This window comes from Allobosea lupini (genome assembly GCF_900109525.1).
GTDB lineage: Bacteria > Pseudomonadota > Alphaproteobacteria > Rhizobiales > Beijerinckiaceae > Allobosea > Allobosea lupini.
In genome coordinates, this window is the sequence record NZ_FOAN01000003.1 from 280,862 (window position 1) to 337,042 (window position 56,181).

The window sequence follows — 56,181 nt, forward strand, 5'->3', positions numbered from 1 at the left end:
ATGAGGCCGATCTTCGAGAAGGCCTGGATGAACTTCGCCGACCGCGCCGCCAGCACGATGTCGCAGGCGATCGCGATATTGGCGCCGGCGCCGGCGGCGACGCCGTTGACCGCGCAGACGACCGGCTTGTCGAGACTGCGGATCTGGCGGATCAGCGGATTATAGAAGCTTTCGATCGTGCGGCCGAGATCCGGCGCCGTCTCCTTGCGCGGATCGCGATCGCCGAGGTCCTGGCCGGCGCAGAAGCCGCGGCCGGCGCCGGTGAGCAGCACCGCGCGGATGTCGCTCTCGTCATGCGCATGCTGGAATCCGGCGCGTAGCGCAAGGTGCATCTCGTCGTTGAAGGCGTTCAGCTTGTCGGGGCGATTGAGCGTCAGCCGTAGCAGGCCGTCGGCGAGCTCGATCTTGACCGTGTCGGACACGCGCCGTCCTCCCATATCGTCGCGGCCTTGGGCCGTCGCTCCAAAAAATTCCTTGCATAGTCCGAACGGTCGGTCAATTATTAACTCAACACAGGCGCGAGCAAGCTGGATGGGTCCGCCCGATCCAAGCCGATCGAGTCTGCGGGGAACGATAAGGACTGTGCTCCGAACCTTCGGCGGCGCGGCGACAGCCACAAAGCGCTTGGACAAAAAAGCGCCTGGGACGGTGGAGGAAACGATGAAGTTCGGACTAATCGGCGGCGCGCTCGCGCTGACGCTCGGCTTGGCTGGCCCGGCCTTCGCCGACATCAAGATCGGCGCCTCGGTCTCCGAGACCGGCCCGGCCTCCTCGCTCGGCGACCCCGAGGCCAAGACCCTCAAGCTGCTGGTCGACGAGATCAATGCCGCCGGCGGCGTGCTCGGCCAGAAGATCAAGCTCGTCCTTTATGACGATGGCGGCGACCCGAACAAGGCACGCACCTTCGCCACCCGCCTGGTCGAGGACGACGAGGTCGTCGCCATCGTCGGCGGCTCGACCACCGGCACCACCATGTCGATCATCTCGGTCGTCGAGAACGCCAAGATCCCGTTCATCTCGCTGGCGGGCGCGATAGAGATCGTCGATCCCGTGAAGCCCTTCGTCTTCAAGACGCCGCATACCGACCGGATGGCCTGCCGCAAGATCTTCGAGGACATGAAGGCCAAGGGCTTCAGCAAGATCGCGCTGATCTCAGGCTCTGACGGCTTCGGCGCCTCGATGCGCAAGCAGTGCCTGCAGGTCATCGGGGAGTTCGGCATCACCGTGCTGGCGGAGGAGACCTACGGCCCGAACGACGCCGACATGACCCCGCAGCTCACCAATATCCGGTCCAAGGCGGATGTGCAGGCGATCCTCAATCCCGGCTTCGGCCAGGGTCCGGCGATCGTGACCCGCAATTACGGCCAGCTCGGCATCAAGACGCCGCTCTACCAGTCGCATGGCGTCGCTTCGAAGAGCTTCATCGACCTCGCCGGCCCGGCCTCGGAAGGCGTGCGCCTGCCTGGCACGGCGGTCCTCGTCGCTAGCCTCCTGCCGGCGAACGACCCGCAGAAGCCGGTCGTCTCGGCCTATACAAGCGCCTACCAGGCGAAGTTCAACCAGCCCGCCTCCACCTTCGGCGGCTATGCACATGACGGCCTGCGGCTGCTGGTCGATGCGATCAAGCGTGCCGGCAAGGCGGAGCCGAAGGCGATCCGCGACGCGCTCGAGGGCACCAAGGGCTTCGTCGGGGTCACCGGCACCTTCAACATGGCGGCATCAGACCATCTCGGCCTCGACCTTTCCGCCTTCCGCATGCTCGAGATCAAGGGCGGCAACTGGGCACTGGTGCAGTAGGGCGCCGGAATGGGGCGCGTCTGCGGTCGCTGAGCGACGCCCTTTGCGTCATGGTCGGGCTTGTCCCGACCATCCACGTCTTCCCTCGGGCAAGGTGGTGTTCAAGACGTGGATGCTCGCCATAAGGGCGAGCATGACGGGCTGGACTGGCCTTCAGCATCTGATCTGGCCACGGGGAGCATCAAGTGCCCGAACTTCTCCAATACCTGTTGTCGGGCGTGACGGTTGGGGCTGTCTATGCGCTCGTCGCGCTCGGCTTCACCCTGATCTACAACGCCTCCGACGTGGTGAACTTCGCCCAGGGCGAGTTCGTCATGCTCGGCGGCATGATCACCTTCTTCGCCTGGCAGGCCGGCATCCCGCTGCCGCTGGCGGCGCTGCTCGCCATCCTCGCCGCCGCGACGATCGGCGTGCTCCTCAACAAGCTCGCGATCGAGCCGGCGCGCGGCGCGCCGGTCGCCAGCCTGATCATCATCACCATCGGCGCCTCGATCTTCCTGCGCGGCAGCGCCCAACTCGTCTTCGACAAGCAACTCCACCGCTTCCCGAGCTTCTCCGGCGATGATCCGCTCAGGGTCTTCGGCGCGACGATGCTGCCCCAGGGCCTCTGGGTCATCGCCGGGGCGGTCGCGATCTTCGTTGTCCTTTGGCTGTTCTTCGCCCGCACGCTGACCGGCAAGGCCGTGCTCGCCACCGCCAACAACCGCATCGCGGCGAGCCTGGTCGGCATCAATCCCAATCACATGATGACGCTGAGCTTCGCCGTCTCGGCCGCGATCGGCGCGCTCGCTGGCGTGCTCGTCACCCCGATCACCCTCACCAGTTATGATCTCGGCGTCGCGATGGCGTTGAAGGGCTTCGCCGCCGCCATGCTCGGCGGCATGGGCGTTCCGGCCGGGGCGTTGATCGGCGGCCTGCTGCTCGGACTGATCGAGGCGCTGACCGCCGGCTACGTCAGTTCGGTCTACAAGGACGCGGTCGCCTTCGTGCTGATCCTCGTGATCCTGTTCGCGCGGCCTCAAGGGCTGTTCGGCCGCAAGGCGATGGACCGGGTCTGACGATGCGCCTGTCCCAAAAGCATCTGACCCTGATCGCGCTGGCCGTGCTGATCGCACTGGCGCCGGCCTTCTTCCCTTCGAATTTCTACTACCGCATCGGCGCGCTGATCTTCGTGAACGGGCTCGCCGTCACCGGCCTAGTCGTGCTGATCGGCTTCGCCGGCCAGATCAGCCTCGGCCATGCCGGCTTCGCCGGAATCGGCGCCTATGCCTGCGCGCTGGCTCCCGGCTATCTCGGCCTGCATCCAGGCTTGGCCATGTTGCTTGGGGCGCTGCTTTCGGGCGGCATCGCCTGGCTGATCGGACGGCCGATCCTGCGCCTCAAGGGCTATTACCTCGCTGTCGCCACGCTTGGCTTCGGCATCCTTGTCTCGATGGTGCTCGCCAACGAGGCGAAGATCACCGGTGGGCCGGACGGGCGCGAGGTCGCCGAGCTCGGCCTGCGCAGTGCGCTCGCCGCCATCGGCATCGGCCTGAGCAACGCCCAGTTCTGGTACGCCGCCACCGGCCTCTCGATGCTCGCGGGCGCCTGGATCGCGCTTAACCTGCAGGATAGCCCCTCGGGACGGGCGCTGCGTGCCCTGCACGATTCAGAGGTCGCGGCCCGCACCGTCGGTGTCGACGTCGCCCGGCTGAAACTCTCGGCCTTCGTGATCTCGGCCGTCTACGCCTCGCTGTCCGGTTCGCTGCTGGCGCTGATGAACCGCTTCATCACGCCCGATGTTGCCGGCTTCCTGCACTCGGTCGAGCTGGTGACGATGACGGTGTTCGGCGGCGTCGGATCGGTTCCGGGCGCCATCCTCGGCGCGGCGACGCTGACCCTGCTGCCGCAGGCGCTGACCGTGCTGCAGCAATACGAGAACCTCATCCTCGGCCTGATCATGATGCTGGTGATGATCTTCATGCGCGAGGGGCTGCTGCCCTCGATCATGCGCCGCTTGAAGGGGAGGGGCTGATGACGCTTCTCTCGGTCGAAGCTCTCGGCATCGATTTCGGCGGCCTTCGCGCCGTCAACGATGTCGGCTTCTCGGTCTCGCCCGGCGAGATCGTCTCGGTGATCGGTCCGAACGGCGCCGGCAAGACCACGCTGTTCAACATGATCTCGGGCGTCTACCAGCCGCAGCGCGGCCGGATCGCGCTGGACGGGCAGGACGTCACCGGCCTGGCGCCGAACCGCCTCGCCGAGCGCGGCCTCTCCCGCACCTTCCAGAACCTGCAGATCTTCCAGCGCATGAGCGTGCTGGAGAATGCCATGACCGGCTGCCATCTCCGGGAGCGCGGGCCGATCCTCGGCGATCTCCTCAGCCTGCCGTCCTCGCGCCGCCGCAGCGCCGACGCCAGGGCGCGCGCCACCGAACTGCTGGAGCGGGTCGGCCTGGCGCGCGGCGCCGAGCGGGAGGCCTCCTCGCTCTCCTATGGCGCGCTGAAGCGCTTGGAGATCGCGCGCGCTCTGGCGCTGGAGCCGCGCATCCTTCTGCTCGACGAGCCGGCGGCCGGCTGCAACGCCGTCGAGACCGAGGAGATCGACCATCTGATCGCCGAGGTCGCCAGGTCCGGCGTCGCCATTCTCCTGGTCGAGCACGACATGAAGATGGTGATGCGGATATCCCAGCACATCGTCGTGCTCGATCGCGGCGAGAAGATCGCCGAGGGCGCACCTGCTGCCGTCTCGCGCGATCCCAGGGTGATCGAGGCCTATCTCGGCGCGCAAGCGACGGAGGCGGGCGATGCTCTCCGTTGAGGGGCTGCGCTCGCGCTATGGCCGCATCGAGGTCCTGCACGGCGTCGATCTCGAGGTCGGCTCGGGCGAGATCGTCACCGTCGTCGGCGCCAACGGCGCCGGCAAGACGACGCTGCTGCGCTGCATCTCCGGCGTGCAGCCGGCGAGCGGTGGCGCGATCATCTTCCGCGGCGAGGCGTTGAAGGCGATTCCGGCGCATCGCCGCGTGGCCTTGGGACTCTCGCAGTCGCCGGAAGGCCGGCTGATCTTCACCAACCTGACCGTCGAGGAGAATCTGCGGCTCGGCGCCTATCTCTTCGCCGACGAGCGTGTCGAGCGCGACATGGCCGATGCCTTCGCCATGTTCCCGATCCTGAAGGAGAAGCGCAACCTGCCGGCCGGCGGCCTCTCCGGCGGCCAGCAGCAGATGCTGGCGATCGGCCGCGCCTTGATGGCCCGGCCCGCCTGCCTCCTGCTCGACGAGCCGAGCATGGGGCTCGCGCCGATCCTGGTGGCGCAGATCTTCGACGTGGTGAAAAATCTGAAGTCGCTCGGGGTCACCGTGCTGCTGGTCGAGCAGAACGCCTATGCGGCTCTCAGGATCGCCGATCGCGGCTATGTCATGGAGACCGGCCGCATCGGCTTCAGCGGCACGGCCGAGGAACTGATCGCCGATCCGCGCATCCGCGAGGCCTATCTCGGCATCTGAGGTGCCGCGCAGCCAATACGCTCTGGCCTCAGGGCTTGGTCGGGTCGAAATGCTTGGTCAGCTTGTGGCCGTAGCCGCCATAGTCCTGCTGCAACGCCTCGCTCTGCGCGGCGAAGGCCGTGACCTGCTGGGGAAAACGCGTTTCGAACATGAAGGCGAGGGTGCCTTCGAGCTTGTGCGGCTTCAGTTCGACGGTGCTGGCCTTCTCGAACGCGGCCACATCCGGCCCATGCGGCAGCATCGTGTTGTGCAGGGAAATGCCGCCCGGCACGAAGCCGCCGCCGGTCTTGGCGTCGTAGACGCCGTAGACCAGCCCCATGAACTCGCTCATCACGTTCATGTGGTACCAGGGCGGGCGGAAGGTGTTCTCGGCCACCAGCCAGCGGTCGGAGAAGATGACGAAGTCGATGTTGGCGGTGCCGGGCGTCTCCGAAGGCGAGGTCAGCACGGTGAAGATCGACGGATCGGCATGGTCGTAGAGGATCGGGCCGACCGGCGAGAAGCGCCTGAGATCGTATTTGTAGGGCGCGTAGTTGCCGTGCCAGGCGACGACGTCGAGCGGCGAATGCGCGATATCGGCGGCCCAGAGATTACCACCCCATTTCACATACATCTTCGAGGGCGCGTCGTGGTCCTCATAGGCCGCGACCGGCGTCAGGAAGTCACGGGGATTGGCGAGGCAGTTGGCGCCGATCGGCCCGCGTTCCGGCAAAGTGAAGGCGCCGCCATAGTTCTCGCAGATATAGCCGCGGGCCGGTCCGTTCGTGAGCTCGACCCGAATCTTGACGCCGCGCGGGATGACCGCGATCTCGCCCGGCTCGATATCGATGATGCCGAACTCGGTCCACAGGCGTAAGGAGCCTTGCTCCGGCACGAACAGCATCTCGCCATCGGCATTGTAGAAGTACTCGTCCACCATCGAGCGCGTGATCAGGTAGACATGCGCGCCCATGCCGCCCTGGCTGCCGGCATCGCCGGCCGTGGTGATGCTATGGACGCCCTCGACGAAGGAGAGCGGCTCCGATGGGATCGGGATCGGGCTCCAGCGCAGCGGCGCGATCGGCATGTCGACCTCGCGGGCCGGTGCCGTGCGCCAGAGGCGGGTATCGACCTTCCTGAAGGTGTTCCAATGGGCGACCGTCGGCCGGATGCGATAGAGCCAGGAGCGCTCATTGGTGGTGCGCGGCGCGGTGAAGGGCGAGCCGGAGAGCTGCTCGGCATAGAGCCCGTAGGCGCATTGCTGTGGCGAGTTGCGGCCGAGCGGGAGCGCTCCCGGCAGGGCCTCGGTCTCGAAGCCGTTGCCGAAGCCGGACATGTAGCCGGTCGCGATCGCGCTCCTGGTCGTGCCGTCCTGCGCGGCAGCCGTGTTCCGAACGTTCATGACACCCTCCCGAAAGACACGGCGGCCCTCCCGCCGCGACTGTCCCGATGCCGGCAGGAGGTATCATATAGTTGCGTTTGTAACCATTTTTCGTGTGACTAACAAGCGAGGATAGCTCGCTTCGCAGGCGCTCATTATCCGCATCATGGGCCGGCCGTTCCGGATTGGCGAGGTCTCGCCGCGCCGGCCCGAGGGGACGTCGTTCGGAAGAGGGGTAGCCTCAATGGGCGCGATGGCGGTAGCCGATCGACGGCGCGGTTGGGTGCACCGCGTCGGCGACCGCTCGCGCGAGATTGCCTGCCGCTCGAGCTCTGGCCGGCGGCGTTCGAGCCCCTGCCGTCCTCCTCGCGTCGGAATCAGATGACGAGCAAGGACGGGCTCGGGAAGCCGCAGACCGGTCGGCCTCAATCTGACGATGATCTGCGATCGGCAGCGTGTCGGCCGCGCATGTCCGTCATATGCGCTTCCGGCCGGTGCGTGGGATGCGCCCCTGCACGGCAGCCTCGATCTGGCTTCTGGCGATGCCGATGTCGTGCAGAGCGCACTCGTCGAGCTCGCGCAGGTGGTCGATCGCGCCGCGGCGCTCGAAATAGCGCACGACGGCCTGGCACCATGCGGCCGGCAAGCGGAGCCGTGCCTCGGAGCGCTTTGCACTGACGAGGCGGGCGATGGTCGGCAGAACCGCAGACATGTTGGCCTCCGTTGGACAGCACCGGGCCAGACGTCCGCAACACGCTCTCGTCACGTCGACGAGGTGATCGTCGGCCGTCGTAACCTTCGCGATTTCCGGTGCGGCTAGGTTGATGAAGGCAAAATGATCCGATACAAATATCGGATCAATGAAAACATTGATCTCGGTGCAATAAATGTCGAAATCCGATTATCTGAGGTTGGCCGACGCGATCGCCGCCGACATCGCCGCCGGGACGCTCAAGCCGGGCGAGCGCCTGCCGCCGCAGCGCAACTTCGCCTATGAGCGCAAGATCGCCGTCTCGACGGCGAGCCGGGTCTATGCCGAGCTGCTGCGCCGCGGGCTCGTTGTCGGCGAGGTCGGCCGGGGCACGTTCGTCTCGGGCGAGGCCAGGCGTGGCGTCGCGGCGCCCGGCGAACCGAGCGGCACAAGGATCGATCTCGAGTTCAACTACCCGATCCTGCCGCGGCAGGCCGCTCTGATCGCCAGGAGTCTCGCCGGCCTCGATGAGGCCGCGGCGCTCGATGCCGCCTTGCGGCAGGCAACCAGCGTCGGCACGCCGGCGATCCGCAGCATTGGTGCCGCCTTCCTCTCGCAAGGCGGCTGGACTCCGGCGCCCGAGCAGCTGGTCTTCACCGGCAATGGCCGCCAATCCGTCGCTGCGGCGCTCGCCGCTCTCGTTCCGACCGGCGGCCGCTGCGGCGTCGAGGCCCTGACCTACCCCTTCATCAAGGGGATCGCCGCCCGATTGGCTATCACGCTGGTGCCTTTGGCGATGGACGAGAGTGGCATACGGCCAGACGCCGTGGAGAAGGCGCATCGCGAAGCCCATCTTTCGGCGCTCTATATCCAGCCGGCGGTCCAGAACCCGCTGGGAACGACGATGCCACAGGCGCGCCGGGCCGATCTGCTGGGGGTCGCCCAGGCGCTCGGCCTGCCGATCATCGAGGACAATGTCTATGGCTTCCTCGAGGATGGGCCGCCGCTGGCGGCGCTCGCGCCGGACTCCTGCATCGTGATCGACAGCCTGTCCAAGAAGGTCGCGCCGGGGCTGACGCTGGGCTTCGTCGTGGTGCCGCTGCGCCTGCGCGAGAGCATCAAGGCCTCGGTGCGTTCCGGCGGCTGGACGGCGACGGGGTTCGCCTTCGCGGCCGCCCAGCGGATGATGAGCGACGGCACCATCGCCGAGCTCGCCGAGGCGAAGCGCCTCGATGCCCGCGCGCGCCAGGCACTCGCGGCAGAGCGCCTCGCCGGCTTCGAGGTCCAGGCCAACAGGAACTGCTACCATCTGTGGCTGACGCTACCGGCGCATTGGCGCTCGCAGAGCTTCGTTGCGGCTGCGGCCCGGCGCGACATCGCACTGACCCCGTCGAGCACCTTCGCGGCGACGCCCGGTCATGCGCCGAACGCGGTCAGGTTGGCATTGGCGACGCCGAGCATGGAACAGCTCGATCTCGGCCTGCATACGCTGGCCGCGCTCCTGCACGCCCGGGAGGACGATTTCGACTCGACGGAGTGAGCGAGGTACCGCAGGCGACGGCCGGCGGAACGGCCGGGCGAAGTTCGGTCTCATGTTGCGATGGCGCTTTCCGCGTATATCTACGATCGATGAGCCCGATCGCCTTCGACAATTCCTATGCGCGCCTGCCGGAGCGCTTCTACGCGACCGTGGCGCCGACGCCCGTGGCTGCGCCCCGGCTGATCCGGCTGAACACGCCGCTCGCACTGGACCTCGGGCTCGATCCCGACTGGCTGGAAGGCCCGGAGGGCGTGGCCATGTTGGCCGGCAACGACGTACCGGTCGGCGCAGCGTCGATCGCGACCGCCTATGCCGGCCATCAGTTCGGCGGCTTCAGCCCTCAGCTCGGCGACGGTCGGGCCATCCTGCTCGGCGAGCTGGTCGATCGGCGCGGCAGGCGCCGGGATCTCCAGCTCAAGGGATCTGGCCCGACCCCCTTCTCGCGTCGCGGCGACGGCCGGGCGGCGCTGGGGCCGGTCCTGCGCGAATACATCGTCAGCGAAGCGATGGCTGCGCTGGGCATCCCGACGACACGCGCGCTAGCTGCGGTCCTGACCGGCGAGGCCGTCAGGCGCGAGACGGCATTGCCCGGCGCCGTCCTGACCCGCATCGCCTCCAGCCATATCCGGATCGGCACCTTCCAGTTCTTCGCCGCCCGCGGCGACGTCGAGGCGCTGCGCCTGCTCGCCGACCACGTGATCGAGCGGCACTATCCGGATTGCGCCGGCGATGGTCGCTATCTCGCCCTTTTCGAGGCGGTGGTCGCCGCGCAGGCCGCGCTCGTCGCGCAGTGGATGACGATCGGCTTCATCCACGGCGTGATGAACACCGACAACATGTCGATCGCCGGCGAGACCATCGACTACGGGCCCTGCGCCTTCATGGACATCTATCATCCGACGACCGTGTTCAGCTCGATCGACGAGCACGGGCGCTATGCCTTCGGCAACCAGCCTCCGATCGCCCGCTGGAATCTGGCGCGCCTGGCCGAGGCGCTGCTGCCGCTGCTGGCCGACGACCCCGACAGGGCCGTGGCGATCGCGCAGGAGGCGCTCGGCCGGTTCGACCCGCAATTCCAGCAGAACCTGATCGCAGGCTTCCGTCGCAAGCTCGGCCTCGCCACCGAGGAGGCTGATGATGTCGAGCTGATCAAGGCGCTGCTCGAGACGATGCAGCGCGGCGAGGCCGATTTCACTTTGGTCTTCCGGCGCCTGAGCGAGGCGGCCGGGCGAGCTGACGGTGCGCAGGCCTGCCGCGGCCTCTTTGCCGACCCCGCCGCGTTCGATGCCTGGGACGAGCGCTGGCGCCGGCGCCTGTCGCGGGAGCCTGCATCGGCGAATGAGCGGCAGGGTGCCATGCTGGGCACGAACCCGCTGTTCATCCCGCGAAACCATCTGGTCGAGGCGGCGATCCAGGCTGCCGTGGAGCGCGATGACTTCGCTCCGTTCGAGACCCTGATCGACGTTCTCTCCAGGCCTTTCGACGCGCAGCCCGGCCGTGAGGACCATGCACGCCCGCCTGCAGCACATGAGCGCGTGATCGCGACATTTTGCGGGACTTGAGGACGTTTCCGGCGAAAGCCGGTTCGCCTCGAGGCTCAGCATTCCGGCAGATTGACCGCCAGACCGCCGAGGCTGGTTTCCTTGAAGCGCTCGTTCATGGCTTCGCCGGTCTGGCGCATCGCCTCGATGCAGTTGTCGAGCGGCATGAAATGCGAGCCGTCGCCGCGCAGGGCGAGCGAGGCGGCTGCGACCGCCTTGATCGCGCCGATGCCGTTGCGCTCGATGCAGGGCACCTGGACAAGGCCTGCCGCAGGGTCGCAGGTCATGCCGAGATGGTGTTCGAGGGCGATCTCTGCAGCGTTCTCGACCTGCTCGGGTGATCCACCGAGTACTGCGCAGAAGCCGGCCGCCGCCATCGCCGCGGCGGAGCCGACTTCGCCTTGGCAGCCGGCCTCGGCGCCGGAGATCGAGGCGTTGTGCTTGATCAGTCCGCCGATCGCCGCAGCCGTGAGCAGGAAGTCGGGGATCCTGCCGGGCTCGGCCCCGACGCAGTGGTCGAGATAGTAACGCAGCACGGCAGGCAAGACGCCGGCTGCCCCGTTGGTCGGCGAGGTCACCACCCGGCCACCCGCCGCGTTCTCCTCGTTCACGGCCATGGCATAGACGCCGAGCCAGTCCGAGGCCGCATGGGGCTGGGCGCGATTGCTCTGCCGCTCTGCCTCCAGCTGCCGGTGGATCTTCGCGGCCCGGCGGCGCACGCGCAGGCCGCCCGGCAATTCGCCCTCTTGGCAAAGGCCCCGCTCGATGCAGCCGTTCATCACCGCCCAGAGGCGGGCAAGGCCGTTGTCGACCTCGTCCGCCGAGCGCAGGTGGATCTCGTTGGCGCGCTTCATCTGCGCGATCGAGAGCCCGTTTTCGCGCGCCATGCGCAGCATCGTTGCCGCATTCGCGAACGGATAGGGCCAGGAGGATGTGGTGGCGGCGAGGGGAGGCGCCTTGCGCTCCTGCGCCGTCACCACGAAGCCGCCGCCGATCGAATAATAGGTTTCGGACAGGAGCTCGGCTCCGGCGGAATCGCGAGCGCAAAAGACGAGCCCATTCGCATGGCCGGGCAAGGGCGGCCCGTAGTCGAAGACGATGTCGACGGCCGGGTCGAAGGCGAGCGGCGGCAGGCCGTCGAGGCGCAGCAGATGCGTTTCCCCGAGCGCATAGAGCTGACGCGCTGCCGCGTCGAAATCGAATTCGGCCGGCGTCCAGCCGAGCAGGCCCAGCGTCACGGCGCGATCCGTGGCGTGGCCTTTCCCGGTGAAGGCGAGCGAGCCGTAGAGCGTGGCGCCGACCGCCGCTGCATCCGCGCGGGACGGGTGCCGGCGCAGGAGCTCCAGGAAATGCGCCGCCGCCGTCATCGGCCCCATCGTATGCGAGGATGACGGGCCGATCCCGATCTTGAAGACGTCGAACACACTCAGGAACATCAACCGCCTCCAGCCGAGCGCGCGATCCTACACGGTCCGGGCGGGAGAGCGAGCGACGCGATCTGCGCCCGGCTGGAAGGATCAGCCTGGCGTCGTGCCGGCCGAAACCGGCTCCGGGGCGGCTGCCTCACCTTTCCGGCGCGCGCTCAGCTTGCTCATCCAGAGATAGATGATCGGCGTGGTGTAGAGCGTCAGGATCTGGCTGAGGACCAGCCCGCCGACGATGGTGATGCCGAGCGGGCGGCGCAGCTCGGCGCCTGGACCGGTTGCGATCATCAGCGGCACCGCACCCAGCATGGCCGAGAGGGTGGTCATCAGGATTGGCCGGAAGCGCTCCAGGCAGGCCTCGAAGATCGCCTCGCGCGACGGCATCGCGCGCTGGCGCTCGGCGCTGATGGCGAAGTCGACCAGCATGATGCCGTTCTTCTTGACGATGCCGATCAGCAGGATGATGCCGATGAAGGCGATGATGGTGAGGTCGGCCCCCGCGATCCGCAGCGCGATCAGCGCGCCCAGCCCGGCCGACGGCAGGGTCGAGAGGATCGTCACCGGGTGGATCAGGCTCTCATAGAGAACGCCGAGGATGATGTAGACCGCCAGGATCGCGACCAGGATCATCATGCCCTGGCTGCCGGCCCCTTGCGAGAACGCCTTGGCGTCGCCGGCGAATTCCGCCCGCAGCGAGGCCGGCATGTGCAGGCCCTCGACGGCGGCGACGACAGCGTCGCTCGCCTCCTGCAGGCCGACGCCGGGAGCCAGATCGTAGGTGATCGTCACAGCCGGGAACTGGCCCTGATGGTTGATGACGAGCGGGGCGGTGCCGCGCTCGACCTTGACGAGGCTGCGCAGCGGCACCTGCACGCCGTTGCGGCCGGGCACATAGAGATCGAGGATGTCATTGGGGTCGCGGCTGCGCGAAGGTGCGACCTCGAGCACGACGCGGTACTGGTTGCGTGCGCCGTAGATCGTCGAGATCTGGCGCTGGCTGAAGGCGTCCGCCAGCACGTTGTCGATGGCCTGGATCGCGACGCCGAATTGCGAAGCCTTGTTGCGGTCGATCACCACATTGGCCTGCAGGCCGCCCTGCTCGCGATCGGTCGAGACGTCGACGAGTTCGGGCAGGGTGCGCAGTTTCTCCAGCACCTTGGGCACCCATTCCTGCAACTCCGGCAGATCGGGATCCCAGAGCGTGAACTGATATTGCGAACGGCCCTGGCGCCCACCGGCGCGCACATCCTGCACCGGGGTCAGGAAGATGCGCAGACCCGGAATCGAGCCGAGGCGTCCGCGCAGGCGATTGACCACCTGGGCCGAACTCAGGCCGCGTTCCTCCAGAGGTTTCAGGCTGACGAAGAAGCGCCCGGTATTCACCGAGCCGCCGCCACCGATGAAGGAGGCGACGCCGAGAATCGCAGGATCGCTCGCGACGATCGCCGCCCCCTGCTGCTGGAGCTGCGCCATCGCCGGAAAGGAGATGTCGGTCGAAGCCTGGGTGAAACCGATGATCAGGCCGGTGTCGTCCTGCGGGAAATAGCCCTTCGGGGCGCTGCGGAACATCTGCACGGTCAGCGCCACCGTCGCGACCATGACGACCAGCATCAGCCAGCTATGCCGCAGCACGACCGTGAGCGTGCGGGCATAGAAGCCGATCATCGCCGCCAGCAGGCGCTCGACCGCCCGGTCGAAGCGGTTGGGGGCATGTGGGCCGCTCTTCAGGAAATGCGCGCAGACCATCGGCGTGACGCTGAGCGAGACCGCCGTCGAGACGAGGATGGCGAAGGTCAGCGTCAGCGTGAACTCACGGAAGAAGCGGCCGGCGACCCCGTCCATGAAGAAGAGCGGGATGAAGGCCGCGATCAGCGAGAGGCTGATCGAGACCACGGTGAAGCCGATCTGGCCGGCGCCGAGCAAGGCGGCGCGCAGCGGCGAGATGCCCCGGGCGACGTTGCGCTCGATGTTCTCGATCATGACGATGGCGTCGTCGACGACGAAGCCGACCGAGATCGTCACCGCCATCAGCGAGAGATTGTCGAGCGTGAAGCCGGCGAGCCACATCGCGGCAAAGGTGCCTGCGATCGAGAGCGGCACGGTGACGCCGGCAGCGATGGTGAGCGTGGTGCGGCGCAGGAACAGGAAGACGACCAGCATCACCAGGGCGATGGAGATCAGCAGCGTGTGCTGGATATCGGCGATCGAGGCGCGGATCGTGACCGTGCGGTCCGACATGATCGAGAACTGGATCCCGGCCGGCACCCAGCGCTGGATCTCGGGCAGCAACGCCTTCACCCGGTCGACGGTGTCGATGACGTTGGCGTCGGCCTGCTTGGTGATGGTGATGAGGATCGCCGGCTTGCCGTTGTACCAGCCGGCGGCGCGGCTGTTGCGCACGCCGCGCTCGACGGTCGCGACATCGGCGAGCCGGACCACCGTGCCTCTGGCCGAGCGCACGACGATATTGCCGTAATCTTCCGGCTCGCGGATCTGGTTGTTGGCGGAGAGCGTCTCGCTGCGCCGCTCGCCGTCGAAGGAGCCGACCGCGGAGACGGTGTTGGCGCCGACGATGGCGGTGCGGATCGTGTCGAGGCTCAGGCCCATGGCAGCAAGCTGGGCAGGATCGACGCGAACGCGGATCGCCGGCTGCTCGGCGCCGTTGACCGTGACCTCGCCGACGCCCTCCACCTGCGAGATGCGCTGGGCGATGACGGTATCGGCGGCGTCGTACATCGCGCTCGGCGTCATCGTGTCCGAGGTCAGGGCCAGGATCAGGATCGGCGCGGCGTTGGGGTTGGCCTTGCGGAATTGCGGCAGGGTCGGCAGGTCGCCGGGCAGATCGGTCGCAGCCGCGTTCAGCGCGGCCTGGACGTCGCGGGCGGCGCTATCGGTGTTCCGCGTGAGGTCGAACTGCAGCACGATCGAGGTCGAACCCAGCGAGCTTGTCGAGGTGATCTCGGTGACGCCGGGGATCGAGCCCAGGCGTCGCTCGAGGGGCGCGGCGACGCTGCCGGCCATCGTGGCAGGATCGGCGCCCGGCCGGCTGGCGAAGACGCGGATCGTCGGGAAGTCGACGCTGGGCAGACTCGCCACCGGCAGGAAGACATAGGCGACCATGCCGACGAGGAAGAGGCCGATCGCCATCAGCGTGGTGCCGACGGGGCGCAGGATGAAGGCGTCGGACAGGCCCCTGACCGACTTCCAGCCCTTGTCGTCGTCGCTTTTGTCGGAGACCTCGCTCACTCGGCCGCCTCCGGATCAGGACGGGCCACGACGCCGTCGCGGCCGCCGCCGAGGCGCCGGCGCAGGTTCTCGAGCGCCAGATAGATCACCGGCGTGGTATAGAGGGTGAGGAGCTGGCTGAGCAGCAGGCCGCCAACGATCGTGATGCCGAGGGGCTGGCGCAATTCGCTCCCCGTTCCGGTCGCCAGTGCCAGCGGCAGGGCGCCGAGCAGCGCCGCGAGCGTCGTCATCATGATCGGCCGGAAGCGCAGCAGGCAGGCCTTGACGATGGCCTCCTCCGGCGACAGCCCCTCCTGCCGTTCGGCGTCGAGCGCGAAGTCGATCATCATGATCGCGTTCTTCTTGACGATGCCCATCAGCAGGATGATGCCGATCAGCGCGACGATCGAGAGCTCGCGGCCGGTCAGGACCAAGGCGAGCAGGGCGCCTACGCCAGCGGAAGGAAGCGTCGTCAGGATCGTGAACGGGTGGACATAGCTCTCGTAGAGGATGCCGAGGACGAGGTAGATCGTCACGATCGCGGCGAGGATCAGCCAGGGCTGATTGGCGAGGGAGCGGTTGAATTCGGCCGCATCGGCGCTGAAGGCGCCGGAGATCGCACTCGGCATGCCGATTTCGCGCTCGACCGCGGCGATCATCGTGACGGCATCGCCGAGCGCTTCGCCGGGCGCGAGATCGAAGCTGATGGTCGCGGCCGGGAACTGCTCCTGATGGGCGATGGAGAGCGGCGCCGTCTCGCGGATCAGCCGGGTGAACGACGAGAGCGGTACCTGCACGCTGTTCTGCGTCACCGTGGTGGTGCCGGCGGTGTTGGTCTGCCCCTGCGTGTTGGTGTTGCCGGTGACGTAGAGCTTCGACAGCGCGGACGGGTCGCGCAGATATTGCGGCGCAGCCTCCAGGATCACGCGATACTGGTTCGACTGCTCGTAGATCGTCGCGATCTGGCGCTGCCCGAAGGCGTCATAGAGCGTGTCGTCGACGGCCTGGATCGAGATGCCGAGCCGGCCCGCCTTGGCCCGGTCGATCTCGACATGGGCGCGCAGCCCGCCATCCTGTGTCTCGTTGGCGACGTTGCGCACGATCGACTCGCGCCGCAGTGCCTCCGAGAGCTTGCGCGCCCATTCCATGACCTGGGCCTGCTCGGCTCCGGTCAGGGTGTACTGGTATTGCGAGCGGCTGGCGCGGGTCGTGATCTGGATGTCCTGCACCGGCTGGACATAGGCCACGAGGCCCGGGATCGCGGCGGTGGCGAGGCGCAGCCGCTCGGCGATCACCACCGCGTCGTCGCGCCGCTCGTCCTTGGGCCGCAGGGTCACCGTCAGGCGGGCGGTGTTCAGGGTGGCATTGGCCTGGCCGATGCCGAGCACGGAGACGACGCCGGTGACGTCGCCATCCTGCTCGAAGGCCTGTGTCGCCTTCTCCTGCAGCCGCTTCATCTCGACGAAGGAGACGTCCGGCGAGGATTCGAGCACGACATTGAGCAGGCCGGTGTCCTGGCTCGGCAGGAAGCCCTTGGGAATGACGATGTACATCCACACCGTCAGCACCGCCGTGGCGACAGTGGCGAGCAGCACGAGCCCGCGCGCCTTCAGCGCCCAGCCGAGCGTGATCTCGTAGAGCCGCGCCATCGCAGTGACCGGCCACTCTGCCAGCCGCATCAGCCAGTTCTCGCGCTCCTGGCCGGCACCATGGCCGCCCTGGCGCAGCATGCGGGCGCACATCATCGGCGTCAGCGTCAGCGAGACCACCGCCGAGACCACGACCGCGATGGTCAGCGTCAGCGCGAATTCGCGGAACATGCGGCCGACCAGCCCGGTCATGAACAGCAGCGGGATGAAGACCGCCACCAGCGAGACCGTCAGCGAGATCACGGTGAAGCCGATCTCCTTGGCGCCGTCATAGGCGGCGCGGAGCGGCTTCTTGCCCTGCTCCATGTTGCGCACGATGTTCTCGATCATCACGATCGCATCGTCGACGACGAAGCCGGTGCCGATGGTCAGCGCCATCAGCGAGAGATTGTCGAGGCTGAAGCCGGCGAGCCACATCACCGCGAAGGTCGCGATCAGCGAGAGCGGCAGCGCCACGCCGGCGATGATCGTGGCACGCACCGTGCGCAGGAACAGCAGCACCACCAGCACCACCAGAGCGCAGGCCAGAACCAGCGTGAACTGGACGTCGGCGATCGAGGCGCGGATCGTCTCGGTGCGGTCGCTGACCACCTGCAGCTCGACGCCCGCCGGCATGCCGTTGCGCAGGCGCGGAATCTCCTCTTTCACACGCGCGACCGTGGTGACGATGTTGGCGCCGGGCTGGCGCATCACGTCGAGCACGACTGCCGTCTTGCCGCGGAACCAGGCGCCGACGCGGCTGTTCTCGAGGTCCTCCAGCACCACGGCCACGTCACGCAGGAAGATCGGTGCGCCGCTGCGATAGGCGACGACGATGTCGCGATAGGCCGAGGCGCTGCCGATCTGGTCGTTGGCGCTGATCGTGTAGGCCTGATGATTGCCGTCCAGCGCGCCTTTCGATCCCGCGACATTGGCGTTGACGATGGCGGTGCGCAGGTCCTCCATGCCGAGGCCGTAGGCGGCAAGGCGAGCGAGATCGGCCTGGATGCGGATCGCCGGCCTGACGCCGCCCTCGATCGAGACATGGCCGACCCCGGAGACTTCCGAGAGGCGCGGCGAGAGCAGCGTGTCGGCGAGATCGCTGAGCTGGCGCAGCGAGACCGTCTCTGAGGTCAGCGCCAGTACCATGATCGGCGCGTCGGCCGGGTTGATCTTCGAATAGGTCGGCGGATAGGGCAGCGTGCGCGGCAGGGTCGAGCCTGCCGCATTGATCGCCGATTGCACGTCCTGGGCGGCGGCATCGATGTCGCGGTCGAGATCGAATTGCAGCGTGATCTGGCTGAGCCCGAAGGAGCTCTGCGAATACATCGTCGAGAGCGCGGGGATCTGCCCGAACTGCCGCTCCAGCGGCGCCGTCACCAGCGACGCGATCGTCTCGGGGTTCGCACCGGGAAGCTGCGTGGTGATCTGGATGGTCGGGAAATCGACCTGCGGCAGGGCCGAGACCGGCAGGCGCAGATAGCCGAGGATGCCGCAGAGCAGTACCGCGACGCCGAGCAGGGAGGTCGCGATCGGCCGGCTGATGAAAGGCGCGGACACGCTCATCGCGGCTGCCCCGTCATGGCTGCGCTTGCGGTCTTTGTGCACCCGATCCGCCGGTCGGGGAACCCTGCGCGCCGGGTGCAGCGCCCTCGCGCGCCCCGCCATTGCGCCGCGGCCGGTTCTGGCCGGTGCCGTCGCTTCCGGCCTGCGGTGCGTGCGGGGCTTCCGTCGCCGGCGCCGCCGAGCCCGGACCCGCGGTGTCGCCTCCAGCCCGTTCGCGTTGCCGGCGCTGTCCCTGTCCTTGGCCCTGACCCGGCTCCCGCGTGCCGCGGCGGCCCGGCATGGCGGCTGGTGGCTGGGCCGCTTCCTCCGGCGTCGAGACGCGCACTCTCGCCTTGTCGGTCAGGCGGGCGAAGCCGGTGGTGACGAGCTTCGCCGGCGGCTCGATACCCGCGGTGATCACCGCCGTCGTCTCGTCCTGCTGGCCGACGGTGACAGCCACCTGCCGCACCGTCTCGTCCTCGTTGACGGCGAAGACATAGGCACCGTTGGGGCCGCGCTGGATCGCGGCGGTCGGCGCGACCACGACATGCCTGAGCACGTCGACGAAGACGCGGACATTGACGAACTGGCCGGGCCAGAGCTGGAGCCGCTCGTTCGGGAAGCGCGCCTTGACCTTGATCGTGCCGGTGGTCTGGTCGACGACGTTGTCGATGACCTCGATGGTGCCCTTGTCGATGATCGTCGTGCCATCCGAGTCCAGCGCGTCGACCTCGACCGGGCCGCGCGCCACTGCGGCGCTCACCGCGCGCAATTGCTGCTGCGGCAGGTTGAAGATCATGGCGATCGGCCTGAGCTGGGTGATGACCACGAGGCCGTTCGAATCGGAGGCGCGGACGATGTTGCCCTGGTCGACCTGCCGGATGCCGAGCCGGCCGTCGATCGGCGCGCGGATCGTGGTGTAGTCGAGATAGGCCTTGGCGTTGTCGATCGCGCCCTGGTCGGAGCGGACCAACGCCTCGAGCTGCGCCACCGTGGCGCGCTGGGTGTCGGCCTGCTGGCGCGAGCCGTAATCGGTCTGGGCGAGCTTGGCGTAGCGCTCGAGGTCGGCGCGGGCATTGGCGAGCTGCGCCTCGTCCTGCGCCTTCTTGGCCATGGCCTGGTCGTATTGCGCCTGATAGGTCGTGGGATCGATCTTGGCCAGAACATCGCCCTTGCGGACATCCTGCCCGTCCTTGAAGGCGATCTCGATCAGCCTTCCATCGACCTGTGTGCGCACGGCCACGGTGTTCAGCGCCTGGATCGTCCCGACCGCATCGGCCGTGACCGGCACGTCGCCATAGCGCGCCGGGGTCGCGATCACCGGAATCGGCCCTTCATTGTTGCCGAAGCGGGCGCGCCGGCCACCGCGACCGGCCCCTTGCTGGCCGGCCGCGACGCTGTCCTCGCCGCCGGGCATCCAGCCGCCATTGTAGCTGTGCCAGCCCCAGGCCGCGGCGCCGAGCAATACGAGAAGGATGAGAAGACGCTTCATTCCGCCGCCTCGGTCGCGATGATGGCGGTGCGGCGGTCGGCCTCGGTCCAGCCGCCGCCCAGCGCCTTGAACAGGTCGACATAGGCACTCAGCTTCTGGAGCCTGGTCTGCGAGAGCTGGTCCTGCGCCTGGAACAGCGTCTGCTGCGTGTTCAGCAGCGTCACGATGTCGATCGTGCCTTCGCGCAGCCGCTGCTCGGTGATGGCATAGGCACGCCTTGCAGACGCCACGACTTCCCCCTGCAGCCGCTCGTGACGGGTGTTTTCCTGGATCGCGATCAGTGCGTTCTCGACATCCGCGAAGGCGCTGACGATGGTCTTGCGATAGGTCGCGATCAGTTCGTCGGCCGTGCCGCGTTCGAGCTCGACCCGGGCGCGCAGATTGCCGCCGTCGAGAATGGGCTGGACTAGGCCGGCTGCCGCAGAAGCGAAAGCCGCATCGGGCCGCAGCAGGTTCTTCAATAGCGCGCTTTCGAGCCCGCCTTGGCCGGTCAGCTGGATGCTCGGATAAAGCGCCGCGCGGGCGACATGCAGCGTCGCTTCCTGTGAGGTCAGGCGCGCCTCGGCCTCGGCGATGTCGGGCCGGCGCTGCAGCAATTGCGAAGGCAGACCGGCCCGCACCGTCGGCACGGCGAGCGCGTTCAGGCTGCCGCCCTTGATCGTGACTGCGGCCGGCGTCTCGCCGATGAGCACGGCGAGCGTGACCCTGGCTTGGCGCAGCGAGAGTTCGAGGGCGGGCACGGAGGCCTTCTGTTGCGCCACCACGCTTTCCTGCTGCGCGATGTCGAGCTGGGTGGCGGTGCCGACGGAAAGGCGGGCCTGGATCACCTTGAGCGTCCGCTCGGCCACCGCGATGTTCTCGCGGGCGATACGCAGGCGGTCCTGTGCCGCCAGTACCTGGAAATAGGTGGTGGTCACGCTGGCGACGGCGGTGAGCGCCACGACGTCGCGGTCGAAGCGCGTCGCCTCGGCGGCGAAGCGTCCGGCGTCGGCGGTCGCTCGGTTCTTGCCCCAGAAATCGAGCTCGTAGCTCGCCGACAGGCCGAGGCTGAACTGGTTGCCGACGCTCTCGCTGAACGGCCCGCGTTTGGAGCCGAGCGTACCCGGCCGGAGGCTGCGCGAGGCGTCGGCCGAGCCGCTGAGCGTCGGATAGAGCGTCGCCGCCCCGATGCGCGACTGCGCATCGGCCTGCCGGATTCGTGTCATGGCGATGGCGATGTCGAAATTCGCGCCGGATGCCCGTTCGACCAGGCGATTGAGTTCGCTCGAGCGGAACAGGCGCGGCCAATCGGGCGAGACGGCAGATGCGCTGCTGCGGTCGCCAGCGGCATAGCTGCGTGTCACCGCGACGCCGAGCTCGGGGCGCAGGTCGGCCGGCAGGCAACCGGCGAGACCAAGGGTGATGGCCGCCGCGGATGAGAGACGGAAGAGCGAATGTGCGACCGCGTGTCCCGCAAGATCACGCCTGTAGCCCGGCATCATGCCGCTCTTCTCCAGCCTCGATTCGAAGGACCGCGGAACACGACGCGACAGACCCGCTTCTAGAGCGGCCGGTGGAGGAGAGAAAGTGAATTTCTGTCCATGAATCGGGACGCCCCGGAGCGCAGTCGGCTTCGTTGGCGGCCGCGGACACTCTCGACTCGCCTGACTTTATCCGCTCGGCCGGGTCCTGTGGGCCCCTCTGGCACGATTCCTGATTGAGGAGCGCCTGATCATAACACAGGGAACGTCTGCAAGGCATGGTGCCCAATCTGCGGATCCTCATCGTCGATGCGAACCAGGTCAGGGCCGCGATCATCGAGGAAGGCCTGCGGGAAGCGGGCTATCAGCAACTCGTCCGCCTCTCCGCGACGACCGGCCTCGTCGCTGCCATCGAGACGCACGATCCCGATGTCGTGGTGATCGATCTCGAGGATCCGAGCCGCGACGCCCTGGCCGACATGTTCCTGGTCAGCCGGCACGTCCGCCGGCCGATCACCATGTTCGTCGACCAGTCCGACTCGGCCTCGATCGAGGCGGCGGTCGAGGCCGGCGTCTCCGCCTATATCGTCGACGGGCTGAAGAAGGAGCGGATGCAGCCGATCCTGCAGACCTGCATCAGCCGCTTCAATGCGTTCCGCAAGCTGCGCGAGGAGCTCGACGAAGCCCGCTCGCAGCTGGAGGACCGTAAGACGATCGATCGTGCCAAGGGCATCGTCATGCGGCTGAAGGGCCTCTCCGAGGACGAGGCCTACGCGCTCATGCGCCGCACCGCGATGAACGAGAAACGCAAGCTCGTCGACATCGCCCGCTCCCTCATCACTGCCGCGGAGATGCTGAAATGACGACGCTGCACCTGCGAGTCGGCTTCATGCCGCTGGTCGATTGCGCGCTCGTCGTCCTGGCCAAGGACGAGGGTTTTGCCGAGGCCGAGGGGCTGAATCTCGAACTGGTCCGCGAGGTTTCGTGGTCGAATCTGCGCGACAAGCTGAACGTGCGCCTGTTCGATGCCGCCCATATGCTCGGCCCGGCCGCCATCGCCGCGACCCTCGGGATCGGTGGCGTCAAGGCCCCGATGGCAGCGCCGCTGGCGCTCAATCGCGATGGCGCCGCGATCACCCTCTCGTTGCGGCGCTTCGAGGAGCTGGCACGCCTGGCCGACGGGGATCTGGCCGACACGACCGTCTCAGGCCATGCGCTCGCCGCCATGGTCGCGCGCCGCAAGGCGGCCGGCCTGCCGCCGCTCACTTTGGCTGCGGTCTTCGGCTTCTCGACGCATGTCTACCTGCTCGGGGAATGGCTCGAGAAGGGTGGACTCAGGCTTGGCGAGGACATCCGGCTGGAGATCGTACCCCCTCCGCAGACCGTCGAGGCGCTCGCCAGCGGGCGGATCGACGGCTTCTGCGCGGGGGCGCCCTGGAATTCGGCGGCGGTGGCGGCCGGCGTCGGCGCAATGGTCCATGCCAGCGTCGATCTCAGGCGCAACTGCCACGACAAGGTTCTGGCCTGGCGCGCCGACGACGTGCAGAAGCGCCCGGCGGCCGTCTCCAAGCTCGGCGCCGCGATCCTGAAGGCCAGCGCCTGGGCCTGCCGCCCCGAGAATGTCTCGCGCACGGCGTATCACCTGTCTGCGCCGGATCGGCTCGCGCTGCCGGCTGAGCTGATCGAGCGCATTCTGCACGGCGAGCTGATCCAGGGCGCCGGCCGGCCGGCGCGCCGGATCGAGCACTTCATCCGTTTCGACCAGGAGGCCCTGCGCCCTGACCCTGGTGATGCCGACTGGGTTCTCGCCGGCATGGCGCGCGCCGGGCAGGTCATGGCGACACCACAGATGCGCGACGCCGCATGCGACGTCCTTCTGCCTGCCGCTTTTGACAGCATCCTAGCGGCAGTCAAATTTTAGCCTATTATTTAAGCAAATGCGTCGCGATTGTGCGCCGCAACAAAGCGTCTTCGCGCGGCACCTGCGCCTCGCCACCGGTAAACGATAGCAATTCGAGGCTAGGCCCGCCGCGAAGCGGTTGGCACGATCCTTGTATGAAGGAAGGCGACGCGGCCAACGCTGCCCGCGCCATCCCCGATCCGGAAGACACAGCAACGTCGCTGTCGAAATGCGCCCGTCCAGGCGTCTTTCGCGCGGCGTTTTTTGCGTTTCGGGGCTGGTTTCAAGCGGGCGACAGCTCAGCAACCGAGAGGCGATCGATGACGCACAGCTCCAAGACCCCGGCCAGGACGGCGGCAGCCCCGCAGACTGGCACGAGCCGCCGCGAGTTCCTGAATCTGTCCGGCACGGCCGCGCTGCTCGCGGCGGCGAAGACCGCCCTGCCGTCCGGCGCCTTCGCGCAAGGCGCCGGTCCCGAGGTCAAGGGAACCCGCCTCGGCTACATCGCCCTGACCGATGCGGCGCCGCTGATCATCGCCAAGGAGAAGGGCCTCTACACCAAATACGGCCTGCCCGACATGGACATCGCCAAGCAGGCCTCCTGGGGCGCGACGCGCGACAACATGGCGCTCGGGTTCAAGAACAACGGCATCGACGGCGGCCACATCCTGCGGCCGAAGACGCATCTCTACTCGACCGGCAAGGTCATGCAGAACGGCCAGCCGCTGCCGATGTACACGCTGCTCAACCTCAACGAGGACGGGCAGGCGATCTCGGTCTCCAACGAGTACAAGGACCTCAATGTCCAGAAGGACGCCTCGCCGCTGAAGCAGGCCTTCGAGCGCAAGAAGGCCGCCGGCAAGGAACTGACCGCCGCCATGACCTTCCCGGGCGGCACCCATGACCTCTGGATCCGCTACTGGCTCGCCGCCGGCGGCATCGACCCCGATACCGACATCAAGGTCATCGTCGTGCCGCCGCCGCAAATGGTGGCGAACATGAAGGTCGGCACCATGGACTGCTTCTGCGTCGGCGAGCCCTGGAACGAGCAGCTCGTCAACCAGAACATCGGCTACAGCGCGCTGACCACCGGCGAGCTCTGGTTCCGTCACCCCGAGAAGATCCTCGGCATGCGCGCCGATTTCGTCGATGCCAATCCCAAGGCGACCCAGGCCATCCTGATGGCTGTGATGGAAGCCCAGATCTGGGCCGACAAGATGGAGAACCGCCAGGAACTCGCCGAGATCGTCGGCAAGCGGCAATGGTTCAACGTCCCCACCGGCGACATCAACAAGCGCCTGCTCGGCGACATCAATTACGGCAATGGCCGCGAGGCGAAGGGCACCAATCTCTACATGAAGTTCTGGGGCGAAGGCGGCGCGACCTCCTATCCCTGGAAGAGCCTCGACACCTGGTTCGTCACCGAGAATATCCGTTGGGGCAAGTTCGAGCCGACCATCGACATCAAGGCCCTCGTCGACAAGACCAACCGCGCCGATCTCTGGCGCGAGGCGGCGAAGACGCTCGGCGTCGCCGGCGCGCCGACTGCCGACTCGCGGGGCGTCGAGACCTTCTTCGACGGTATGAAGTTCGATCCCGCGGCGCCGCTGGACTATCTCAGGGCCCTGAAGATCAAGCGGGTCGCCTGACCCATGGCCGAGCCCCTGATCATCGTCGGCAATGGCATGGCCGCGACGCGGCTGGCTGATGAGCTCAGCCGGCAGGCGCTCGGACGCTATGCGGTCGCGGTGATCGGGGACGAGCCGCGGCTGGCTTACAATCGGGTGCTGCTCTCGCCGCTGCTGGCGGGCGAGATCGGCGAGCCGGAGATCGAGCTGAAGCCCGCCGCCTGGTGGCAAGCGCGCGGCGTCTCGATGGTCTACGGCAAGCCGGTCACGGGCATCGACCGGGCGGCGAAGAGCGTGACCTTGGCCGACGGCCTCGTCCTGCCTTACGGCAAGCTCGTGCTCGCGACCGGCTCGCGCCCGCTGATGCCGCCGGTGCCTGGGCTGGAACTGCCTGGCGTCGCCAGCTTCCGCGATGTCGCCGATGTCGCGCTGTTCCGCAGCGTGGCCGCGACCGGCGCGCGCGTCGTGGTGATCGGCGGCGGCCTACTCGGGCTGGAAGCGGCCTACGGGCTCGCCAGGATCGGCGGCAATGTCACAGTCCTGCATCTCGCTGACCGGTTGATGGAACGCCAGCTCGACCGCGAGGGAGCAGGCCTGCTTGCTGGTGAGATCGCGGCTCGTGGCATCGACATCCGCCTGAACTGCACAGCTGAGCGCTTTGTCGGCAAGGAGCGGGTTGAGGCGGTCGAGCTGACCGATGGCAGCGTAATCCCGGCTGACCTCGTTGTCGTCGCCATCGGGGTGCGCCCGCGTGTCGATCTCGCCGTCGCCGCGGGGCTCGACGTCAATCGCGGCATCGATGTCGACGACGGCCTTGCCAGCAGCGATCCCTGCATCTTCGCGATCGGCGAATGTGCCGAGCATCGCGGCTTGGTCTACGGTCTGGTCGAACCCGCCTATGAACAGGCGCGCGTGCTGGCCGCGCGACTTGCCGGTGCGAGCGACCGCTATAGCGGTTCGCTGCTGGCGACCAATCTCAAGGTCAGTGGGGTCAGCGTTTTCTCGGCAGGCGCGGTCGAGCCGGGAGAGGACGACGAAGTTCTGCTGCTGCGCGATCCGGCCGCCGGCATCTACCGCAAGTTCGTGCTGCGCGCGGGCAGGCTAGCCGGCTGCGTCCTGGTTGGCGACACCAGTGGCGCGCTGTTCTATCTCGGGCTGATCCGCTCGGGCCAGGACATCAGCGCGATCCGTGCCGACCTGCCCTTCGGCGAGGGCTATTGCATCGGGATGGCTGCGTGATGCGGCACGACGCTCCCCTCGCTCCGGCCGTGACCTGCACGACCTGCCCGTATTGCGGTGTCGGCTGTGGCGTGAAGGCGACGCCGGACGGGCTGGGCGGCGCCTCCTTTACCGGAGACGCGGATCATCCGGCCAATCGCGGGCGGCTCTGCTCCAAGGGCTCCGCGCTCGGCGAGACGCTCGGGCTCGGCAGCCGTGTGCTGTACCCGCTGAAGCGCAACGCCGCCGGCAGCTATGACAGGGTCAGCTGGGACGAGGCGCTCGATGCCGTTGCAGCCGGTCTGCAGGCCATCGCGGCCGGGCATGGTCCCGAGGCGATTGCCTTCTATCTCTCCGGCCAGCTTCTGACCGAGGACTACTACGTCGCCAACAAGCTGGCGAAGGGTTTCATCGGCACGCCCCATGTCGACACCAATTCGCGGCTCTGCATGTCGTCGACGGTCGCGGCCCAGCGCCGGGTCTTCGGCTCGGACACGGTGCCCGGAGCCTATGAGGATTTCGACAGCGCCGATCTGATCGTCCTCGTCGGCTCGAACACGGCCTGGTGCCATCCGGTCCTGTTCCGGCGGATGCAGGACAATCGCCGGGAACGCGGCGCGCGCATTGTGGTCCTCGATCCGCGCGTCACCGCGACCGCGGAAGACGCCGATATGGTGCTGACGCTGAAGCCCGGCTCCGATGTCGCGCTGTTCGCAGGTCTGCTCGTCCACCTCGCCGATCGCGGCCTTGTCGACCGCACCTATGTCGCGCGCCATGTCTCAGGCTTCGACGAGGCGCTCGCCAATGCGCGGGACATCGCGCCAGATATCACCGCGGTGTCCGTCGCCACCGGCCTGAAGCCTGAGGTTATCGCAGCCTTCTACGAGCTCTGGGCGAGCACGCCGCATGTCGTGACGGCCTGGAGCCAGGGCGTCAACCAGTCGGCGCAAGGGACCGACAAGGTCGCCGCGATCCTGAATTGTCATCTCGCTACCGGCCGGATCGGGCGGCCCGGCTGCGGCCCGTTCTCCCTGACCGGCCAGCCCAACGCCATGGGCGGGCGCGAGGTCGGCGGCCTCGCCAACATGCTCGCCGCCCATATGGGGTATGGCGCAGACGAGATCGATCGCGTCCGGCGCTTCTGGCGGGCGCCCCACATCGTCCGCCACGAGGGCCTCAAAGCCGTCCAGATGCTCGATGCGGTCGCCGAGCGCCGCATACGCGCGATGTGGGTGATGGCGACCAACCCCGCCGTCTCTCTTCCGAATGCGGACAAGGTACGCGCCGCGCTCGCCGGGCTCGATCTGTTCGTCGTCTCCGAGAACGTGCTCTCCAACGATACGCTCGCAGCCAGGCCGCATTACATCCTGCCGGCCGCCGCCTGGGGCGAGAAGGACGGTACCGTCACCAACTCCGAACGCCGCATCTCGCGCCAGCGCGCCTTCCTGTCGCTGCCGGGCGAGGTGAGGCCCGATTGGTGGATCATCTGCGAAGTCGCCAGGCGCCTCGGTTTCGGCGAGGCCTTCACCTATGCCGGACCGCACGAGATCTACGCCGAGCACGCCGCGCTCTCCGCCTTCGAAAACGACGGCACCCGAGATTTCGACATCGGCGGCCATGCCGGTCTCGGCAAGGCCGGCTACGACGGGCTGACGCCGGTGCAATGGCCGGTCCCCGCCCATCGGCCACAGGGCATTGCACGGCTCTTCGGAGACGGAAACTTCTTTGGTCCCGGGCGCCGCGCGCAGATGCGCCCCCTCGCCGCACCGAAGCTCGCCTCCGAGGCCGACGAGGCCTTCCCGCTGCTGCTTAACACCGGCCGCGTGCGCGATCACTGGCATACGATGACCCGGACCGGCCTCAGCCCCCGGCTCAGCGCGCATATCGCCGAGCCCTCGGTCTCTCTGCACTCCTCCGAGATCACGCGCTTCGGGCTGCTCGAGGGCGGTTTCGCCCACCTCGCCAGCGCCCAGGGCGGCGCCGTGCTCAAGGTCGTTGCCGATGACGGCGTTTCTCCCGGGGACCTGTTCGCGCCGATCCACTGGTCGGACGAGACGGCATCGGCGGCGCGGATCGGAGCTCTGACGCAGCCGCTTTGCGATCCCTTCTCCGGGCAACCTGAAATGAAGGCGACGCCCGTCGCCATCAGGCCCGTCGCCTATCGCTTCGAAGGCTTCGTCCTCTCGCGGCAGCCTTTTGCCCTGCCAGCCGGAATCTGGTGGTCGCGGCTTGCGGTGCAAGGCGGCGAGGGCCGGCTCTTCGCCTCGGACGCTTCGGTCGATGCGATCGCGGCCCTGATGCGCGAGCGTTTCGGCGCCGAGGAGTTGACCGAACTGATCGACCGTGACGGCGGTGGCTATCGCTGCGCCGTCCTACGGGAAGGCCGGTTGCTGGCCGTGATCTTCCTTGCTCCCGCGGGTCGAGCGCCGCTCTGGGACACGGTCAAGAGCGTCTTCGCCGATCCGGCAGCGGCCGTGCCAAGCCGGCTTGCCCTCCTGGCGGGGCGCAATCCCGGCGGGTCCGATCCCGGACCGACCATCTGCGCCTGCTTCGGCGTCGGCCTGAACGCGATCCGGGCCGCCTTCGTGGCCGGCGCCGCGACGGCCGAGGAGATCGGCGTTCAACTCAAGGCGGGAACCAATTGCGGCTCCTGCCTCCCCGAAATCCGCCGCATCGGCGCGCAGGCACGCGCGATCGAAGCGGCATGACTGACAGCTCGGTCAGAGGAGAGACTGGAACATGGGTCAGCCTGTCTTGAAAGACGCGATCGCCGGCGCGGCGATCGTTTCCCTCACGGGAAAGCCGTCGGAGGTCCTGCCCCTGCCGGCCGGCCCCTCGAAGTCCGTCGCGGCCAGACTCGCGCCCCTGGCGAAGGGTGCGCTCGTCAACATGGTGCCGCCGCTGATCACCATCGCGCTTATCCTGCTGTTCTGGCAGATCGCCGCGTCCGGTCCGCAATCCTCGCTGCCGCCGCCGACCAGGATCTGGGAAGAGGCCAAGGACCTGATCACCGAGCCGTTCTACTGGGCGGGCTCGCAGGATATCGGGCTGGGCTGGCGCATCCTGGTCTCGCTTCAGCGCGTCGCGATCGGCTTCAGCCTGGCGGCGATCGTCGGCGTGCTGCTCGGCACTCTGGTCGGCCAGTCGGTCTGGGCGACGCGTGGGCTCGACCCGGTCTTCCAGGTGCTGCGCACGGTGCCGCCGCTCGCCTGGCTGCCGCTCTCGCTCGCCGCCTTCCGCGACAGCCAGCCCTCGGCGATCTTCGTGATCTTCATCACCGCGATCTGGCCGGTCATCATCAACACGGCCGTCGGCATCCGCAACATCCCGCAGGACTATCGCAACGTCGCCAAGGTGCTGCGGCTGAACCAGGTCGAGTTCTTCTACAAGATCATGGTGCCCTCGGCGGCGCCCTACATCTTCACCGGCCTGCGGATCGGCGTCGGCCTGTCATGGCTCGCCATTGTCGCCGCCGAGATGCTGACCGGCGGCGTCGGCATCGGCTTCTTCATCTGGGATGCGTGGAACTCGTCCCGCCTCTCCGACATCATCGTGGCGCTGGTCTATATCGGCGTGGTCGGCTTCCTGCTCGACCGCCTCGTGGCTCTCATCGGCCATGTCGTCACCCGCGGCACCGCGACCAACTGAGGGGCGAAACGATGAGCTATCTGAAGATCGACCACGTCGACAAACGCTTCCAGCGCGGCGCCGCCACCACGGAAGTGCTCAAGGACATCAGCCTCGTCATCGACAAGGGCGAGTTCGTCTCGATCATCGGCCATTCCGGCTGCGGCAAGTCGACCCTGCTCAACATCATCGCCGGGCTCACCCCCGCGACGAGCGGCGGCATCCTACTCGAAGGCAAGGAGGTCAACGCGCCGGGGCCGGATCGGGCCGTGGTCTTCCAGAACCACTCGCTGCTGCCCTGGCTCACCGTCTACGACAACGTCGCGCTCGCCGTGAACAAGGTCTTCGGCGGCAAGAAGAGCAAGGCCGAGCGGCATGACTGGATCATGCACAATCTCGACCTCGTCCAGATGGGCCATGCCAGGGACAAGCGGCCGGGCGAGATCTCGGGCGGCATGAAGCAGCGCGTCGGCATCGCCCGCGGCCTGGCGATGGAACCCAAGATCCTGCTGCTCGACGAGCCCTTCGGTGCGCTCGACGCGCTGACCCGCGCCCATCTGCAGGACTCGGTGATGCAGATCCATGCCGCGCTCGGTAACACCATGATCATGATCACCCACGACGTCGACGAGGCCGTGCTGCTCTCCGACCGGATCGTGATGCTGACCAACGGCCCCTCGGCCCGCATCGGCGAGGTGCTCGACGTGCGGCTCACCCGCCCGCGCAAGCGGCTAGAGCTGGTCACCGACCGCACCTACATCGCCGCGCGCGAGTCGGTGCTGAAATTCCTCTACGAGCGGCATCGCTTCGTCGAGGCGGCGTGACGGCCCCGGTCATGAGCGACGATTTCTCTCCCGACCAGAAGCGCTACCTCGAAGGCTTCGTCAGCGGCATGCAGTCGGCCCGCACGGCGCGCGGTCTCGGCCCGCTCGGCGGCGCGCCGGGCGGCGCTCCGGCCAAGCCCGCTGGTCCCGACAGGGAGCATATCGAGGCGCAGGCCAGGACGGTCGCCGCCGGCGGCAAGCTCGTCGATCAGGAGAAGTGGAAAGCCGCCGAGCATCCGTTCGACGCCTATGCCCGTTTCAAGGATCAGGCCGCGTCGGGCACCTATCCCAAGCCGGAGGACAATTTCCGCTGGCGCTATCACGGCCTGTTCTATGTGGCACCGGCGCAGAACAGCTATATGTGCCGGCTGCGCATTCCCAACGGCATCCTCAAGGCCTGGCAGTTCGAAGGGGTCGCCGACATCGCCGAACGCCTCGGCGGCGGCTACAGCCACGTCACCACCCGCGCCAACCTCCAGATCCGCGAGATCACCGCCGAAAACGCCCCGCAGCTGCTCGAGGGCCTGGCCGATCTCGGCCTCACCGCGAAGGGCTCCGGCGCCGACAACATCCGCAATGTCACGGGCTCGGCGACCGCCGGCATCGATCCGCTCGAACTCCTCGACACCCGCCCGCATGCCCGCGCCTGGCACCACCACATCCTGAACGACCGCTCGCTCTATGGGCTGCCGCGCAAGTTCAACGTCGCCTTCGACGGCGCCGGCTCGATCGCGACGCTGGAGGACACCAACGATATCGGCTTCCAGGCCATCGAGGTCATCGAGGGAGCAGCGTTCGAAGGGCAGCCGGTCGAGCCCGGCATCTGGTATCGTCTCGCGCTCGGCGGCATCACCGGCCACAAGGATCTCGCTCGCGATACCGGCGTGATCGTCGCTCCGTCCGACGCGATCGCGGTCGCCGATGCGATCGTTCGGGTCTTCATCGCCAATGGCGACCGCACCGATCGCAACAAGTCGCGGCTCAAATACGTGCTCGATGGCTGGGGCTTCGACAAGTTCCTCGCCGCCGTCGAGGAGAAGCTCGGCCGTCGGCTGGTCCGGGTTGACGGCGCCTTCGTCAGGCCGCGGCCGGTCTATGATCGCCTCGCCCATATCGGCGTGCACAGGCAGGTTCAGCCGGGCCTCAACTGGATCGGCGTGGCGCTGCCGGTCGGCAAGCTCACAGTCGCGCAGATGCGGACCATCGCGGCGATCGCGCAGCAATGCGGCGACGGCGATATCCGCCTGACCGTCTGGCAGAACCTGCTGATCTCCGGCGTGCCGGATGCAGGGATCGACGATGTCATCGCCAACCTGAAGGCGACCGGCCTCTCGGCCGAAACCTCGATACTGCGCGCCGGACTGATCGCCTGCACCGGCGCGACCGGCTGCAAGTTCGCCGCCGCCCACACCAAGGAGGATGCGCTGGCCATCGCCGCCCATTGCGAGCCGCGCATCACCCTGGACCAGCCGGTCAACATCCATCTCACCGGCTGCCATCATTCCTGCGCCCAGCACTATATCGGCGATCTCGGCCTGATCGGCGCCAAGGTGCCAGTCAATGAGGAGGGCAACACCGTCCCCGGCTACGACCTGCTGGTCGGTGGCGGCTACGGTGTCGATGGCGGCATGGCCCGGCCGTTCCGCGAGAAGGTCAAGGCGGAAGAAGCGCCGGCTCTGGTCGAGGCGGTCCTGCGCACCTGGCAGGTCCATCGCGCCGCGCCCGACGAGAGCTTCGTCGCCTTCGCCCGCCGCCACGAGATCGCGGCGCTGCAGGCATTGGTCGCTGAGACGGGGGAAGCGGCATGACCGTGCAGACGCCGAACCCGATCGTCCAGGTCCTGCCGGAGACCGCGCCGTTCAGCGAAGAGCAGCGCTCCTGGCTGAATGGCTTCTTCGCCGGTCTGCTCTCGCTCGACAATGCCGGAGTGACCGCTTTGTCTCCGGCGGAGAACGCCGCGGTGATGGGCGAGGCCGACGACGGCGCCCCGTGGCACGATCCCGCCATGGCGATCGCCGACCGCATGCAGCTCGCCGAAGGCAAGCCGCTGCCTCGCAAGCTCTTCGCCGCCATGGCGCAGCAGGATTGCGGGCAATGCGGCTATGTCTGCGAGACCTATTCCGCTGCCATCGCCTCAGGCACCGAGGGACGGCTCAATCTCTGCGCGCCCGGAGGCAAGGAGACCCTGCGCCAGCTCAAGGCGCTGATGGAAGCACCGGGCGCCACCGCCCTGGCTGTGCCCACCGAGGCCGCGCCCGTCGTCGATCTCGGCCCACTTGGCCGCTGCCGCGAGAACCCTGCGCTCGCGACCTTCCTGTCGCGGCGCAAGCTCAATGGCGAGGGTTCCGAGAAGGAGACCTGGCATGTCGAGTTCGACCTCGCCGAATGCGGTCTCGATTATGTCGTCGGCGACGCCTTCGGTATCGTCGCACAGAACGACCCACGCCTGGTCGATGCGGTGATCGCGCTGCTCGGCGCGCGGCCCGACGCCGAGATCGGCGGCAAGAGCCTACGCGACAAGCTACTGGCCGACTGCGCGCTCGGGCCAGCGCCGGATGCCCTGTTCCAGCTGATCTCCTATGTCACCGGCGGCGAGACACGGCAGAAGGCCAGGCGCCTTGCCGCCGGCGAGGATCCCGACGGCGACCTCGACCGACTCGACGTGCTCGGCGCGCTGCACAAATTCTCGCAGGCCAGGCTCTCGCCCGAGGCTTTCGTCGAGGCGCTCGACCCGCTGCAGCCGCGGCTCTATTCGATCTCGTCCTCCTTCAATGCCACGCCGGGACGCATCTCGCTGACGGTCGACACGGTCCGCTACAGGATCGGCAGCCGCCCACGCTGGGGCGTCGCCTCGACCTTTCTCGCCGAGCGTGTCGCCCCCGGCGACAAGGTGCCGGTCTATGTCCAGCGCGCCCATGGCTTCGGGCTGCCGGCCGATCCCCAGACGCCGATCATCATGTGCGGCCCCGGCACCGGGATCGCGCCCTTCCGCGCCTTCCTGCACGACCGGCAGGCGACGAACGCAGCTGGCCGCAACTGGCTGTTCTTCGGCCATCAGCGCCGGGCCTGCGACTTCTTCTACGAGGACGAGCTGCAGGCGATGAAGGAGTCCGGCTTCCTCACCAACCTGACGCTCGCCTGGTCGCGCGACGGCGACAAGGTCTATGTCCAGGACCGGATGCGCGAACGCGGCGGCGAACTCTGGGCCTGGCTCGAGCAGGGTGCGCATTTCTACATCTGCGGCGATGCCAAGCGGATGGCCAGGGATGTCGAGCGCGCGCTCGTCGATATCGTCACCGAACATGGCGGGCGATCCAGCGAGGAGGCAATCGCCTATGTCGCCGCTTTGCGTAAGGCAGGGCGCTATCAGGCGGATGTCTACTAGAGTCGTTTCGAGTGGGTGCGGCCAGACCCGCGAGAAGCAGGAAGAGGGCGCCTCTGAGGTCCTAGAGGTCGGATCGAAGCGGATCGAGCTCCGCTCGGGAAGCCTGCGGCGGTCCGTCAAGCGCGGTTTCCGTGGCTCTCACCGCACGCGCTCCTGCTCGCCACCCCGCGGCTTCGCATGGGCGGCGATCTGGGAGCCAGCCGCGCTCAGGATCTGGCGCGCCAGCGTCTCGTCGTTGACCGTCCGCGACAGCAGGACGGCTACGACCGTCATCGACAGCTTCGCCAGAAGAGCATCACGATCTTCTTCCGTGGAGGGACTTGCGGTCATCTCGAGGTTCGCGCAGATGAGACGAGTTCCACTTCGCTGCAACGGCCCAGAACCGCAGGAATTCCCGCCGAACGGACCTCAGATCAGGCCAGCATGAGAGGCCGAGCCTCGATCGGCCAAATTCGCTACGTCGTGGCGGCGCTCAGATGGCCGACTTTTTCAACGATATCGGCCAGCAGCGGATGTTATCCCTTCCCAGACAGCGGCCTCCAGGAGCGCCCGAAGCGTCTGGGCTCACAGGGGCGAGGCCGGTGACGCCAGGTTGCCTTTCGCTCGGGCGAGTTTTGAGGCGAGCGACGAAAGCTTTTGCATCGAAGCATGCCATGGTTTTAGGTGATTAACATCTCGTTAACCGTAGGGGCGTAATCTTTCCATCACGAAGCATTAATTCGCCAATCCTGTATGAGGAATTGGGCCATGGCAAGAATAAGCCTCTTGTCTGTGCTTTTGATATGTACATTCGCCTCTGTCGGAGCCAAGGCGGCGACTGCTACCGGGAATTTCCAAGTTCAGATCAATATCCAAGCGAATTGCATTGTTGCCAGCGCTTCGGATCTGAATTTCGGCAATGTCGGCATCTTGTCCGCGAATATTGATTCGACAAGCACGGTCAGCGTGCAATGCACCACGTCGACTCCCTACACGATCGGCTTCAACCAGGGTGTCAACGGAGGCTCGGTCACGACCCGGCAGATGGCGGGGGCAGGCGGGCTGATCAACTACTCGCTTTTCCGCGACGCCGGCCGTACCCAGAACTGGGGCTCGACGGCGGGCAGCGACACCATTGCGGGCGTCGGCAACGGGGCGGTCCAGAATTACACGGTCTACGGCCGAGTGCCTGCACAGACCACGCCCGCGCCCGCACTCTACACCGACACCATCACGGTGACTGTTACCTACTGACGATGGCCAGAGCGCTGGCCTGCTGACGATCGCTTCATGAGGCAACCGAGAGGTTTGACGACGCTGCTTGCGCGGCGCCGATCGCCTCCGCTTTGCCAGGACCGGAAGGAGGGCGGGATGAGAAGCACGGCAATCGGCACGGCCCTCGCGGCCCTGGTCGCCGGAATGGCAGATGCGGCGTCGCTGCAGGTGACCCCCGTGCTGCTGGACCTTGCGATCCCGGCGAACGTAGCAACGATCACCTTGCGCAATACCGATGCCGAACCGATCACGGCGCAGATCCGGGTTTTTCGCTGGACCCAGCGAGGCGGAGCAGAACGGCTCGAGCCGACGGACGAGGTCGTCGCCAGTCCGCCCGTCGTGCAATTGCGCGCCCGCCAGGACTACATGGTGCGTGTCGTCCGGGTGACCGGCGGCCCGGTCGGTGGCGAGGCGGCCTTTCGGCTGGTCGTGGACGAGTTGCCCAAACCGAACCGAACGCCAGGAACCGTTGCGCTGGTCCTGCGCCATGTCATCCCCGTCTTCTTCACGGACCGCTCCGCATCGCCGGCATCGGTGACGTGGTCGGCGAGCCAACACGGAAAAAGCCTGGCGATCGGCGCGGCGAACAGCGGGGGGCGTCGGGTCAGGCTTGCCGCCGTGACGGTTCGCGACGGCGCCGGGAAAGTGGTCGCGGCCAACAAGGGGCTGCTCGGCTATTCCCTCGGCCACTCCGCGATGCAGTGGGTTCTCCCCTCCCAACCGGGATCCAAACCAGGCGCTCACTTGACGATCTCCGGGCTGACGGAGGCAGGTTCATTCAATGCAACGCTGCCGATGTCAGCGGGCCGGTAAGGTCATGGTGCTGGCGCTGGCGCTTGGATCAGCGTGGTGGACGGCTGTGCCGGTCCGTGGAGAAGACGCTCGGGGCCGCAGCTTGCACCTGGACGTTCTTCTCAACGGTCAGTCGATCGGGCTGATCGGCGCATTCCGGCAGAACCAGCACGGCGAGATCCTGGCGGCCCGCAAGGAGCTCGAGGAGCTCGGGATCAGGGTTCCGGCGAGCTTCAAGGTCGAGGACGAGGTTGCGCTCGGCGCGATCCCGGGCGTGAGCTTCAATTACGACGAACCCGCGCAACGCATCGACATCAAGCTGCCGCCCGATGGCCGCCTGCCCAAGACCTACGACATGCAGCCCCGCACCATACCCGGACCGGCACCGGAACGCAGCAGCATCGGCGCAGTGCTCAATTACACCCTGTTCGGAACGTCGGAGGACAAGCAATTCCGCAGCTTCTGGCGCTATCCCACGCTGTCGGCGACGCTCGATGCCCGGCTCTTCAGCCCTGTCGGGGTCTTCTCGCAGACCGGCATTCTCAGCGACCAGTCGCTGGCCGGCGGCGGGACGGAAGCGCTTCGCCTCGAGACAAGCTGGACGTATTCGGACCCCGACAACCTGGTGAGCTACCGCGCTGGCGATCTGATCTCGAGCGGTCTCGCCTGGACCCGGCCGGTTCGCCTCGGCGGCTTGCAGGTGCAACGCAATTTCGGGCTGCGTCCGGATCTGATCACGCTTCCGCTTCCCGGCGTCACCGGCTCGGCGGCGGTTCCCTCGACGGTCGACATCTTCGTGAACGGAACGAAGACGATCTCGCAGGACGTTGGCAGCGGGCCGTTCCGCCTCACCAACATTCCGATTCTCACGGGCAACGGCAATGCCAGCGTCGTGGTTCGGGACGCCTCGGGCCGCCAGAGCGAGTCGAGCCTGCCCTTCGTGGTGTCCAGCAATCTGCTGCGGCCCGGCCTCTTCGACTTCTCTGCGGAAATCGGCCTGCCGCGCCTGCAATACGGGCTGCGCTCCAGCATCTACGACGAGGGCATCGCGGGCTCGGCGAGCGGGCGCTACGGCATCACCGACACGATGACGGTCGTGGCTCATGCCGAAGGGGCACGCGGCCTTGGCATGGGGAGCCTCGGTGGGGTCTTTGGGCTCGGTCGATATGGCGTGCTGACAGCGGCCGGCGCGGGCAGCTGGCGGGACGGGCAACTCGGCGGCCAATCCTATGTCTCTTTCGAGACCCAGCTCTGGGGTGTCTCCCTGATGGCCGCATCCCAAAGAACCTTCGGAGCCTACAGGGACCTCGCCTCCGTCAGCGGGGCTCAGTTCGCCAACGGCTATGGCAACGACGTCACCTCGGCAGCCTCGACGGCAGAGACCGCGACGAACTGGGAGCGGCGGCTCCTGCCACCGCGCGCCCTCGACAGGGCGTCGGTCAGCCTGCCGATACCGGCACTGGGAGGGGCCATCAGCCTCGGCGTTGCCCATGTGAAGCCGGCGCTCGGCCGTGCCAACCGGATCGTCAACGTGAGCTATACGCGCCCGCTTTGTGCCGGAGGATCCTTCTACGCGACCGCCTATACGGATTTGGCGGATCGCGGCTCCGCAGGCGTGTTTGCCGGGCTGTCATTTCCGTTCGGCACCAACATCACCTCCTCCGCCGGCGCCAATCGCGTCGGATCGGGCTGGTCCCTGGCAGCCGACGCCTACAAGCCCGTCGATCAGGAGATCGGCAGCGTGGGCTGGCGCATACGCAACGTCGAGGGGCAGGACGGACAGAAGCGCCGCTCGGCTTCGATCGCCTATCGCGGAAGCGCCGGGCTGCTCGAGGCTGGCGTCGCACAAGGCGCGTCGGGGCTCTCGGGCACGGTGCAACTGGACGGCGCGATCGCGATGGCCGGAGGTAGCATCTTCGCCGCCAACCGGATCGAAGACGCCTTCGCCGTGGCAAAGGTCGGCGCGCCCGATGTGGATGTGCTCTTCGAGAACAGGGTGGTCGCGCGCACCAACGCATCCGGTAACGCGCTCGTTCCCGGCTTGCGATCCTACCAGCCGAACACGATCTCGATCGATCCGCGCGGCCTCCCGATCGACGCCCTCTCGGAAACCACGGTCGAGGTGCGGGCGCCCTCCGATCGTGCCGCTGTGGTCGTCGACTTCGGTGTCAGGTCGACCGGCAACTCGGCCATCGTCATCCTTCAGGATGCGGCTGGCCGGCCAATCCGGGTCGGGGCGACCGGTGCCCTTCAGCCGGGGCTCAAGGGCACCAGCGCGGCAGGCCCGGAATTCGTCGTCGGCTATGACGGCCGTGCGTTCATCGAGAATCTCGCGGCCGACAACGAGGTCCTCGTCAAGCTGGAGACGGGGAGCTGCAAGGCCCGCTTCTCCTTTGTCCCGCGTGCCGATACGCAAGTCTCGATCGGACCGGTGCAATGCCTATAGGCTCCCGCATTCTGGCGCTCTGCCTGTGGGGCGTGCTGATCGCGGCTGGCAGCCTGCTGGCGAGCCCGCCGGCCGCCGCGCAATCCTGCTCGCTGAGCATCACGCCCCTGGTTTTCGGTGATGTCGATGTCACCGCCAATGCCCAGGTGAATGGAACGGCCACTGCGACGGTCTCGTGCACGGGGTCGGCGCTCCTGCCCGTCGGAATCTGCATCGAGCTCGGGCCCGGGAGCGGCGGTGGTACCAGCGCAGCGAACCGGACCCTGACGAACGGCGCCAACCAGTTGCACTACGGCCTGTTCTCCGATGCGGCAGCCAGCGTCCCCTGGGGATCGGGAGCCTGGCCTGCAGGCGGGGCTTCGGCAGTCGGCTTCAACCTGACCTTGTCCGTGTCCGGCACCGGCAGCCGGAGCGTCACCATCTATGGCCGTGTCTACAGCGGCCAGGCGACCGCGGCACCCGTCACGTACACCAGCAGCTTCGCCGGCGCCGACGCCCGGATCCGCTACGGGCTCCTGTCCTTCCTGCTCGGCTGCGACCTCCTCACCGTGATCCAGTCGACGAGCTTTACGGTCAGCGCGAACGTGCCGGCGACCTGCCGGGTGACGACAAGCGATCTCAATTTCGGCTCGGTCGGCGTGCTGGCTGCGCCGCAGGATGCGTTCACGACCCTGGCGCCGACCTGCACGAATGGCACCGCCTATCAGATCGGCCTGGACGGCGGCTTGTCGGGGGCGACGAATCCGACCGCGAGGCGCATGACGAAGGGAGCGGAGACGATCACCTACGGGCTCTATCGGGATGTCGCGCGGAGCCAGCCCTTCGGCAGCACGCTCGGCCTCGATACCTTGACGGGCATTGGCTCAGGTCTGGCGCAGACGAGCCATGTCTACGGACGGGTCCCGGCTCAGGCTACGCCGTCGCCGGGACCATACGCCGACACGATTCAGGCGACGGTCACGTACTGAAACTTGCGGCGGCTTTGCGCTGACCCGTCTCGGACGCTCATTAGCCCGCCGAGTAACCGTCATGGGTCTGAATGCGCCTGTCACGAGCAGACATCGAATGGGCGCCGGGGGAGGGGACATTCGCCCAGCTCAGCGGTCAGGCCAAGATGCATTGCGTCCACCTGGCGGAGGCCAAGCTTCGCTGCGCGCGAGCGTTGCGTCGACCTCGTGCCGCGTGCTGTCAGGACGTATTCGACATGGCGCACGCGCTCGTTCAAATCGCGACGCTCGACATAACCGGCGGCCTCGAGCGCCTTCAATCTTGCGGACAAGAGGCGGGCGGAGATCCCGCACCGCGCTCCTTGCCGCCATCGCCAAGCTCGCATTGGCGCGACGGCGCGACGGCGCCTTCGCGTGGGGTGTCAGCGAGGACGTTGCCGATCCAGAGCGCATCGTCGAATGGTTCATGGTCGAATCCTGGGCCGAGCATCTGCGCCAGCACAAGCGCGTCTCGCAGGCCGACGCCGATAGCGCAGCTCACCGGCGCTGGCCCAAGGCGACCAGGCTGACGTCGATCGTGCCGGCTCGGAAACCGGCCTCGCAGTAACAGAGATAGAACTCCCAAAGCCTACGGAATGGCTCGTCGAAGCCTTGCGGAGCGATCTGCGGCCAATGGTCAAGGAAGCGCTGCCGCCATTCCTTCAGGGTCAATGCGTAGCTTTCCCCGAATGCGAGGCGCTCGATCTCGGCGAGCCCCGCAGCCTTCGCTGCGCCGACCAGCGCGGGAACCGACGGCAGAGACCCGCCGGGGAAGATGAAGCGCTGGATGAAGTCCGTGCCTTGCTGATACGGCTCGAACAGCGCCTCGTCGATGGTGATCGACTGCAGCACCGCATGACCATCGGCCGTCAGCGAGCGACTCAAGGCGGCAAAATAGGTCGGCCAATAGTCGCGCCCCACGGCCTCGATCATCTCGATCGAGACGATGCGATCGAACTGGCCGACAATGTCGCGATAGTCCTGCAAGCGCAGGTCGACCTTGTCCGCCAGCCCGGCTTCGGCGATCCGCCTTTGCGCGTAGGCGAGCTGCGCCGGGGACAGCGTGATGGCGGTGACATGGCAGCCCTCGCGGGCCAGTCGCTCGGCCAGAGCGCCCCAGCCGCAGCCGATCTCCAGGACCCGCTCGCCACCCGAGAGCGCGAGCATCTCGACGATCCTGTCGAGCTTACGCTGTTGCGCAGCCTCCAGCGTGTCCGTCGGCGCCTCGTAGAGCGCGGACGAGTAGGTCATGCTCTCATCCAGCCAATGACGGTAGAAGTCGTTGCCGAGGTCGTAGTGCGCGGTGATGTTGCGGCTGCTACCGGTCCGGCTGTTGGCGTTGCGCCAGTGGCGGAGGCGGTTGAGCAGGCGCGCCGGCCAGGTACCGGAGACAAGGTGGCGCAGCGTCGCGTCGTTGCGCGCTCCGAGTTCGATCAGTGCCGTCAGGTCGGGTGTTGTGAAATCGCCGTCGCGATACGCCTCCGCCAGACCGATATCGCCGTCGAGCATCAGGCGACGCATTGCGCGCCAGCTCTTCAGGACGATCGCCGCCTGCGGGCCGGGACCGGCGGACCCACTCCAAAGCTGTTCGCCTTCAGGCGTGACGATGCTCAGCCGGCCGATGACGATCTGCGAGAGAAGCCGGCGCAGGAACCAGCGGTAAAGGCCGATGCCGCCCGGCAGCGAGAGCGACGATTCGGGCATCTCTGCCTGGCGTTCGGTGTCGGGAAGCCTCATGGCTGGGTCGATCCCTTCGGATGAGGAGTCGCCGCCCGGCCGGTGCTGAACCGATGCTCGGGCGGCGCAGGATGCGTCCACCAGCGCACGCGCTTCGCCAGGAGACGCAGCGCGTGCCAATGGATGGCGGCGGTGACCTTCAAGGTAAGCAAAGGGTGGCTCGCCAGCAGGCGCAGAAGGGCGCCGTCGTCGAGCGTGCGGCGTTCGCCGCTGAGGGAGGCGGCGATCAGCCTACCCTCGGCATCATGCCCGTCGATCACGATCGAGACGCGCTCGCCCGGCGGCTCGACCCGAAAGGCGTAGCGCATCGCAAGGCTCATGAAGGGCGAGACATGGAAGCGCTTTTCCGCCTCCTGCCGCACGGGACGCGCCTGCGCACCGACGGGCGCTACGTAGCTATGGATCTCGCCAAAGGTGTTGTGGACTTCGTAGACGGTCGCTCGCAGTGCGCCGTCGCGGCCGTAGCAGAAATAGGTGCTGATCGGATTGAAGGCGTAGCCGAGGATGCGCGGCATGGTCAGCAGCCTCACCGCGCCCTCGTCCCAGTCGATACCGGCGGTCGCCAGCGCTTCCGCGACCTGCTCCTTCAACGGCCTGCCGCTGCGGTCGCCATAGTCGGCATCCCGGAAGGCGTAGAGATTGAAGCGGTTGCGGGAGAACAGGTGCGACTGCTTTGCCAGGGCGTCGATCTCGTCGAGATCGAGCAGCATCCAGAACACGCGATAGGCCAGTGCATGCGGCCTCGGCCGGAAACGGCTGTGGCGAACGCGTCCGACATAGAGGGCCGAATGCCGGTTCATGCCGCTTGCTCGCGTCGGACCGGGAGCGGGATGCGGCCGGATTCGTCGGCGACGGTCCACGGGCGCCGCACATTGCCGAGCGCCTCGGCGACGGCGAGCCCCGATTGCAACCCGTCCTCATGGAACCCCGAGCCGAAATAGGCGCCGCAGAACCAGCTCCGCCTTGCCCCCTGCAGCGCCCAGAGATGCTGCTGAGCCGCGAGCGCGGTCTGGTCGAAGAGCGGATGCTCGTAGAACTCCTCGCGCAGGATCGTCTCGGCCCGCAGCGTATCCGGCGGATTCAGCGTGACGAAGAAGGGGCGCCGCCCAGGCAGGTTCTGCAGGAGGTTCATCCAGTAGGTGACCGCGCAGGCGGCATCCGGCCGGGCGCGCTCGCCGATGTGGTTCCAGCTCGCCCAGGCGCGGCGACGGCGAGGCATGAGCGCCTCGTCGCCATGCAATACGGCACGGTTCCGGCTGTAGCGAAAGGCGCCGAGCGCGCTCGCTTCGAGCGGATCGGGATCGGCGAGCATGGCCAGCGTCTGGTCGGCATGACCAGCGAAGACGACCTGGTCGAAGCGCTCGCTCCAGCCGTCGCCCGCAACCACGACCTCGTTCGGCGAGCGCCTGACCTGGCGTACTGGCGCGCCCAGCCGCACGCTGCCGCCGAATTGCTCGCGCAACCGCGCGACATAACGGGCGCTGCCGCCGGTGACGGTGCGCCAGAGCGGGCGGTCGGTCAGCTGCAACAGCCCGTGATTGTGATGGAAGCTCAGGAAGGCCTGGACTGGGTAGGACAGGATCTCCGAGCACGGAGCCGACCAGATCGCCGCTGCCATCGGCAGGAGGTGGTCATCCCGGAAGGCACTGCCATAGCCGCCGGCAGCCAGATACTCGCCGAGCGTCGCCGCGCCGGCGCTTCCTGCCCGGGCGTCGCGTGTGGCATCCCGATAAAAGCGGACGAGGCCCTGGAGCATGGCCCAGAAGCGCGGGCTCGCGAGGTTGCGCCGCTGCGCAAAAAGGCCGGTCAGCCCGGCGCCGCTGTATTCGAGGCGGCCGCCATCGAGCGAGACGGCGAACGACATCTCGGTCGGCTGCGTCGCAACGCCGAGGTGATCGAGCAGCGCGACGAAGTTCGGATAGGTTTTCTCATTGTAGACGATGAAGCCGGTATCGACGGGAGTTTCGCTGCCGTCGTCCCCGGGCACCAGGACAGTGTTTGCATGACCGCCAAGCCGCGGCGCGGCTTCGATCAGCACGACGTCATGGGCCTGTCCCAGCAGCCATGCCGCCGACAGGCCGGAGATGCCGGCGCCGATGACGGCGATCCTTTGCGGGCGTCCCTGAACCTGTAGCATGGCCATTCCTTGCTCTTCGGAAAGGCTATACGCGGGGGGCCGCGCTTTGGATTTGTCGCCCGGTCCCGGAAATCTCTGCCGGGATGTGGGCCGATCGCTATTGCTGGACGTAAACAGACCGAGGCAACCGGAGGTCTGGCCATGCCCGCCAAGGGGTTGAGGCGTCTGTTCGCGGCATTGAATGCCCATGTCGCCCATCCAGGGCCACAGGAGGCGATCGCCAACACGGTCGCCCTGGTGATCGTCTCCAACCAGCCCTTCTACCCGCTCTATCTCTATTGGGCCGTATCGCCCGTGCTCTTCCCGTCCTTCCTGACCTTCCTGTCGACGCCGCTGTTCGCGCTGGTTCCGAGCGTGATGCGCCGCAATGCGAGGCTTGGGCGCTGCCTCCTGCTTTGCGCCGGGATCGGCAATACGCTGCTTTGCCGCTTTGCCTTCGGCAGCGCGTCAGGCGTCGAAGTCTTCCTGTTCCCGTGCCTGATGCTCGCGGCTCTGCTTTTTCGCCGCGACGAGCGTCTCTATGCCGCCGGCTTTCTGGCATTGAGCTTCGGGGCCTATCTGCTCCCCGTCGATGCCATCGCGGCACCCCTGCATCTCTACCAGCCGCAGGAATACGTCGCTTTGCAGCGCCTGAACTTCCTGAGCGCCGCGTCGCTGACCGCGCTGATAGGGTGGCTTTTCGCCCAGCGGCATGCCGGCGTCTCGCCGAACAGTGAAACCGGATCGGATCGCCGAGCGTAGAAGGGACACATCTCGCGGAAAGGACATCGCATGAGACGTCTTCTGCTCGCCCTGATCATCGCCTCTCCATCCGCCGCGAGCGCGGCTTCGACCGCGCTCGATGGCACCTGGCTGCGCGATGACGGCAACGCTCGGGTCCGTCTTGCTCCTTGTGGTGACAAGGTCTGTGCCACCAACCTCTGGATCGGCGATACCAGCAAAGGTGAAGCCGTTGGGGACAAGCTCGTGATGACATTGTCGCGAGAGGCGGACGGCTCCTTTTCAGGCACCGCCTACGATGCCAAGCGGGACTGGACCTATTCGATGACGATCAAGACCGCTCCGGGCGAACTCACCACGCGCGGATGTATCCTCGGGCGCCTCGTCTGCCGAGACGTCGGCTGGAAGTCGGCCGACTAGCGCGTGCCGTTAGCGCAGTGATCCGTCGCCGCGGCGCCACCGTATCTTCGCTATGGTTGCCGCATTCGCCCTGACTGTCGAAGACATGCGCGAGGCGTCAGCCGCAGCGCCGGGAGGTCGGTTCTTCGCCTTGTTCGACGCCAATGCCTTGATTGCCGCGGTTGCGCGCTCGGGTGACCGGGCCGCGTTCGCCGAGCTCTTCGACCATTTCGCGCCACGCGTGAAAGGATTGCTGATGCGCGGCGGGACCTCTGCGGAGCTGGCGGAGGAGATCGCGCAGGAGACGCTGCTCACGGTCTGGCGCAAAGCCGCGCTGTTCGATCCGGCGAAGGCAAATGCCTCGACCTGGATCGCAACGATCGCGCGCAACCGCCGCATCGACATCGCCCGCCGGGAGACTCGCTCGCGGCTTTCGCAAGTTTATGAGATTCTGGATGAAGACGGACCCGAACAGCCTGACGAGACCATCTCGGGAGCCGAGCGCGACGCGCGGATCAGGGCAGCGATGACCGGATTGTCCGCCGACCAGTACCGGGTCGTCGAGCTCGCCTTCCTGGAGGAGTTCAGCCACCAGGACGTGGCGCAGCGTCTGGCGATCCCGCTCGGTACTGTGAAGTCGCGGCTGCGACTCGCGCTGTCGCATCTGCGGGGCAAGCTGGAGGATCTGCGATGAGCATGGCCCATCGCCCATCCGACGAGACCCTTGCCGCTTTCGCTGGCGGCCATCTCGACGAGGGGCTTGCCTTGGTGGTCGCCGCCCATCTCGAGCTGGACGGCGAAAGCCGGCGCCGCATGCGGGAGTTCATGGCGATTCAGGGGGAACTGCTCGATCGCATCGAGCCGATCCCCATGGCTGCGGGATATCCGGCGGAGGAGCTCGAGCCGCATTCGGCGATCGCTACCCCGACCGCATCTCCTGCCATCGCGGCAGACGTGCCGGCCGTCCTGCGCCCCTATGCTCTTGGACCGTGGCGCCCGATCGGGCTTCGGATTGCAATGCGAAGGGTCGAGGTGCCGGGCGCGGACAGTCGGGTTTTCATGTTGAGAGCCGGTCCTGGAATCGCGCTGCCACCCCACAAGCATACTGGCTTCGAGTGGACGACGATCCTTGCCGGCGCTTACGAACACCAATACGGCCGGTATGTCGTCGGCGACTTTGATGAAGCCGATACCGAGCATGATCATACGCCGGCCGTCGATCCGGTCGAAGGGTGCACCTGCCTTGTCGCCATGACTGGCAAGGTGCTCCTGCAGGGCTGGCTTGGCCGGTTGTTGCAGCCACTGGTGCGGTTTTGACGTTCGCCTCTTTTCTAGCGGCCTTGCTTTTCGTCGCCGTCGCGATGTCGACAACCATGCAGTTGGCGACGCGGATCGAGCGCCGCACCGGTAATTCCGGCTGGATCGACGTCGTCTGGACGTTCGGTCTTGGCGCAACCGGCGTGATCGGCGCGCTCCTGCCTTTTGGTGATGGTCCGCTGGGCCGCCGCCTTTTCGTCGCTGTGCTTGTGGCGGCATGGGCGCTGCGCCTCGGCTTGCACATCGCCGGCCGCACCAAGGGGATCTCCGATGACCCGCGCTATGCCAGGATGAAGCGCGACTGGGGGCCGGAGGCTCCCGTCAGAATGGCTCGCCTGCTGCAATTCCAGGCGCTCGCAAGCACCCCGCTCGCCATCGGCATCATCCTCGCGGCTCATAACCCGGCCGCGCTTGGCCAGGCACAGGATGCGCTGGGCCTCGCGATCTTCCTCGTCGGCATCGTCGGAGGCGCGATCGCCGACCGGCAGCTTCGTGCCTTCGCACGTTCGGGACAAGGAGGGGTCTGCGACACGGGTCTCTGGGCCTTGTCGCGCCATCCCAACTACTTTTTCGAAGCCGTGCTCTGGTGTGCCTATGCGGTGATAGCCTCCGCCATGGACTACCCGATCGGCTGGCTGGCCTGGCTCGCGCCCGCTTCGATCACCCTGCTGCTCGTCCGCGTCTCCGGCATTCCGCCGCTGGAGGAGCATATGCTCGCCAAGCACGGAGCGGCGTATCGCGACTATCAGAGCCGGACCAGCGCCTTCATCCCGCTGCCGCCCAAAGGAGCCATGCCATGACGATCATGCAGAGGTTGTCGAGCTGGGGCGAGGCCTTGCCCGTGCCCGATGCGGTCAGCCGGATGGTCATCGCCTCGCTGGTGGGGCGAACGGAGCGCACGCTCACGACCCAGCCAGGCAACGCGGCCAGCTTCGCGCAGGAGATGATGGATCGCCCGATCGCGGTGCATACGGATGCCGCCAATGCCCAGCATTACGAAGTGCCGGCGGCGTTTTTCGACCAGGTCCTGGGGCCGAGGCGGAAATACTCGTGCTGCTTTTACGCTGGCCCTGCCGACAGTCTCGCAACGGCCGAGGAGGCGGCTCTGGCGCTGACCGCCGACCATGCCGGCCTCGCGGACGGACAGGAGATCCTCGAGCTCGGCTGCGGCTGGGGCTCGCTCTCGCTGTGGATGACGCAAGCCTACCCGCAGGCACGGATCGTCTCGGTCTCGAACTCGGCATCGCAACGCGCTTTCATCGAAGAGCGTGCGCGCGAACGCGGCTTCGGCAATCTGCGCGTCATCACCGCGGACATGAACGACTTCGCCATCGAGGAGCGCTTCGACCGCGTCGTCTCGGTCGAGATGTTCGAGCACATGGCGAACTGGCGTGCGCTGCTCGGGCGGGTGCATGGCTGGCTGAAGCCGGACGGGCGTCTGTTCATTCACGTCTTCGCCCACGCGCACGGCTGCTATCGTTTCGATGTCGGGGAGAGTGCAGATTGGATCGCCCAGCACTTCTTCACCGGCGGGATTATGCCGAGCGCTGCGCTGGCGCACCAGTTTCCCGACCTCTTCGCCGTCGAGCAGGAATGGCGCTGGAGCGGCGAGCATTATCGGCGCACGGCCGAGGACTGGCTGGCGAATTTCGACCGCAACCTGCCGGCGATCGAACCCATCCTGCGCCAGACCTATGGCGACGACGCGCCTTTATGGCGCCGACGCTGGCGCCTGTTCTTCCTGGCGACGAGCGGGCTGTTCGGGCACTCGGGCGGCGCAGCCTGGGGCGTCAACCACTACCGGCTGAGGCCCGTCTGACGCCGTGCGCGGTGCCGGTGGCGATCAGAGCCAGCCCCAGCCGATCGCCCGCCGCACGACCTCGTACGCCACCCAGCTGCAGAAGCCGACGGCGACGGTGCCATAGACGATGTCGGCGAGCGTGATCGTCAGCGTCCACGGCCGCAGCGTGGCGTAATTGGTCAGATCATAGGTCGCATAGGCAAGCAGTCCGATCAGGGCCCCGTTGACGAGAGCGGCGCCGGCGTTGCCGTCGCGCAAGGCCGGCATCACCGCGAAATGCAACACGCCCAGCGGAAAGCCGAAATAGAACAGAGCAGCCGGCACATAGCGAACCTGCTCGACGATCAGGTCGCCCAGCGCCGGACGATAGAGCCTGGCGGTCATGGTGCCGAGCCAGATTGCATCGCAGATGCCGAAGGCGACGAGAAAGGCGACGTAGCCGGCGACGAAGCGCATGACGACCTCCAGGTTTGGTACCTGCAGATACGCAGCGCGCGCCCATTCGGATTACCTTGCCGCGCGGCTTGCTCAGCCCAGCGATCCAGCACGCCTTGTCCGACGTACATTCGCCGAGCTCGGCAATGCAAAGGCGCCCATGACGATATCCAGTTCCAGGCGGGCCGTTATGGCGGCGCTGTCCAGCATGGCGCTCGCCGGCTGCGCCGTGCTGCGGCCGGGCGCGCTGAACGAAGGCGCCCGCGATATCGCCTACGGCCGCCATCCGCGCCAGACGATGGACATCTATGTCCCGCCCGGCGGCGGCACGGGAAGGCCGGTCGTCTTCTTCATCTACGGCGGCTCATGGGCCAACGGAGCCAAGGAGAGCTATGCCTTCGTCGGTGACGCGCTGGCTGCGCGCGGCTTCGTCACCGTGATCGCCGACTACCGGCTCGTGCCGGAGGTGCGCTTCCCCGTCTTCATCGAGGACGGCGCCGTTGCGCTGCGCTTCGTCCATGACAACGTCGCGCGTTACGGCGGTGATCCGCGCCGTATTCATGTCATGGGGCACTCGGCGGGTGCCTACAATGCAATGATGCTGACGCTGGACGGGAGCTATCTCGCGCGGGTTGGACTGCCGTCGAATGCCATTCGTTCGGCCGTAGGCCTGTCCGGCCCCTATGACTTCCTGCCGCTGGATATCGACGTGACCAAAGCCGCCTTCGGCAATGCCCGGAATCTGGAGCGTACGCAGCCGATCCATTTCGCCCGCAAGGACGCGCCGCCGATCCTGCTGGCGACAGGCACCGACGACACCACGGTTCTGCCCCGTAACAGCGAGCGGCTCGCCGCTGCACTGCGCCGCGCCGGTGCGCGCTCCGTCACGCTCAAGGCCTATGCCGGCCTCGGCCACGCCGGAACGGCGGCGTCGCTCGCGCGCGCCATGAGCTGGCGAGCGCCCGTTCTTGATGATGTCGTCAAGTTTTGGGGGGAAGCCAGACCAGCTATTCGCGAGTGATATGTCGTTGAGTTTCAATCTGGGGCAGGAGCAACCCGGAGCGCCTTTGGAGATGTCCACTTCTGGGCAGCGGAGCAATATCTGCTGGTGGCGCATGGCTTCGGCTCTTCCCTTGCGAGAAACCAGCGCGAAATCGACAGTCGGACTCCATTAAGGACGGCAACTCCACTTAAGGGGCGGATCTGGGCGACGACCTCGCCAATTCGACATTCCTGGCGTGAGGCTGCGCCAACGGGTCCTCGCCGAGCCGGCGCAACCAGGAGAAAACCGGCGGAGCCACGTCGGCGATCGATTCGACGACGACATCGATGAAGCCCGGGCCGTCGAATGCCAGCGCTCCGTCCAGGGCCGCGGTCAGCTCGGCGGCGTCCGTCACCCGCCAGGCTTTGAGACCGAACGCTTCGGCGATGCGCGCTGCGTCCAGCGAGAGAAAATCGACCGAGTAGGTCGCGTTGTGGCCGTGAAGTCGCTGCAGCGCCTTGATCCAGCCGAAGCAGCCATTGTTGAAATGGATAAGGATAGCCGGCACGCCGAGCCGTACCAGGGTTTCGAGCTCGCCGCAGTTCATCCCGAACGAGCCGTCGCCGAACAGCGCCAGCGGTCGCGCTTGCGGGCGTGCCAGCCAGGCACCGACCACCGCCGGCAGTGCGTAGCCGAGCCCACCGTAGGCGCGGGGAATGATGAAATCTGTATCGGGATCGTCGAGCCGCAGCAGGCGCGTCATGTGAGGTGTTGGCGTGCCCGGGTCGGAGAGGATGCTGAAGGCGCCGTCCAGCCGCTTGTTCAGCGCCTGGACCACGCGCTGTGGCTTCAGCGGCAAGCTGTCGTCGCGCAGCTCGTCCTGCGCGTCCCGCCAGAACTGCGCCCTCCAGCCATTCAATCTTTCGAGCCATTGCGGGTCGACTGCGAGCGTGTCGGGCAGGGCCGTAGCCAGGCCTTCTGCGACCGCGCGGACATCGCCGTTTATGCTGAGCGCATTGGCCGAGTTGTTGCCGATGATCTCGGGATCGATATCGATCTGGACGATGCGCCGCTCGTGATCCGGCGGCGGGAATGTCCAGCCGACGGACACGACCGAGCCGAGACGGCACCCCCAGTAGATGAGGAGATCGGCTTCTGCGACGGCACGGTTGGCATGCGGATGAAAGCCGTTGTCGCCGGTCACGCCGATGGCGAGCCGATGACCATCGGGCAACGAACTCTGGCCCGTGATGGTGTTGACGATCGGCATGCCCAGGCGCTCGGCCAGCGCGAGCAGCGCCGCACCGGCCTGCGACCGCTTCGCACCGCCGCCGAAGACGAAGAGCGGCCGCCGCGCCTGGCGGATCAGAGCGATCAGGCGGTCGAGCTCGGCCGCCTCCGCCGATGGCCGGTAGGCCGGGAAACTGCGGTGATGGCTCTCGACATGCAGCGAGACGGTGGCCGGTTCGACCTCTTCGTGAAGCACGTCCTCGGGAACGGCGAGATGAACGACGCCCGGTTTGCCGCCCGTCGCGACGCGGAAGGCGCGGCGCACCGTATCCGGCAGCCTTTTGGCGGATTTGACCAGCCATGACGCCTTCGCCACCGACTCGAACAGGCGAGCGCAATCGAGCTCGGTGATGACGCCGCGCCCTTCGCTGGCGACCGGCGTGTCGCTGGTGATGACGATGAGCGGGACCGAGGAGCCGTTGGCCTCGGCGACGCAGGGCAGGACATAGGTCGCCCCGGCACCGCTCGGGACCTCGACGATCCCCGGCCGGTTGGTCAGGCGCGCATAGGCATCCGCCATGTAGCCGGCCGACCGTTCGTCACGGGCCATGACATGGCGCAACTGTCCTTGCGCCTCGCGCAGAGCATCATAGAGCGGGACGTTGGTATCGCCGGGGACGCCGAAGATGACGTCGACCCCATAGGCGGTCAGCATGTGAACGAGAAGGTCGGCGCCGCGCATGTCAGAGATTCCCAGTGGAACCCCAAGTTATGCCAGGGCACCGTCGGCAGCATCGGCGTAGCGTCGGAAGCATTGCGAGGTGATCGGCAGAATGCCGGAATTCAATCCCCGCGCGTGAACTTCTTTGCCAGTACGATCAGCGTCATGCAGCGCTCCACCGCTTCCAGGCTTGTAATCTCGTCGATGACGGCATCGAGGTCCTCGCTGAGCGGAGCTTCGACGACGAGCATCAGATCGAACTCGCCGCTGACCGAGGCGCAGCTGCGGACTTCCGGCAGGCTCTCAAGCCGGCGGACCACCTCAGACTGCCGACGCTGCCTGATCGAGAGCAGAAGCATCGCTTCGAGCCGCTGCGCAATTGCCGGGCTGGCGAAGACGGCGCGGTAGCCTGTGATCGTGCCGTTGCGCTCCAGTTTCTCGATCCGCTCGTGCACGGTCGTGCGCGGCAGGCCGAGCTTTTTTGCGATCGCCACGGTGGGCTGGCGGGCATTGGCGGCCAGCACCGCCATGATCCTGCGGTCGTTGTCGTCTTCCCGGTTGGCGCGCGTCATGGCAGCGGGCGTCCCGCGACGAACCAGTCGGCCGGCCGGCTCTCGGCGAAGCAGATGTCGATATCTGCCGGCGGCACCCCAAAGCGCGCCAAGGCCGCGATGCAGGCTAGCGCGAGGCTCTGCTTCAGCTCCGGGGAGCGTCCCGCGAGCATGGCGATCTCGACCAGGCAATAGCACGCACCCCGGTCTGCCGGGGCGATCATCCGTCCGGCGGCATAAGGTTGCCAGAGCAAGGTGAGCGCCGCCGGCCTGAGCGAGCATGCCGCCATTGCGGCGTCACGCAGCCCTTCGAGTGCGGCATCCGGTGTGGCGCACCAGTCCTGCGCGGTGTGAACGGCGATCACGGGCATGATCTAGCTCGCATCCGCCGAAACGACCATAGCCGCCGTCGGCCCCGGCTGCTCCGACAGGATTGCCGCGCTGATCTTCTCGGCGATCATGATCGTCGGGATGTTGGTGTTGGCGCTCGGCACGGACGGCATCACCGAGGCGTCGGCGATGCGCAGGCCGGGGACGCCGATGACACGGCCATCAGCCGTCACCACGGCATCGGGGTCGCCGTGCGCGCCCATGCGACAGGAGCCGGAGGCGTGCCAGACGCCATGGACCGCGCTGCGGACGAAATGCTCCAGGATCTCCTCGTCGGCGAGCATTCTCTCCAGCGGGGCGCCTTCGGTGACGACATGGCGCAGGAGCTTGCGCCTGAGCCAGGCTGGGCCGTCCAGGCCAAATGCCAGGATCGAGGTCAGGATCCGATTCTTGGTCGAGACGATCCCGAGGTCGCGGACGCGCTCGCTGTAGCTCGTCGGGAACGGATCATCCGTCACGGCGCGAAGTGCCGGCTGGTCGAAGATGCCGGCGGCCAGACGCAGCCCCGACATCAGGCGGTCGAGATCCCGCCGGTCGGACAACAGAGCGAACTCGACTCGAGGCTCCACGGCCGCCGAGGCGGAGGTCAGGACGACCTTGCCCCGCGAGAACGGCCGGTTCACCCAGGTGACCAGCGAGCCGAGCTGCAAGCCCACGGGATGCCACCCGGTCTTGCTCAGGGCGACCATGTACATGTCGCCCTGCGGAGCCCCGGCCTGGCCGGAAGAGTAGCGCAAGCCGAGATGGGTGTGGCGGCGAAGCGCCGGCTGGAGCCGCGCCTCGCGGCGGATATAGGCCGAGACCGAGAGCGCCGGATGCTCCTGCAGATTGCGCCCGACGCCACGTCGGTCGGCGAGGACGGGAATGCCAAATGCTCTCAGCTCCGCCGCCGGACCAATGCCGTTGCGCAGCAGCATGGCAGGTGAATGGAGGGCGCCGGCGCAGATGATCGTCTCCGCCCCGGAGATGGCGAGCGGCCCGTCCGGTGCTCGCGCCGTGACGCCGGTGACGCGTCCGTCCGAGATCGTCAGCGCCTCGACCCGGCAATCGGCGATGATCGTCAGGTTGCTGCGGCGCCTGGTGGAATTGTCGAGATAGGCGATCGCCGTCGAGACGCGACGATCATAGGCGTTCGAGATGGCGATCGGAAAGCAGCCGTCGCCGAACTCCGCGTTCTGGTCCTGCATCGGCAGGAAGCCGGCCTCGACCATGGCCGCGGCCGCAGCGCGCGAGAAGCCCGGCCAGACCTCGGGCTGGATTCGCCGGATCGGGATCGGCCCGGTGTCGCCGTGGAGCGGGCCGGCGAAGTCCATGTCGCGCTCGAGCTTGCGAAAGAACGGCAGGACGCCTTGCCAGTCCCAGCCTTCGGCGCCATTCGCAGCCCAGTCATCGTAGTCGCTCGGCAGGCCGCGATTGGCCTGCATGTCGTTGAGGCTGGAGCCGCCGCCCATGAGCCGCGCCTGCTCGTAGCGCTTTGCCTTCGGCTGGCCCGCCGGATCGTTATGCGGGACCGGCTCGAGGAAGACCTTGAGGTCCGCCCAGATGTTCGCCGGATTGAAGTAGGCGACACGCGGATAGCTGTCGAGGATCGCCGGCTCCTCGCGGTCGGGCGGCTGGTCGCGCCCGGCCTCGATCAGGACGACCCGGTGCCGGCCAGAAGCGGAAAGGCGGTTCGCCAGGACGCAGCCGGCGGAACCGCCGCCGACGATGATGAAATCGGCTTCCAGTGTCTGCATCGCCGCCACCGTCAGGCTTCGTGCACGAAGCGGGTCAGGAGATAGGGCTCAAGCCCTTCGGGCCCGCCCTCATGGCCCCAGCCGCTGGCGCTGGACCCGCCGAACGGCACCTCCGGCAACGCGACCGTGAAGGTGTTGACTCCGATGGCGCCGGCATTCAGCCCTTGCGCCAGTCGCCGGGCCGTCGGGGCGTGATCGGTCACGACATAGCCGGCCAGGGCAAAGGCACTGTCATTGGCGAGCGCGAGGGCTTCGTCGATATCGTCGAAGGCTGCGACGGGCGCGATCGGCCCGAATGGCTCGGTGCGCATGATCGCGGCCGACGCCGGTACCTCGGCCAGCACCGTCGGCGGAAAATAGAAGCCGGGACGCTCGAGGCGGGCGCCACCGGTAACGATCCTGGCATTCGCCTGGACGGCATCGGAAACCAGGAGCGACATTGCATCGACGCGGCGCGCGTTCGACAGCGGTCCCATCCCGGAGGCCTCGTCGCTGCCCGGCCCGACGATGATCGCGCGCGCCCGCTCGGCCAGCCGGGCGACGAAGCGATCGTAGCGGGAACGATGGACATAGAAGCGGCTGGCGACATTGCAGCTCTGTCCGGCATTCCGGAACTTGGCAGCGGCGATGAGGTCGGCGGCAGCTTCGGGGTCGGCGTCGGCGCAGATGATCGCCGCCGCATGCCCGCCGAGCTCCATCGTGCAGCGCTTCAGCGCCGCCCCCGCCTGTTGGGCGAGCTGGCGGCCAACCGCGGTTGAACCCGTGAAGGAGACCTTGCGGACGACAGGCGACGCGATCAGGGCGGACGAGATCTCGGCCGGATCCCCGAAAAGCAGGTTCAGCGCGCCCGGCGGCAGCCCGGCCTGTCCCAGATGATCGGCGATCGCGAACGCGGTCGCCGGCGTCTCCTCGGCCGGCTTGGCGATGACCGCGCAGCCGGCGGCAAGAGCCGGCGCCAGCTTGCGCACCAGATTGATCGCCGGGAAATTCCAGGGCGAGAACGCCGCGACGACACCGACAGGCTCGCGTGAGGTCGCCATGCGCGCGCCGGGGCTACGGGCCGGGATCGTCCGCCCATAGCTGCGCCTTGCCTCGGCCGCATAGAAATCGAAGGTGTCGGCGGCGGCGTCGATCTCGGCGAGCGCCTCGCGCATCGGCTTGCCGTTTTCCTGCACGATCAGCGTGGCCATCCTGCTGCGGTCGGCGCGCATCGCCTGCGCCGTCAGGCGCAGGACACGCTCGCGCTCGATGGCCGGCGTCGCGCGCCAAATCCGATAACCGTGCGCAGCCGCCGCCTCCGCGCGCCCGATATCCTCGGCAGACGCGCCGGTGAACTCGGCGAGAGCGCCGCCGGTGGACGGGTCGAGCACGGTGATGGTCGAACCGGTTCCTTGGCGCGCCGCGCCGGCGATCGATAGCGAAGGACGGGGATAAGTCATTGGATGCCGCCATTTCTAAACATATGTTTGAAACATACATTCGAATCAGCGACTCTGACAAGAGGCCGCCGGGACGGCTTTATCCGGGAGGGGCCTCAAGGCCGGCGGAGACAAAACGGACGAGGCGGCGAACGGTTTTTTCGTGATCGACTCGCTCACGATCGGTCTCGGCGACCGCGAGCGCCGAGGCGGGCGCGAGGTGTACGAGGGTCTGCAGGACGGCGCCGCGTGCACAGTCGTAGCGCAGCGCGATCTCCGTGCGGGACAGGTCTGGCAGCAGCTTCTGCAGCAGGTCGACGAAGCGCTCGTGGACGGGGCCGAACTGCTCTTCGACGATGCGCTTCGTCAGCGGCAGCTGGCCGGTGCGGACCTGCATCAGGATCGTCATGACATCGCGGTACTCGCCGGCGCCGAGTTCGACGAGCGGCCTGACCAGCGCTTCGGCAACGGCTGAAATCTTCGGCAGCGCCGGCGCCGACTGCCGGATGCAGGCCTCGAGCGCGCCGCTCCTGGCCCGGATGATCGGCTTCAGCCCGGCCTCGAAGACCTGGCGGATCAGCTCGTCCTTGGAGCGAAAATAATAGTTGATTGCCGCCGTGTTGACGCGGGCTGCCTCGGTGATGTCGCGCACGGTGCCGGCTTCGAAGCCACGCTCGGCGAATACGGTGAGCGCCGCGGCCAGAATCCTCTCCCGCGTGTCGGGTTCGCTCGCCGCCGGCGCCACTCGCTTCATCGCATCGTCCCTCCATGAGTCCGCGCGCCTGCACGGCCGAGTTGTCGCTCTATCGCTAGCGGTGCCGGATCGCGAGCGAAAGCCGCTTGACAACAGTTTTTTACAAACAGATGATTAAAACAATTGTTTTCAACAGGCATCGTGAGGGCGAGCCTGGAAAACCCGGAGGGGAACCCGACCATGCTGACGAAACTGACGTCGACAGCGTTGCTGCTCGCGAGCCTGTTCACCGCTTCGGCGGCCGTGGCCCAGGATTCGCGCACGATCCGCATCGGCCTCGTCGTGCCGCCGAACCAGCAATGGACGCTGAGCGCCCAGGCTTTCGGAGAGGAGCTCAAGGCTGCGACGAACGGACGGCTCTCCGTCGCGGTTTTCCCGTCCAGCCAGCTCGGCTCGGAAGCCCAGATGATCCAGCAGCTCCAGACCGGGGCGCTCGACATGGGCTGGCTGACCACCGCCGAACTGTCGAACCGCGTGCCGGAACTGGCCGCGCTGCATGCTCCATTTCTCGTCAAGGACATGGATCAGGCCCGGGCCGTTCTGGAAAGTCCGGTCGCCGAGAAAATTCTCGAGCGCTTCCCGGCCAGCATCGGCGCCATCGGC

48 protein-coding genes and 1 pseudogene (2 of these 49 only partly in view) are annotated in these 56,181 nt (G+C 67.2%); 29 read left to right on the top strand and 20 right to left on the bottom strand.

Annotated elements, in window-relative coordinates; translation table 11 throughout:
- On the bottom strand, positions 1-437 hold the 5' portion of the coding sequence (gene paaG / locus BMZ21_RS10705; RefSeq protein ID WP_091833189.1) for a 2-(1,2-epoxy-1,2-dihydrophenyl)acetyl-CoA isomerase PaaG. The gene continues 364 nt to the left of window position 1, outside the view; the window shows 437 of its 801 coding nt (coding positions 1-437); its start codon is at positions 435-437; its stop codon lies beyond the left edge, outside the window.
- 223 nt (positions 438-660) lie between these two features.
- On the opposite strand from paaG, the gene BMZ21_RS10710 reads away from it, so the two are divergent.
- The 5 genes from BMZ21_RS10710 (at position 661) to BMZ21_RS10730 (ending at position 5,284) form a co-directional block, all read left to right on the top strand.
- Complete coding sequence (locus BMZ21_RS10710; RefSeq protein ID WP_091833193.1) at positions 661-1,797, top strand: ABC transporter substrate-binding protein; 1,137 nt, start codon at positions 661-663, stop codon at positions 1,795-1,797.
- A gap of 185 nt (positions 1,798-1,982) precedes the next feature.
- On the top strand, positions 1,983-2,855 hold the full coding sequence (locus tag BMZ21_RS10715) for a branched-chain amino acid ABC transporter permease (protein WP_091833196.1): 873 nt from the start codon (positions 1,983-1,985) through the stop codon (positions 2,853-2,855).
- Between the two features lie 2 nt (positions 2,856-2,857).
- Positions 2,858-3,811, top strand: coding sequence for a branched-chain amino acid ABC transporter permease (locus BMZ21_RS10720; protein ID WP_091833199.1), 954 nt, complete (start codon positions 2,858-2,860; stop codon positions 3,809-3,811).
- A complete protein-coding gene (locus BMZ21_RS10725) occupies positions 3,811-4,596 on the top strand; it encodes an ABC transporter ATP-binding protein (RefSeq protein ID WP_091833201.1) in 786 nt (261 codons plus the stop codon). Before BMZ21_RS10720 ends, BMZ21_RS10725 begins: the two co-directional genes overlap by 1 nt.
- Positions 4,583-5,284 (top strand): ABC transporter ATP-binding protein, encoded by a 702-nt coding sequence (locus tag BMZ21_RS10730; protein WP_091833204.1) that lies wholly within the window; start codon positions 4,583-4,585, stop codon positions 5,282-5,284. Before BMZ21_RS10725 ends, BMZ21_RS10730 begins: the two co-directional genes overlap by 14 nt.
- A gap of 28 nt (positions 5,285-5,312) precedes the next feature.
- Here BMZ21_RS10730 and hmgA read toward each other — a convergent pair whose 3' ends face one another.
- Both hmgA and BMZ21_RS10740 read right to left on the bottom strand, forming a co-directional pair.
- Complete coding sequence (gene hmgA / locus BMZ21_RS10735; protein ID WP_091833207.1) at positions 5,313-6,665, bottom strand: homogentisate 1,2-dioxygenase; 1,353 nt, start codon at positions 6,663-6,665, stop codon at positions 5,313-5,315.
- Positions 6,666-7,119: 454 nt separating this feature from the next.
- Positions 7,120-7,356, bottom strand: coding sequence for a YjiS-like domain-containing protein (locus BMZ21_RS10740; protein ID WP_091833210.1), 237 nt, complete (start codon positions 7,354-7,356; stop codon positions 7,120-7,122).
- Between the two features lie 175 nt (positions 7,357-7,531).
- Here BMZ21_RS10740 and BMZ21_RS10745 point away from each other — a divergent pair, with 175 nt between their 5' ends.
- Complete coding sequence (locus BMZ21_RS10745; RefSeq protein ID WP_091833213.1) at positions 7,532-8,875, top strand: aminotransferase-like domain-containing protein; 1,344 nt, start codon at positions 7,532-7,534, stop codon at positions 8,873-8,875.
- 89 nt (positions 8,876-8,964) lie between these two features.
- Positions 8,965-10,437, top strand: coding sequence for a protein adenylyltransferase SelO (locus BMZ21_RS10750; RefSeq protein ID WP_091833216.1), 1,473 nt, complete (start codon positions 8,965-8,967; stop codon positions 10,435-10,437).
- Positions 10,438-10,472: 35 nt separating this feature from the next.
- Here the strand turns inward: BMZ21_RS10750 and BMZ21_RS10755 are convergent, their stop codons facing one another.
- The 5 genes from BMZ21_RS10755 to BMZ21_RS10775 form a co-directional block, all read right to left on the bottom strand.
- The gene (locus BMZ21_RS10755; protein WP_091833220.1) at positions 10,473-11,852 is read right to left on the bottom strand and encodes an L-serine ammonia-lyase; all 1,380 of its coding nucleotides are present in this window, start codon (positions 11,850-11,852) and stop codon (positions 10,473-10,475) included.
- Positions 11,853-11,933: 81 nt separating this feature from the next.
- Positions 11,934-15,086 (bottom strand): efflux RND transporter permease subunit, encoded by a 3,153-nt coding sequence (locus tag BMZ21_RS10760; protein ID WP_280141477.1) that lies wholly within the window; start codon positions 15,084-15,086, stop codon positions 11,934-11,936.
- Positions 15,083-18,259, bottom strand: coding sequence for an efflux RND transporter permease subunit (locus BMZ21_RS10765; RefSeq protein ID WP_091833223.1), 3,177 nt, complete (start codon positions 18,257-18,259; stop codon positions 15,083-15,085). Before BMZ21_RS10765 ends, BMZ21_RS10760 begins: the two co-directional genes overlap by 4 nt.
- 13 nt (positions 18,260-18,272) lie before the next feature.
- Positions 18,273-19,730 carry an efflux RND transporter periplasmic adaptor subunit gene (locus tag BMZ21_RS10770; RefSeq protein ID WP_091833226.1) on the bottom strand — a complete coding sequence of 486 codons (1,458 nt, stop codon included), beginning with the start codon at positions 19,728-19,730 and terminating at the stop codon, positions 18,273-18,275.
- Entirely contained in the window at positions 19,727-21,208 is a 1,482-nt protein-coding gene (locus BMZ21_RS10775; RefSeq protein ID WP_091834310.1) for an efflux transporter outer membrane subunit, read from the bottom strand. The genes BMZ21_RS10770 and BMZ21_RS10775 overlap by 4 nt, the downstream gene beginning before the upstream one ends.
- A gap of 260 nt (positions 21,209-21,468) precedes the next feature.
- Between BMZ21_RS10775 and BMZ21_RS10780 the strand changes: the two genes are divergently transcribed.
- The 9 genes from BMZ21_RS10780 (at position 21,469) to BMZ21_RS10820 (ending at position 33,772) form a co-directional block, all read left to right on the top strand.
- A complete protein-coding gene (locus BMZ21_RS10780; RefSeq protein WP_091833229.1) occupies positions 21,469-22,053 on the top strand; it encodes an ANTAR domain-containing response regulator in 585 nt (194 codons plus the stop codon).
- Positions 22,050-23,111, top strand: coding sequence for a CmpA/NrtA family ABC transporter substrate-binding protein (locus BMZ21_RS10785; RefSeq protein WP_091833231.1), 1,062 nt, complete (start codon positions 22,050-22,052; stop codon positions 23,109-23,111). Before BMZ21_RS10780 ends, BMZ21_RS10785 begins: the two co-directional genes overlap by 4 nt.
- A 299-nt stretch (positions 23,112-23,410) precedes the next feature.
- The gene (locus tag BMZ21_RS10790) at positions 23,411-24,739 is read left to right on the top strand and encodes a CmpA/NrtA family ABC transporter substrate-binding protein (protein WP_091833235.1); all 1,329 of its coding nucleotides are present in this window, start codon (positions 23,411-23,413) and stop codon (positions 24,737-24,739) included.
- A 3-nt stretch (positions 24,740-24,742) separates the two neighbouring features.
- Positions 24,743-25,957, top strand: a complete 1,215-nt coding sequence (locus BMZ21_RS10795; RefSeq protein ID WP_091833239.1) for an NAD(P)/FAD-dependent oxidoreductase — start codon at positions 24,743-24,745, stop codon at positions 25,955-25,957.
- A complete protein-coding gene (locus BMZ21_RS10800; RefSeq protein ID WP_091833242.1) occupies positions 25,957-28,644 on the top strand; it encodes a nitrate reductase in 2,688 nt (895 codons plus the stop codon). The genes BMZ21_RS10795 and BMZ21_RS10800 overlap by 1 nt, the downstream gene beginning before the upstream one ends.
- A gap of 31 nt (positions 28,645-28,675) precedes the next feature.
- On the top strand, positions 28,676-29,584 hold the full coding sequence (gene ntrB / locus BMZ21_RS10805; RefSeq protein ID WP_091833245.1) for a nitrate ABC transporter permease: 909 nt from the start codon (positions 28,676-28,678) through the stop codon (positions 29,582-29,584).
- An 11-nt stretch (positions 29,585-29,595) separates the two neighbouring features.
- Entirely contained in the window at positions 29,596-30,387 is a 792-nt protein-coding gene (locus BMZ21_RS10810) for an ABC transporter ATP-binding protein (RefSeq protein ID WP_091833248.1), read from the top strand.
- Between the two features lie 11 nt (positions 30,388-30,398).
- Positions 30,399-32,195 carry a NirA family protein gene (locus BMZ21_RS10815; RefSeq protein WP_091833251.1) on the top strand — a complete coding sequence of 599 codons (1,797 nt, stop codon included), beginning with the start codon at positions 30,399-30,401 and terminating at the stop codon, positions 32,193-32,195.
- A complete protein-coding gene (locus BMZ21_RS10820) occupies positions 32,192-33,772 on the top strand; it encodes a sulfite reductase subunit alpha (RefSeq protein ID WP_091833254.1) in 1,581 nt (526 codons plus the stop codon). The genes BMZ21_RS10815 and BMZ21_RS10820 overlap by 4 nt, the downstream gene beginning before the upstream one ends.
- A 138-nt stretch (positions 33,773-33,910) precedes the next feature.
- Here the strand turns inward: BMZ21_RS10820 and BMZ21_RS30995 are convergent, their stop codons facing one another.
- Positions 33,911-34,045, bottom strand: coding sequence for a hypothetical protein (locus tag BMZ21_RS30995; protein WP_280141478.1), 135 nt, complete (start codon positions 34,043-34,045; stop codon positions 33,911-33,913).
- Between the two features lie 459 nt (positions 34,046-34,504).
- Here BMZ21_RS30995 and BMZ21_RS10830 point away from each other — a divergent pair, with 459 nt between their 5' ends.
- From BMZ21_RS10830 to BMZ21_RS10845, 4 genes are all read left to right on the top strand, one after another.
- Positions 34,505-35,005, top strand: coding sequence for a Csu type fimbrial protein (locus tag BMZ21_RS10830; RefSeq protein WP_425285429.1), 501 nt, complete (start codon positions 34,505-34,507; stop codon positions 35,003-35,005).
- Positions 35,006-35,122: 117 nt separating this feature from the next.
- Positions 35,123-35,839 (top strand): fimbrial biogenesis chaperone, encoded by a 717-nt coding sequence (locus BMZ21_RS10835; protein ID WP_208862260.1) that lies wholly within the window; start codon positions 35,123-35,125, stop codon positions 35,837-35,839.
- 82 nt (positions 35,840-35,921) lie between these two features.
- Positions 35,922-38,264, top strand: coding sequence for a fimbria/pilus outer membrane usher protein (locus tag BMZ21_RS10840; RefSeq protein ID WP_167561601.1), 2,343 nt, complete (start codon positions 35,922-35,924; stop codon positions 38,262-38,264).
- Entirely contained in the window at positions 38,255-39,232 is a 978-nt protein-coding gene (locus BMZ21_RS10845) for a Csu type fimbrial protein (RefSeq protein ID WP_091833266.1), read from the top strand. The genes BMZ21_RS10840 and BMZ21_RS10845 overlap by 10 nt, the downstream gene beginning before the upstream one ends.
- A gap of 80 nt (positions 39,233-39,312) precedes the next feature.
- Here the strand turns inward: BMZ21_RS10845 and BMZ21_RS31120 are convergent, their stop codons facing one another.
- On the bottom strand, positions 39,313-39,597 hold the full coding sequence (locus BMZ21_RS31120; RefSeq protein WP_091834316.1) for a winged helix-turn-helix transcriptional regulator: 285 nt from the start codon (positions 39,595-39,597) through the stop codon (positions 39,313-39,315).
- Between BMZ21_RS31120 and BMZ21_RS10855 the strand changes: the two are divergent.
- Positions 39,597-39,740, top strand: a pseudogene (locus BMZ21_RS10855) (MFS transporter); the annotation flags it as partial. The gene BMZ21_RS31120 and the pseudogene BMZ21_RS10855 overlap by 1 nt on opposite strands.
- 8 nt (positions 39,741-39,748) lie before the next feature.
- Here the strand turns inward: BMZ21_RS10855 and BMZ21_RS10860 are convergent.
- From BMZ21_RS10860 to BMZ21_RS10870, 3 genes are read right to left on the bottom strand one after another with little or no spacing between them, the layout of a single operon-like run.
- On the bottom strand, positions 39,749-40,987 hold the full coding sequence (locus tag BMZ21_RS10860; RefSeq protein WP_244543799.1) for an SAM-dependent methyltransferase: 1,239 nt from the start codon (positions 40,985-40,987) through the stop codon (positions 39,749-39,751).
- Positions 40,984-41,787, bottom strand: coding sequence for a DUF1365 domain-containing protein (locus BMZ21_RS10865; RefSeq protein WP_091833269.1), 804 nt, complete (start codon positions 41,785-41,787; stop codon positions 40,984-40,986). The genes BMZ21_RS10860 and BMZ21_RS10865 overlap by 4 nt, the downstream gene beginning before the upstream one ends.
- Positions 41,784-43,124, bottom strand: coding sequence for an NAD(P)/FAD-dependent oxidoreductase (locus tag BMZ21_RS10870; RefSeq protein WP_208862261.1), 1,341 nt, complete (start codon positions 43,122-43,124; stop codon positions 41,784-41,786). Before BMZ21_RS10870 ends, BMZ21_RS10865 begins: the two co-directional genes overlap by 4 nt.
- 141 nt (positions 43,125-43,265) lie before the next feature.
- Here BMZ21_RS10870 and BMZ21_RS10875 point away from each other — a divergent pair, with 141 nt between their 5' ends.
- The 6 genes from BMZ21_RS10875 (at position 43,266) to BMZ21_RS10900 (ending at position 47,379) form a co-directional block, all read left to right on the top strand.
- Complete coding sequence (locus BMZ21_RS10875) at positions 43,266-43,865, top strand: hypothetical protein (protein WP_091833275.1); 600 nt, start codon at positions 43,266-43,268, stop codon at positions 43,863-43,865.
- 30 nt (positions 43,866-43,895) lie between these two features.
- Positions 43,896-44,264: a DUF2147 domain-containing protein gene (locus BMZ21_RS10880; RefSeq protein ID WP_091833279.1), complete on the top strand. Its 369-nt coding sequence runs from the start codon at positions 43,896-43,898 to the stop codon at positions 44,262-44,264.
- Positions 44,265-44,394: 130 nt separating this feature from the next.
- Positions 44,395-44,937, top strand: a complete 543-nt coding sequence (locus BMZ21_RS10885) for a sigma-70 family RNA polymerase sigma factor (RefSeq protein ID WP_244543800.1) — start codon at positions 44,395-44,397, stop codon at positions 44,935-44,937.
- Positions 44,934-45,560 (top strand): ChrR family anti-sigma-E factor, encoded by a 627-nt coding sequence (locus BMZ21_RS10890; RefSeq protein WP_091833285.1) that lies wholly within the window; start codon positions 44,934-44,936, stop codon positions 45,558-45,560. Before BMZ21_RS10885 ends, BMZ21_RS10890 begins: the two co-directional genes overlap by 4 nt.
- 56 nt (positions 45,561-45,616) lie before the next feature.
- On the top strand, positions 45,617-46,360 hold the full coding sequence (locus tag BMZ21_RS10895) for a DUF1295 domain-containing protein (protein WP_244543801.1): 744 nt from the start codon (positions 45,617-45,619) through the stop codon (positions 46,358-46,360).
- Complete coding sequence (locus tag BMZ21_RS10900) at positions 46,357-47,379, top strand: SAM-dependent methyltransferase (protein WP_091833292.1); 1,023 nt, start codon at positions 46,357-46,359, stop codon at positions 47,377-47,379. The genes BMZ21_RS10895 and BMZ21_RS10900 overlap by 4 nt, the downstream gene beginning before the upstream one ends.
- Positions 47,380-47,403: 24 nt before the next feature.
- Here the strand turns inward: BMZ21_RS10900 and BMZ21_RS10905 are convergent, their stop codons facing one another.
- A complete protein-coding gene (locus tag BMZ21_RS10905) occupies positions 47,404-47,817 on the bottom strand; it encodes a DUF2177 family protein (RefSeq protein WP_091833295.1) in 414 nt (137 codons plus the stop codon).
- A 169-nt stretch (positions 47,818-47,986) separates the two neighbouring features.
- Between BMZ21_RS10905 and BMZ21_RS10910 the strand changes: the two genes are divergently transcribed.
- Positions 47,987-48,817 (top strand): alpha/beta hydrolase, encoded by an 831-nt coding sequence (locus tag BMZ21_RS10910; RefSeq protein WP_091833298.1) that lies wholly within the window; start codon positions 47,987-47,989, stop codon positions 48,815-48,817.
- 169 nt (positions 48,818-48,986) lie between these two features.
- On the opposite strand, the gene BMZ21_RS10915 is transcribed toward BMZ21_RS10910, so the two are convergent.
- The 6 genes from BMZ21_RS10915 to BMZ21_RS10940 form a co-directional block, all read right to left on the bottom strand.
- Positions 48,987-50,750 (bottom strand): thiamine pyrophosphate-binding protein, encoded by a 1,764-nt coding sequence (locus BMZ21_RS10915; RefSeq protein ID WP_091833302.1) that lies wholly within the window; start codon positions 50,748-50,750, stop codon positions 48,987-48,989.
- A gap of 101 nt (positions 50,751-50,851) precedes the next feature.
- A complete protein-coding gene (locus BMZ21_RS10920; protein WP_091833305.1) occupies positions 50,852-51,301 on the bottom strand; it encodes an Lrp/AsnC family transcriptional regulator in 450 nt (149 codons plus the stop codon).
- Positions 51,298-51,651, bottom strand: coding sequence for a tautomerase family protein (locus BMZ21_RS10925; RefSeq protein WP_091833308.1), 354 nt, complete (start codon positions 51,649-51,651; stop codon positions 51,298-51,300). Before BMZ21_RS10925 ends, BMZ21_RS10920 begins: the two co-directional genes overlap by 4 nt.
- Positions 51,652-51,654: 3 nt before the next feature.
- Positions 51,655-53,406 carry a GMC family oxidoreductase gene (locus BMZ21_RS10930; RefSeq protein ID WP_091834322.1) on the bottom strand — a complete coding sequence of 584 codons (1,752 nt, stop codon included), beginning with the start codon at positions 53,404-53,406 and terminating at the stop codon, positions 51,655-51,657.
- 11 nt (positions 53,407-53,417) lie between these two features.
- Positions 53,418-54,845 (bottom strand): NAD-dependent succinate-semialdehyde dehydrogenase, encoded by a 1,428-nt coding sequence (locus BMZ21_RS10935; RefSeq protein WP_091833312.1) that lies wholly within the window; start codon positions 54,843-54,845, stop codon positions 53,418-53,420.
- Between the two features lie 79 nt (positions 54,846-54,924).
- The gene (locus BMZ21_RS10940; protein ID WP_091833315.1) at positions 54,925-55,578 is read right to left on the bottom strand and encodes a TetR/AcrR family transcriptional regulator; all 654 of its coding nucleotides are present in this window, start codon (positions 55,576-55,578) and stop codon (positions 54,925-54,927) included.
- 180 nt (positions 55,579-55,758) lie between these two features.
- Here BMZ21_RS10940 and BMZ21_RS10945 point away from each other — a divergent pair, with 180 nt between their 5' ends.
- Positions 55,759-56,181, top strand: the 5' end (the start) of a protein-coding gene (locus BMZ21_RS10945; RefSeq protein ID WP_091833318.1) for a TRAP transporter substrate-binding protein. The gene runs 552 nt beyond the window's last position; only the first 423 of its 975 coding nucleotides appear in the window; it begins with the start codon at positions 55,759-55,761; its stop codon lies beyond the right edge, outside the window.

What these genes read in the sequence shown, in the direction of transcription:
- BMZ21_RS10710 (WP_091833193.1), top strand. Translation starts at nt 661, where the DNA reads ATGAAGTTCGGACTAATCGGCGGCGCGCTCGCGCTGACGCTCGGCTTG.
- BMZ21_RS10720 (WP_091833199.1), top strand. Translation starts at nt 2,858, where the DNA reads ATGCGCCTGTCCCAAAAGCATCTGACCCTGATCGCGCTGGCCGTGCTG.
- BMZ21_RS10725 (WP_091833201.1), top strand. Translation starts at nt 3,811, where the DNA reads ATGACGCTTCTCTCGGTCGAAGCTCTCGGCATCGATTTCGGCGGCCTT.
- BMZ21_RS10730 (WP_091833204.1), top strand. Translation starts at nt 4,583, where the DNA reads ATGCTCTCCGTTGAGGGGCTGCGCTCGCGCTATGGCCGCATCGAGGTC.
- hmgA (WP_091833207.1), bottom strand. Translation starts at nt 6,665, where the DNA reads ATGAACGTTCGGAACACGGCTGCCGCGCAGGACGGCACGACCAGGAGC.
- BMZ21_RS10740 (WP_091833210.1), bottom strand. Translation starts at nt 7,356, where the DNA reads ATGTCTGCGGTTCTGCCGACCATCGCCCGCCTCGTCAGTGCAAAGCGC.
- BMZ21_RS10745 (WP_091833213.1), top strand. Translation starts at nt 7,532, where the DNA reads ATGTCGAAATCCGATTATCTGAGGTTGGCCGACGCGATCGCCGCCGAC.
- BMZ21_RS10750 (WP_091833216.1), top strand. Translation starts at nt 8,965, where the DNA reads ATGAGCCCGATCGCCTTCGACAATTCCTATGCGCGCCTGCCGGAGCGC.
- BMZ21_RS10755 (WP_091833220.1), bottom strand. Translation starts at nt 11,852, where the DNA reads ATGTTCCTGAGTGTGTTCGACGTCTTCAAGATCGGGATCGGCCCGTCA.
- BMZ21_RS10765 (WP_091833223.1), bottom strand. Translation starts at nt 18,259, where the DNA reads ATGAGCGTGTCCGCGCCTTTCATCAGCCGGCCGATCGCGACCTCCCTG.
- BMZ21_RS10770 (WP_091833226.1), bottom strand. Translation starts at nt 19,730, where the DNA reads ATGAAGCGTCTTCTCATCCTTCTCGTATTGCTCGGCGCCGCGGCCTGG.
- BMZ21_RS10775 (WP_091834310.1), bottom strand. Translation starts at nt 21,208, where the DNA reads ATGCCGGGCTACAGGCGTGATCTTGCGGGACACGCGGTCGCACATTCG.
- BMZ21_RS10780 (WP_091833229.1), top strand. Translation starts at nt 21,469, where the DNA reads ATGGTGCCCAATCTGCGGATCCTCATCGTCGATGCGAACCAGGTCAGG.
- BMZ21_RS10785 (WP_091833231.1), top strand. Translation starts at nt 22,050, where the DNA reads ATGACGACGCTGCACCTGCGAGTCGGCTTCATGCCGCTGGTCGATTGC.
- BMZ21_RS10790 (WP_091833235.1), top strand. Translation starts at nt 23,411, where the DNA reads ATGACGCACAGCTCCAAGACCCCGGCCAGGACGGCGGCAGCCCCGCAG.
- BMZ21_RS10795 (WP_091833239.1), top strand. Translation starts at nt 24,743, where the DNA reads ATGGCCGAGCCCCTGATCATCGTCGGCAATGGCATGGCCGCGACGCGG.
- BMZ21_RS10800 (WP_091833242.1), top strand. Translation starts at nt 25,957, where the DNA reads ATGCGGCACGACGCTCCCCTCGCTCCGGCCGTGACCTGCACGACCTGC.
- ntrB (WP_091833245.1), top strand. Translation starts at nt 28,676, where the DNA reads ATGGGTCAGCCTGTCTTGAAAGACGCGATCGCCGGCGCGGCGATCGTT.
- BMZ21_RS10810 (WP_091833248.1), top strand. Translation starts at nt 29,596, where the DNA reads ATGAGCTATCTGAAGATCGACCACGTCGACAAACGCTTCCAGCGCGGC.
- BMZ21_RS10815 (WP_091833251.1), top strand. Translation starts at nt 30,399, where the DNA reads ATGAGCGACGATTTCTCTCCCGACCAGAAGCGCTACCTCGAAGGCTTC.
- BMZ21_RS10820 (WP_091833254.1), top strand. Translation starts at nt 32,192, where the DNA reads ATGACCGTGCAGACGCCGAACCCGATCGTCCAGGTCCTGCCGGAGACC.
- BMZ21_RS30995 (WP_280141478.1), bottom strand. Translation starts at nt 34,045, where the DNA reads ATGACGGTCGTAGCCGTCCTGCTGTCGCGGACGGTCAACGACGAGACG.
- BMZ21_RS10830 (WP_425285429.1), top strand. Translation starts at nt 34,505, where the DNA reads ATGAGGAATTGGGCCATGGCAAGAATAAGCCTCTTGTCTGTGCTTTTG.
- BMZ21_RS10835 (WP_208862260.1), top strand. Translation starts at nt 35,123, where the DNA reads ATGAGAAGCACGGCAATCGGCACGGCCCTCGCGGCCCTGGTCGCCGGA.
- BMZ21_RS10845 (WP_091833266.1), top strand. Translation starts at nt 38,255, where the DNA reads ATGCCTATAGGCTCCCGCATTCTGGCGCTCTGCCTGTGGGGCGTGCTG.
- BMZ21_RS31120 (WP_091834316.1), bottom strand. Translation starts at nt 39,597, where the DNA reads ATGCGAGCTTGGCGATGGCGGCAAGGAGCGCGGTGCGGGATCTCCGCC.
- BMZ21_RS10860 (WP_244543799.1), bottom strand. Translation starts at nt 40,987, where the DNA reads ATGAGGCTTCCCGACACCGAACGCCAGGCAGAGATGCCCGAATCGTCG.
- BMZ21_RS10865 (WP_091833269.1), bottom strand. Translation starts at nt 41,787, where the DNA reads ATGAACCGGCATTCGGCCCTCTATGTCGGACGCGTTCGCCACAGCCGT.
- BMZ21_RS10870 (WP_208862261.1), bottom strand. Translation starts at nt 43,124, where the DNA reads ATGCTACAGGTTCAGGGACGCCCGCAAAGGATCGCCGTCATCGGCGCC.
- BMZ21_RS10875 (WP_091833275.1), top strand. Translation starts at nt 43,266, where the DNA reads ATGCCCGCCAAGGGGTTGAGGCGTCTGTTCGCGGCATTGAATGCCCAT.
- BMZ21_RS10880 (WP_091833279.1), top strand. Translation starts at nt 43,896, where the DNA reads ATGAGACGTCTTCTGCTCGCCCTGATCATCGCCTCTCCATCCGCCGCG.
- BMZ21_RS10890 (WP_091833285.1), top strand. Translation starts at nt 44,934, where the DNA reads ATGAGCATGGCCCATCGCCCATCCGACGAGACCCTTGCCGCTTTCGCT.
- BMZ21_RS10895 (WP_244543801.1), top strand. Translation starts at nt 45,617, where the DNA reads ATGCAGTTGGCGACGCGGATCGAGCGCCGCACCGGTAATTCCGGCTGG.
- BMZ21_RS10900 (WP_091833292.1), top strand. Translation starts at nt 46,357, where the DNA reads ATGACGATCATGCAGAGGTTGTCGAGCTGGGGCGAGGCCTTGCCCGTG.
- BMZ21_RS10905 (WP_091833295.1), bottom strand. Translation starts at nt 47,817, where the DNA reads ATGCGCTTCGTCGCCGGCTACGTCGCCTTTCTCGTCGCCTTCGGCATC.
- BMZ21_RS10910 (WP_091833298.1), top strand. Translation starts at nt 47,987, where the DNA reads ATGGCGGCGCTGTCCAGCATGGCGCTCGCCGGCTGCGCCGTGCTGCGG.
- BMZ21_RS10915 (WP_091833302.1), bottom strand. Translation starts at nt 50,750, where the DNA reads ATGCGCGGCGCCGACCTTCTCGTTCACATGCTGACCGCCTATGGGGTC.
- BMZ21_RS10920 (WP_091833305.1), bottom strand. Translation starts at nt 51,301, where the DNA reads ATGACGCGCGCCAACCGGGAAGACGACAACGACCGCAGGATCATGGCG.
- BMZ21_RS10925 (WP_091833308.1), bottom strand. Translation starts at nt 51,651, where the DNA reads ATGCCCGTGATCGCCGTTCACACCGCGCAGGACTGGTGCGCCACACCG.
- BMZ21_RS10930 (WP_091834322.1), bottom strand. Translation starts at nt 53,406, where the DNA reads ATGCAGACACTGGAAGCCGATTTCATCATCGTCGGCGGCGGTTCCGCC.
- BMZ21_RS10935 (WP_091833312.1), bottom strand. Translation starts at nt 54,845, where the DNA reads ATGACTTATCCCCGTCCTTCGCTATCGATCGCCGGCGCGGCGCGCCAA.
- BMZ21_RS10940 (WP_091833315.1), bottom strand. Translation starts at nt 55,578, where the DNA reads ATGAAGCGAGTGGCGCCGGCGGCGAGCGAACCCGACACGCGGGAGAGG.